Annotated in this window: 56 protein-coding genes; 32 read left to right on the top strand and 24 right to left on the bottom strand. The window is 46.2% G+C overall.

Annotation, left to right across the window (positions count from 1 at the left end; genetic code table 11):
• Positions 1–25: 25 nt before the first annotated feature.
• Both HPS54_RS05415 and HPS54_RS05410 read left to right on the top strand, forming a co-directional pair.
• The gene (locus tag HPS54_RS05415; protein WP_172344449.1) at positions 26–808 is read left to right on the top strand and encodes a Nif3-like dinuclear metal center hexameric protein; all 783 of its coding nucleotides are present in this window, start codon (positions 26–28) and stop codon (positions 806–808) included.
• Positions 809–810: 2 nt separating this feature from the next.
• On the top strand, positions 811–1,641 hold the full coding sequence (locus tag HPS54_RS05410; RefSeq protein WP_172344448.1) for a zinc ribbon domain-containing protein: 831 nt from the start codon (positions 811–813) through the stop codon (positions 1,639–1,641).
• 209 nt (positions 1,642–1,850) lie between these two features.
• Here HPS54_RS05410 and HPS54_RS05405 read toward each other — a convergent pair whose 3' ends face one another.
• From HPS54_RS05405 to HPS54_RS05395, 3 genes are all read right to left on the bottom strand, one after another.
• The gene (locus HPS54_RS05405; RefSeq protein WP_172344447.1) at positions 1,851–2,753 is read right to left on the bottom strand and encodes a TraB/GumN family protein; all 903 of its coding nucleotides are present in this window, start codon (positions 2,751–2,753) and stop codon (positions 1,851–1,853) included.
• A gap of 255 nt (positions 2,754–3,008) precedes the next feature.
• Positions 3,009–4,085, bottom strand: a complete 1,077-nt coding sequence (gene aroC, locus HPS54_RS05400; RefSeq protein WP_172344535.1) for a chorismate synthase — start codon at positions 4,083–4,085, stop codon at positions 3,009–3,011.
• Positions 4,086–4,097: 12 nt separating this feature from the next.
• Positions 4,098–4,712 carry an FKBP-type peptidyl-prolyl cis-trans isomerase gene (locus HPS54_RS05395; protein ID WP_172344446.1) on the bottom strand — a complete coding sequence of 205 codons (615 nt, stop codon included), beginning with the start codon at positions 4,710–4,712 and terminating at the stop codon, positions 4,098–4,100.
• Between the two features lie 707 nt (positions 4,713–5,419).
• Here HPS54_RS05395 and HPS54_RS05390 point away from each other — a divergent pair.
• The 13 genes from HPS54_RS05390 to ilvC all read left to right on the top strand — a co-directional run bounded on the left by HPS54_RS05390 (position 5,420) and on the right by ilvC (position 21,227).
• Positions 5,420–6,268, top strand: coding sequence for a prephenate dehydratase (locus tag HPS54_RS05390; protein WP_172344445.1), 849 nt, complete (start codon positions 5,420–5,422; stop codon positions 6,266–6,268).
• A complete protein-coding gene (locus HPS54_RS05385) occupies positions 6,243–7,457 on the top strand; it encodes a pyridoxal phosphate-dependent aminotransferase (RefSeq protein ID WP_172344444.1) in 1,215 nt (404 codons plus the stop codon). Before HPS54_RS05390 ends, HPS54_RS05385 begins: the two co-directional genes overlap by 26 nt.
• Before the next feature lie 10 nt (positions 7,458–7,467).
• Positions 7,468–8,532: a bifunctional 3-deoxy-7-phosphoheptulonate synthase/chorismate mutase type II gene (locus HPS54_RS05380; protein ID WP_172344443.1), complete on the top strand. Its 1,065-nt coding sequence runs from the start codon at positions 7,468–7,470 to the stop codon at positions 8,530–8,532.
• A gap of 7 nt (positions 8,533–8,539) precedes the next feature.
• Entirely contained in the window at positions 8,540–9,313 is a 774-nt protein-coding gene (locus HPS54_RS05375) for a prephenate dehydrogenase (protein WP_172344442.1), read from the top strand.
• A gap of 119 nt (positions 9,314–9,432) precedes the next feature.
• Positions 9,433–10,386: an endonuclease/exonuclease/phosphatase family protein gene (locus HPS54_RS05370; RefSeq protein ID WP_216653043.1), complete on the top strand. Its 954-nt coding sequence runs from the start codon at positions 9,433–9,435 to the stop codon at positions 10,384–10,386.
• A gap of 81 nt (positions 10,387–10,467) precedes the next feature.
• A complete protein-coding gene (locus HPS54_RS05365) occupies positions 10,468–10,707 on the top strand; it encodes a GlsB/YeaQ/YmgE family stress response membrane protein (RefSeq protein WP_172344441.1) in 240 nt (79 codons plus the stop codon).
• Positions 10,708–11,102: 395 nt separating this feature from the next.
• Positions 11,103–12,659, top strand: coding sequence for an HNH endonuclease signature motif containing protein (locus tag HPS54_RS05360; protein ID WP_172344440.1), 1,557 nt, complete (start codon positions 11,103–11,105; stop codon positions 12,657–12,659).
• A 260-nt stretch (positions 12,660–12,919) separates the two neighbouring features.
• Positions 12,920–14,065, top strand: a complete 1,146-nt coding sequence (locus HPS54_RS05355) for an OmpA family protein (RefSeq protein WP_172344439.1) — start codon at positions 12,920–12,922, stop codon at positions 14,063–14,065.
• A gap of 938 nt (positions 14,066–15,003) precedes the next feature.
• Entirely contained in the window at positions 15,004–16,803 is a 1,800-nt protein-coding gene (ilvD, locus tag HPS54_RS05350; RefSeq protein ID WP_172344438.1) for a dihydroxy-acid dehydratase, read from the top strand.
• A gap of 75 nt (positions 16,804–16,878) precedes the next feature.
• The gene (ilvB, locus tag HPS54_RS05345) at positions 16,879–18,588 is read left to right on the top strand and encodes a biosynthetic-type acetolactate synthase large subunit (protein WP_172344437.1); all 1,710 of its coding nucleotides are present in this window, start codon (positions 16,879–16,881) and stop codon (positions 18,586–18,588) included.
• 108 nt (positions 18,589–18,696) lie between these two features.
• Positions 18,697–19,248: an acetolactate synthase small subunit gene (gene ilvN, locus HPS54_RS05340; protein WP_172344436.1), complete on the top strand. Its 552-nt coding sequence runs from the start codon at positions 18,697–18,699 to the stop codon at positions 19,246–19,248.
• Positions 19,235–20,020, top strand: coding sequence for an acyl-[acyl-carrier-protein] thioesterase (locus HPS54_RS05335; RefSeq protein WP_172344435.1), 786 nt, complete (start codon positions 19,235–19,237; stop codon positions 20,018–20,020). Before ilvN ends, HPS54_RS05335 begins: the two co-directional genes overlap by 14 nt.
• Positions 20,021–20,183: 163 nt before the next feature.
• Positions 20,184–21,227: a ketol-acid reductoisomerase gene (gene ilvC / locus HPS54_RS05330; RefSeq protein ID WP_172344434.1), complete on the top strand. Its 1,044-nt coding sequence runs from the start codon at positions 20,184–20,186 to the stop codon at positions 21,225–21,227.
• Between the two features lie 157 nt (positions 21,228–21,384).
• Here the strand turns inward: ilvC and HPS54_RS05325 are convergent, their stop codons facing one another.
• The 4 genes from HPS54_RS05325 to HPS54_RS05310 all read right to left on the bottom strand — a co-directional run bounded on the left by HPS54_RS05325 (position 21,385) and on the right by HPS54_RS05310 (position 28,114).
• Entirely contained in the window at positions 21,385–23,295 is a 1,911-nt protein-coding gene (locus HPS54_RS05325) for a RecQ family ATP-dependent DNA helicase (RefSeq protein WP_172344433.1), read from the bottom strand.
• A gap of 57 nt (positions 23,296–23,352) precedes the next feature.
• Positions 23,353–25,092 (bottom strand): single-stranded-DNA-specific exonuclease RecJ, encoded by a 1,740-nt coding sequence (gene recJ / locus HPS54_RS05320; protein WP_172344432.1) that lies wholly within the window; start codon positions 25,090–25,092, stop codon positions 23,353–23,355.
• A gap of 397 nt (positions 25,093–25,489) precedes the next feature.
• On the bottom strand, positions 25,490–26,692 hold the full coding sequence (locus HPS54_RS05315) for a C1 family peptidase (RefSeq protein WP_172344431.1): 1,203 nt from the start codon (positions 26,690–26,692) through the stop codon (positions 25,490–25,492).
• Positions 26,693–26,716: 24 nt separating this feature from the next.
• A complete protein-coding gene (locus tag HPS54_RS05310; protein WP_172344430.1) occupies positions 26,717–28,114 on the bottom strand; it encodes an aminopeptidase P family protein in 1,398 nt (465 codons plus the stop codon).
• A 90-nt stretch (positions 28,115–28,204) separates the two neighbouring features.
• Here HPS54_RS05310 and HPS54_RS05305 point away from each other — a divergent pair, with 90 nt between their 5' ends.
• Entirely contained in the window at positions 28,205–29,047 is an 843-nt protein-coding gene (locus tag HPS54_RS05305; protein WP_172344429.1) for a patatin-like phospholipase family protein, read from the top strand.
• Positions 29,048–29,202: 155 nt separating this feature from the next.
• Here HPS54_RS05305 and HPS54_RS05300 read toward each other — a convergent pair whose 3' ends face one another.
• Both HPS54_RS05300 and trmD read right to left on the bottom strand, forming a co-directional pair.
• Positions 29,203–29,748, bottom strand: coding sequence for a DUF805 domain-containing protein (locus tag HPS54_RS05300; protein WP_172344428.1), 546 nt, complete (start codon positions 29,746–29,748; stop codon positions 29,203–29,205).
• A 120-nt stretch (positions 29,749–29,868) separates the two neighbouring features.
• Positions 29,869–30,549 carry a tRNA (guanosine(37)-N1)-methyltransferase TrmD gene (gene trmD, locus HPS54_RS05295; protein ID WP_172344427.1) on the bottom strand — a complete coding sequence of 227 codons (681 nt, stop codon included), beginning with the start codon at positions 30,547–30,549 and terminating at the stop codon, positions 29,869–29,871.
• A 333-nt stretch (positions 30,550–30,882) separates the two neighbouring features.
• Here trmD and HPS54_RS05290 point away from each other — a divergent pair, with 333 nt between their 5' ends.
• From HPS54_RS05290 to ligA, 3 genes are all read left to right on the top strand, one after another.
• On the top strand, positions 30,883–31,329 hold the full coding sequence (locus HPS54_RS05290) for a nucleotidyltransferase substrate binding protein (protein ID WP_172344426.1): 447 nt from the start codon (positions 30,883–30,885) through the stop codon (positions 31,327–31,329).
• A 3-nt stretch (positions 31,330–31,332) separates the two neighbouring features.
• Positions 31,333–31,644, top strand: a complete 312-nt coding sequence (locus tag HPS54_RS05285; RefSeq protein ID WP_172344425.1) for a nucleotidyltransferase domain-containing protein — start codon at positions 31,333–31,335, stop codon at positions 31,642–31,644.
• Between the two features lie 97 nt (positions 31,645–31,741).
• Positions 31,742–33,877, top strand: a complete 2,136-nt coding sequence (gene ligA / locus HPS54_RS05275; RefSeq protein WP_253951942.1) for an NAD-dependent DNA ligase LigA — start codon at positions 31,742–31,744, stop codon at positions 33,875–33,877.
• A 137-nt stretch (positions 33,878–34,014) separates the two neighbouring features.
• Here the strand turns inward: ligA and HPS54_RS05270 are convergent, their stop codons facing one another.
• The gene (locus HPS54_RS05270) at positions 34,015–35,211 is read right to left on the bottom strand and encodes an MFS transporter (protein ID WP_172344424.1); all 1,197 of its coding nucleotides are present in this window, start codon (positions 35,209–35,211) and stop codon (positions 34,015–34,017) included.
• Between the two features lie 84 nt (positions 35,212–35,295).
• A complete protein-coding gene (gene pheS, locus HPS54_RS05265; protein ID WP_172344423.1) occupies positions 35,296–36,333 on the bottom strand; it encodes a phenylalanine--tRNA ligase subunit alpha in 1,038 nt (345 codons plus the stop codon).
• Positions 36,334–36,477: 144 nt separating this feature from the next.
• On the opposite strand from pheS, the gene HPS54_RS05260 reads away from it, so the two are divergent.
• Together HPS54_RS05260 and murB are read left to right on the top strand one after the other, a co-directional pair.
• Complete coding sequence (locus HPS54_RS05260) at positions 36,478–37,320, top strand: DUF4348 domain-containing protein (protein WP_172344422.1); 843 nt, start codon at positions 36,478–36,480, stop codon at positions 37,318–37,320.
• 72 nt (positions 37,321–37,392) lie between these two features.
• On the top strand, positions 37,393–38,406 hold the full coding sequence (murB, locus tag HPS54_RS05255) for a UDP-N-acetylmuramate dehydrogenase (RefSeq protein WP_172344421.1): 1,014 nt from the start codon (positions 37,393–37,395) through the stop codon (positions 38,404–38,406).
• Here the strand turns inward: murB and HPS54_RS05250 are convergent.
• From HPS54_RS05250 to HPS54_RS05210, 9 genes are all read right to left on the bottom strand, one after another.
• Positions 38,403–38,714 (bottom strand): DUF6804 family protein, encoded by a 312-nt coding sequence (locus HPS54_RS05250; protein WP_172344420.1) that lies wholly within the window; start codon positions 38,712–38,714, stop codon positions 38,403–38,405. The two genes, murB and HPS54_RS05250, sit on opposite strands and share 4 nt — an antisense overlap.
• A complete protein-coding gene (locus tag HPS54_RS05245) occupies positions 38,696–39,952 on the bottom strand; it encodes a hypothetical protein (RefSeq protein WP_172344419.1) in 1,257 nt (418 codons plus the stop codon). The genes HPS54_RS05250 and HPS54_RS05245 overlap by 19 nt, the downstream gene beginning before the upstream one ends.
• A gap of 188 nt (positions 39,953–40,140) precedes the next feature.
• On the bottom strand, positions 40,141–40,455 hold the full coding sequence (locus tag HPS54_RS05240; RefSeq protein WP_172344418.1) for a hypothetical protein: 315 nt from the start codon (positions 40,453–40,455) through the stop codon (positions 40,141–40,143).
• Positions 40,456–40,466: 11 nt separating this feature from the next.
• Positions 40,467–40,940 carry a DUF805 domain-containing protein gene (locus HPS54_RS05235; RefSeq protein ID WP_172344417.1) on the bottom strand — a complete coding sequence of 158 codons (474 nt, stop codon included), beginning with the start codon at positions 40,938–40,940 and terminating at the stop codon, positions 40,467–40,469.
• 145 nt (positions 40,941–41,085) lie between these two features.
• The gene (locus HPS54_RS05230) at positions 41,086–41,622 is read right to left on the bottom strand and encodes a hypothetical protein (protein ID WP_172344416.1); all 537 of its coding nucleotides are present in this window, start codon (positions 41,620–41,622) and stop codon (positions 41,086–41,088) included.
• A gap of 29 nt (positions 41,623–41,651) precedes the next feature.
• Positions 41,652–41,963 carry a hypothetical protein gene (locus tag HPS54_RS05225; protein ID WP_172344415.1) on the bottom strand — a complete coding sequence of 104 codons (312 nt, stop codon included), beginning with the start codon at positions 41,961–41,963 and terminating at the stop codon, positions 41,652–41,654.
• Positions 41,964–41,979: 16 nt separating this feature from the next.
• The gene (locus HPS54_RS05220) at positions 41,980–42,321 is read right to left on the bottom strand and encodes a hypothetical protein (RefSeq protein ID WP_172344414.1); all 342 of its coding nucleotides are present in this window, start codon (positions 42,319–42,321) and stop codon (positions 41,980–41,982) included.
• Between the two features lie 480 nt (positions 42,322–42,801).
• Positions 42,802–43,530: a PEGA domain-containing protein gene (locus tag HPS54_RS05215; RefSeq protein WP_172344413.1), complete on the bottom strand. Its 729-nt coding sequence runs from the start codon at positions 43,528–43,530 to the stop codon at positions 42,802–42,804.
• Between the two features lie 14 nt (positions 43,531–43,544).
• A complete protein-coding gene (locus tag HPS54_RS05210) occupies positions 43,545–44,333 on the bottom strand; it encodes a hypothetical protein (RefSeq protein ID WP_172344412.1) in 789 nt (262 codons plus the stop codon).
• A gap of 413 nt (positions 44,334–44,746) precedes the next feature.
• Between HPS54_RS05210 and HPS54_RS05205 the strand changes: the two genes are divergently transcribed.
• Positions 44,747–45,832 carry a hypothetical protein gene (locus tag HPS54_RS05205; RefSeq protein ID WP_172344411.1) on the top strand — a complete coding sequence of 362 codons (1,086 nt, stop codon included), beginning with the start codon at positions 44,747–44,749 and terminating at the stop codon, positions 45,830–45,832.
• A gap of 444 nt (positions 45,833–46,276) precedes the next feature.
• Complete coding sequence (locus HPS54_RS05200) at positions 46,277–47,038, top strand: MBL fold metallo-hydrolase (RefSeq protein WP_172344410.1); 762 nt, start codon at positions 46,277–46,279, stop codon at positions 47,036–47,038.
• Between the two features lie 12 nt (positions 47,039–47,050).
• On the opposite strand, the gene HPS54_RS05195 is transcribed toward HPS54_RS05200, so the two are convergent.
• The 3 genes from HPS54_RS05195 to HPS54_RS05185 are packed head-to-tail and all read right to left on the bottom strand — an operon-like array spanning position 47,051 to position 47,889.
• A complete protein-coding gene (locus HPS54_RS05195; RefSeq protein ID WP_172344409.1) occupies positions 47,051–47,299 on the bottom strand; it encodes a hypothetical protein in 249 nt (82 codons plus the stop codon).
• A gap of 4 nt (positions 47,300–47,303) precedes the next feature.
• Complete coding sequence (locus tag HPS54_RS05190; RefSeq protein ID WP_172344408.1) at positions 47,304–47,654, bottom strand: phage holin family protein; 351 nt, start codon at positions 47,652–47,654, stop codon at positions 47,304–47,306.
• 13 nt (positions 47,655–47,667) lie between these two features.
• The gene (locus HPS54_RS05185) at positions 47,668–47,889 is read right to left on the bottom strand and encodes a YtxH domain-containing protein (RefSeq protein ID WP_172344407.1); all 222 of its coding nucleotides are present in this window, start codon (positions 47,887–47,889) and stop codon (positions 47,668–47,670) included.
• 263 nt (positions 47,890–48,152) lie between these two features.
• Here HPS54_RS05185 and HPS54_RS05180 point away from each other — a divergent pair, with 263 nt between their 5' ends.
• From HPS54_RS05180 to HPS54_RS05155, 6 genes are all read left to right on the top strand, one after another.
• Positions 48,153–48,644 (top strand): SPOR domain-containing protein, encoded by a 492-nt coding sequence (locus tag HPS54_RS05180; RefSeq protein WP_172344406.1) that lies wholly within the window; start codon positions 48,153–48,155, stop codon positions 48,642–48,644.
• A 12-nt stretch (positions 48,645–48,656) separates the two neighbouring features.
• Positions 48,657–49,079 carry a Holliday junction resolvase RuvX gene (ruvX, locus tag HPS54_RS05175; RefSeq protein WP_172344405.1) on the top strand — a complete coding sequence of 141 codons (423 nt, stop codon included), beginning with the start codon at positions 48,657–48,659 and terminating at the stop codon, positions 49,077–49,079.
• 43 nt (positions 49,080–49,122) lie between these two features.
• The gene (gene def, locus HPS54_RS05170; protein ID WP_172344404.1) at positions 49,123–49,698 is read left to right on the top strand and encodes a peptide deformylase; all 576 of its coding nucleotides are present in this window, start codon (positions 49,123–49,125) and stop codon (positions 49,696–49,698) included.
• The gene (locus HPS54_RS05165; RefSeq protein ID WP_172344403.1) at positions 49,699–51,657 is read left to right on the top strand and encodes a tetratricopeptide repeat protein; all 1,959 of its coding nucleotides are present in this window, start codon (positions 49,699–49,701) and stop codon (positions 51,655–51,657) included.
• A 107-nt stretch (positions 51,658–51,764) separates the two neighbouring features.
• Positions 51,765–52,712: a cysteine synthase A gene (gene cysK, locus HPS54_RS05160; protein WP_172344402.1), complete on the top strand. Its 948-nt coding sequence runs from the start codon at positions 51,765–51,767 to the stop codon at positions 52,710–52,712.
• A 30-nt stretch (positions 52,713–52,742) separates the two neighbouring features.
• The gene (locus tag HPS54_RS05155; RefSeq protein WP_172344401.1) at positions 52,743–53,396 is read left to right on the top strand and encodes a helix-turn-helix transcriptional regulator; all 654 of its coding nucleotides are present in this window, start codon (positions 52,743–52,745) and stop codon (positions 53,394–53,396) included.
• Here the strand turns inward: HPS54_RS05155 and HPS54_RS05150 are convergent.
• On the bottom strand, positions 53,387–54,667 hold the full coding sequence (locus tag HPS54_RS05150) for an ATP-binding protein (protein WP_172344400.1): 1,281 nt from the start codon (positions 54,665–54,667) through the stop codon (positions 53,387–53,389). The genes HPS54_RS05155 and HPS54_RS05150 overlap by 10 nt on opposite strands.
• A gap of 1,262 nt (positions 54,668–55,929) precedes the next feature.
• Between HPS54_RS05150 and HPS54_RS05145 the strand changes: the two genes are divergently transcribed.
• Genes HPS54_RS05145 through HPS54_RS05135 form a run of 3 tightly spaced genes read left to right on the top strand, consistent with a single transcriptional unit; the run spans position 55,930 to position 57,474 of the window.
• The gene (locus tag HPS54_RS05145; protein WP_172344399.1) at positions 55,930–56,142 is read left to right on the top strand and encodes a DUF3791 domain-containing protein; all 213 of its coding nucleotides are present in this window, start codon (positions 55,930–55,932) and stop codon (positions 56,140–56,142) included.
• A gap of 50 nt (positions 56,143–56,192) precedes the next feature.
• Positions 56,193–56,438 (top strand): DUF3791 domain-containing protein, encoded by a 246-nt coding sequence (locus tag HPS54_RS12835; protein WP_216653042.1) that lies wholly within the window; start codon positions 56,193–56,195, stop codon positions 56,436–56,438.
• Positions 56,439–56,484: 46 nt separating this feature from the next.
• Complete coding sequence (locus tag HPS54_RS05135; RefSeq protein ID WP_172344398.1) at positions 56,485–57,474, top strand: hypothetical protein; 990 nt, start codon at positions 56,485–56,487, stop codon at positions 57,472–57,474.
• Positions 57,475–57,671: the final 197 nt, after the last annotated feature.

Here is a 57,671-nt window from a genome sequence, read left to right as displayed (position 1 = left end):
ACATATTAAATAAAGGCTGAAAAGCGTGAAAATAAGAGAAGTGGTTGATGCCCTTGAACGTTTCGCGCCTCTGCCCTTGCAGGAAGGATGGGACAATTCCGGTCTGCAAGTAGGATTGACAGAGGCGGAAGTATCAGGGGCATTGTTGTGTCTTGACGTTACGGAAGAAGTGGTGGACGAGGCTTTGCGGTTGGGTTGCAACCTCATTGTTTCGCATCATCCGCTGATATTCCGTGCCCTGAAGCAGGTTTCCGACGCAACAGATGTTCAGAGAATAGTGATTAAGGCTATACGTAACAATGTGGCTGTGGTGTCCATGCACACAAACATGGACAACGCCCGGGGCGGCGTGAACTTCAAGATTGCCGAGAGAATGGGGCTTTCCAACGTCCGTTTCATCGGTGAAGAGAGCCTTGACGCGGAGAAAGGCAGCGGTGTTGTCGGTGAGTTTTCCGAGCCTGTGCAGGCTGTTGCATTCATCCGGATGCTGAAAGAACGCTTCGGCGTGCAGTGTGTTCAGTGCAACGAACTGCTGCATCGCGGCATAAGGCGTGTGGCAATCTGCGGCGGCTCGGGCGCGTTTATGCTCGATGAGGCGGTAAAGGCGGGCGCCGATGCCTTTGTTACCGGCGAGATGCACTATCATGAGTTCTTTGCCCGCGAGCAACAGATACAGATAGCGGTCATCGGTCATTACCAAAGCGAACAGTTTACAAACGAAATATTCAATTCAATAATCAAGGAGGCGTGTCCGCAGGTGAGGACTTTCCTTACGCAGACGAACACTAATCCGATAATCTATTTATAAATATGGCAAAGAAAGATCTTACAGAACTGTCGGTGGAAGAGAGGCTTAAAACTCTTTACCAGTTGCAAACCACCCTGTCGGCAATCGACGCGAAGAAAGCGTTGCGCGGAGAGTTGCCTCTCGAAGTAAAAGACCTGGAAGACGAAATCGTCGGTCTTAACACACGTGTCAAGAACATTCAGGCGGAGATAGCCGACTTCAAGGACGCGGTATCCAAAAGAAAGGCGGACATTATGGAGGCAGAGGCGAGTGTGGCACGTTATAAAACGCAGCTCGACGACGTCAAGAACAACCGCGAGTACGACACGCTGAGCAAGGAAATAGAGTTCCAGTCGCTCGAGATAGAGTTGTGCAACAAGAAAATAAGGGAAGCAAACATAAAGATAGAAGAGAAGACGCAGGATCTTAATGCCGCAGAAGAGCTTATCAACGACCGTCAGTTGGCTCTCGCAGAGAAGAAAAGCGAGCTGGACGAGATTGTAAGCGAGACACGTGCAGAGGAGGAAAAGCTCAGAGAGAAGTCACGTGAGCTTGAGCTGAAGATAGATCCGCGTCTCCTTACGAGCTTCTACCGCATCCGCGACAATGCCCGTAACGGTCTGGGACTGGTATATGTGCAGCGTGATGCCTGCGGAGGATGCTTCAACAAGATACCGCCACAGCGTCAGCTTGATATAAAGATGCACAAGAAAATCATTGTCTGCGAGTATTGCGGACGTATTATGATCGACCCGGAACTGGCAGGTGTGAAGACCGAAAAGCCCGAGGAGGAGAAGCCGAAGCGCAAGCGCGCGATCAGAAAGACCAAGTCTGCAGAGGAGACGGAAGACTGATCTGCCGTCATAACGAGGCGTTTTCCATCGTGATATAAATAGAGGTGTGTCAACGAACGCACCCTGTTAGCAGTAGGGACATATTCTTGTATTTGTCCGTTTGTATAGAATGAACACCGATTGGTGTACAAACGGACAAATACAAGAATATGTCCTTACTTGTCGGATGACTCATAAATGCCATGTGATTCAAGGCATTTCTTTTGCCGTTACTTTATGCCTTCCACCGTATATCCGGCTTTTTTCAACAGTTCTATCACGCCTTTCTCACCTACAAGATGTGCCGCTCCGACGGCAAACAGCGTGGACTTGTCTTTCATTATTCCCGGCATTATCTTCACCCATTCGGCGTTTCGTCCGTATATCAGTCTGTCTTCTTCCTCCTGTGTGGCATCGCACGAGTTGTTGTATTTCATGTCCGTAGCTTCTTTCAGCAGTTTCATGTCCTGCGAGAAATAGCCTTTCGTTACCATGTCCGTCACCTTCTCGTTCATTTCCCTGTTGTCTACAAAACACATCAGCAGTTCTTTCTGCCTATCGAGTGTATAACCTTTGAACAATACATCAATTTGATGTTCCATTGTTTCGAGACCTCCTGTCGGCTTGCCTTTAGCCATTGCCTCTTTCTGGAAGTAGTTGTCGATGGTGTTTGTGGGGTCCATGTTCGGTGTCTTCTTCAAGTATGAGAGCATTGTGAGCTGTGTCAGCAGTGCCTGCGGAGACAGTTTGTTCAGCTGTTGTGCCACCATCGGGTTTGTAAGGTCCATTCCTATGAGTTCTTTCAGAACGGCGTTCAGTCTTCCCGTTTCGTCCGTATCAAGCAGTTTGTCCAGTGTCTGTCCTTCGGGAAGCATCATTGCCGCCTGCATTGTCATCAGCTTTTCAGGGTTGGCAAGGTCTGCCGTTACAATCTCACCGTATACTTGCTCTGCCGCATTCATTGCCTCTTTGGCACCTTTTATGCTGTCTGCGAACGTTCCGGGAGCAAGATGATAGGTTCCTACTATGTACGAAGGCTTCTCCAACCCGTTGCCTGTGACCTTCCATAATAACTGTGCCTGCATGCCGACTGCGGCAACAAGCAGCATCACTGTCGATAAAATTTTCTTCATGATTGTTTTATTTATATTGTTAAATGATTTCATAGGCATGCGGATTACAGTATAATAATGTATTAAGGAACAAGCTTTATTCTTGAAAAAGAGAGCGTACAATTGTACGCTCTCAACCAACACAAAAACTAAACTAGACTTAATTAGACAAAGCAAGCTTTTCACAAAGCCCTCATTGTCGTATGCAAATATACGATAAATAATCGAAATTACATCAAAGCATACGTTGTTTTTTTACACTTTTGTTGTTAATTGTCATATTATCGTTGTTTTATCGGCTAAATAAAGGTCTAAAACAGTCATCGCAGCCATCGCCTCGACAATGGGAACAGCCCTTGGCAACACGCACGGATCATGGCGTCCGCGTGCCTTCACTGTTATATTGTTACCGTCTGTGTCCACCGTTTCCTGTTCTTGCAGCAGTGTTGCCACGGGTTTGAATGCAATGCGGAAAAATATGTCTTCGCCGTTGCTCATGCCTCCTTGTATGCCTCCGCTGTTGTTTGTGGCGGTACGTATATGCCCGTTGTCGCTGACAAACAAGTCGTTTATCTCGCTTCCGCGTGCCTCTGCCACGTCAAATCCCATGCCGAACTCGATTGCCTTTGCCGCATTTATTCCCAGCATGGCACTTCCCAGCATGGCATTCAGCTTGCCGAACTCCGGTTCGCCCAGACCTACCGGGCAACCCTTTATTACGCATGTTATCGTTCCGCCGATGGTGTCGCCTTGCGCTTTCACTTCGGCTATGAGCCTTTCCATTTCCCTTGCCTTTGTCTCGTCCGGACAGCGCACGGCGTTGTCTTCCGTCTTTGTCAGGTCGTATGCGGTGTAATCCTTGTCCAACCGTATATGTCCCACCTGCGATGTATAGGCATTTATCTCCACTCCTATTTCCTTAAGAGCCAGTTTTGCCAGTGCACCGCCCACACATCTGCTTATCGTTATGCGTGCCGACGAACGTCCGCCGCCGCGATGGTCGCGTATGCCATACTTATTATAATAGGTGTAATCGGCATGCGACGGGCGGAAAGCGTTGCGCAAATTGTCGTAATCGTCCGAGTGCTGATTGGTGTTGTGCACCACGAAGCCTATGGGACATCCTGTCGATTTGCCCTCAAAGACACCGCTCAGCAGTTCCACCCGGTCGCCCTCGTTGCGCCCGGTGGTGATATTGCTCTGCCCCGGACGACGCCTGTCAAGTTCATGCTGTATGAAAGCAGTGTCTATGGCTACGCCTGCCGGCATGCCGTCTATCACTCCTCCAACAGCTTTGCCGTGGCTTTCGCCGAACGACGTCAGCGTGAAAATGTTACCGAAAGTGTTCCTCATCATCCGTTTTTATCAGTGGCAATGCCCGCATCCGCATCCGTTGTCGTTACCGTGGTGGTGTCCGCAGCCTTCGTCGTGACCGTTGTGTCCGCCGCAATCACCCTCGCAGTGACCTCCACAGCAGCATCCGCCACCGCTCATGCGGTTTATCAGTCCCTGTATCTCGTCGTTTGTTGCCTCGCGCGAATCGATGATAACGCCCTTGAAGAACAGGTCGTTGCCTGCATAAGGGTGGTTGAAGTCCATTTTCACACTGTCAGTTCCCACCTTGAGAACCTTTGCCTGAAACTGATTACCGTCCTCGTTCTGCATCGGAACGATGGCTCCGGGATAGATATGCTCATGGTCGAAATGTCCGTTTATGGAAAATACAGACCTGTCGATTTCGATTATAAGCTTGTCATCGTGAGCACCGAAAGCCTTTTCCATGGGGATGCTGAACTCGAATGTAGCACCCTTTTCAATGTTCATCACGTTCTTCTCAAATTCCGGATGAGCTATGCCGAAGCCGCTGATAAACTGGAACGGATGTTCGATATCGGTCTCTTCCAACAGTTCTTTCTTTTCACCGTTGACTGTGTATAGCTTGTATGCCACAGCGATGTACTTGTTTCCTTTTGTCTCCATTATATATTATAGTGTATTATTTTCGGTCTTTTTTAATATTACGTGAATGCAAAGATAATGCAAGTCGAACGCAATCAAACTCGTTTGAGATTGCTGAGGCGCCGCTTATCTTATGCAAAGATAATGCAAACCGAGTGCAATACAAAATAAAAAGATTGTTTTTATCAGCCGTTACGCTTTTCTTTATCCGTCCGTTTTGCAATGTCTTTATTACCGACGCACATGCCCTGCGTTTTCAATACACGACCTTTCGCGTTTCAAAAGGTGCCCTTTCAGGCTCTAAGAGGTGCCCTTTCGGCGTGCAAAAGACCGCCTTTTAGAAGGTAAAAGGTATCATCTTGATTATCAATAAGTTGCAAGACACGTTGGAAACACCGTTTTCACGGCTGTATGGAGACGAGATTTGAAAAGACATTGCGATGTGTTATATTGTTACATTATTGCTGAAAAACATTGCGAAATGTTTGTCAGAATGAAATAAAAGTTTTACTTTTGCAACCGTTGAATTAAGAAACAAGAAATGACAATGAACACTCTATACGCATCTTTTTATTACTTTTATTTTTACTTTGCAGGGCATTGCGAAGCGGGAAGTTGCGTGTAGGATTTCAACTTATGACAAGACAATCTTTAAAGAAAGATACAATCAAGTCCCGCTTCACAAAAGATGAGGCGGGATTTTTGGTATAACGGAATATATATAAACGATGAAGACAATAGCAATACAAGGATTTGAAGGCTCGTTCCACGACATTGCCGCCCACGGTTATTTTGCCGGCGAGGATATAAGGCTGATATGCTGTGCCACGTTCGAGCAGGTCTTTGAAAACATAAGGCGTAGTCCGGACATTGTGGGGCTGGTGGCGATAGAGAATACCATTGCCGGTTCGCTGCTCCATAACTACGAACTGTTGCGCGATTCGGGTACGACGGTGGCGGGCGAATACAAGTTGCGCATATCTCACTGCATCTGTTGTCTGCCCGAAGACTCGTGGGAGACAGTTGCCGAGGTCCACTCTCATCCCGTAGCCCTGATGCAATGCCGCGGTTTTCTTGCCAACCATCCCGAGCTGAAAGCAGTTGAGGCGGAAGACACGGCAGGCTCGGCAAAGTTCATTGCCGAAAACAAGTGTCGCGGTTGGGCGGCGATATGCAGCCGTCAGGCGGCCGAGATGTATGGCATGAAAGTGCTTGAAGACCAGATAGAAGACAACAAGCACAACTTTACGAGATTTCTTGTCGTGGCAACTCCGGGCAGGGAGGGTATGCTGAGAACATGCAGAGAAACGGACAAGGCAAGCCTTGTCTTCTCGTTGCCACACGAAGAGGGCAGTCTGTCGCAAGTGCTGAGCATACTCTCGTTCTACAAGATAAACCTTACAAAGATACAGTCGTTGCCTATAATAGGTCACGAGTGGGAATATATGTTCTATGTAGACGTGGTTTACAACAGCGCCACACGCTTCTGCCAGTGCGTGGACGCCATAATGCCATTGACAAAAGAACTTAAAATATTAGGAGAGTACAGACATGACGGAACAAACCCTACGATATAACATAGAGCCGGCAAGACGCCTGTCGGAGGTCAGCGAATACTATTTCAGTCGCAAGCTCAAGGAAGTGGCGGAAATGAATGCGGCGGGCATGGACATAATAAGTCTTGCCATAGGAAGTCCCGACATGCCGCCATCGCCGCGCACCATAGAGACACTGTGCGAAGTGGCGCGTCGTGCCGATGCCCACGGCTACCAGCCCACAATGGGCACACCCGAACTGCGCACGGCAATGGCAGGGTTTTACAGGCGGCGTTTCGGCGTTGAACTTGATCCGCATACGGAGATACAGCCTCTCATCGGCAGCAAGGAAGGAATACTGCACATAACCCTCGCTTTTGTAAATCCGGGCGACGAGGTGCTTGTTCCCGATCCGGGCTATCCCACCTATACATCGCTTAGCAAGATATTGGGAGCAAGGGTGGTGAACTATCCGCTTTGCGAAGACAACGGCTGGCAACCTGACTTCGATGCTCTCGAGAATATGGATCTGAGTCGTGTGAGACTGATGTGGACCAACTATCCCAACATGCCCACCGGCGGAAACGCACGCATGGAGACATATCGCCGTCTCGTGGATTTCGCCCGCCGACACTCCATAGTGGTGGTCAACGACAATCCCTATTCGCTTATTCTAAACGAACAGCCGCTGTCGCTGTTGCAGGTGCCGGGCGCGAAAGACTGCTGCATAGAGCTTAACTCGATGAGCAAGAGCCACAACATGCCGGGCTGGCGTGTGGGGATGTGTGCCACAAATGCCACATTCATAAACTGGATACTGAAAGTAAAGAGCAACATAGACTCCGGTACGTTCCGCGGTATACAGCTTGCGGCAGCCGCTGCATACGACAACAGCGACGAGTGGCACCGCGAGTCAAATATAGAAGTGTATCGCCGACGCCGTGAAACGGCAGAGCGGATAATGCGCGTGTTGGGCTGCAAGTTCGACGAAGGGCAGGTGGGAATGTTCCTGTGGGGGCGCATTCCCGACGGATATGCCGATGCCGAGCAGTTGACGGAACGTGTTCTGCACAAGGCAAGGGTGTTTATCACCCCCGGATTTATTTTCGGCGAGAAGGGCAGACGATATATACGTATCTCGCTCTGTGCCAAGGAAGAACGGATGAAAGAGGCTCTGGAGAGAATAACCGCGAGCATTGGAGATAATAAACATAAGGACAATAATAAATAAACATACAGCAATGGAACTGGAACTGCAATCTTTAAACCTGCCGTGCGATGACGAGCGTCTTATCGTAATGGCTGGTCCGTGTTCGGCGGAGACCGAAGAACAAGTTATAACAACTGCCCGTCAGCTGGCTGCAAAAGGCTGTCACATGTTCAGGGCGGGCGTGTGGAAGCCGCGCACAAAACCGGGTGGATTTGAAGGAAACGGCGAGACGGCACTGCCATGGCTGAAGACTGTGAAAGAAGAAACGGGCATGATGGTGGCTACTGAGGTGGCAACACCCGAGCATGTGGAGCTTGCTCTCAAGTACGGAGTGGACATATTGTGGGTGGGAGCACGCACCACGGCAAACCCGTTTGCCATGCAGGCGCTTGCCGACAGTCTGTGTGGAGTGGATGTTCCCGTGTTTGTGAAGAACCCCGTCAACCCTGATCTCGAACTGTGGATTGGTGCCATGGAGCGCATCAACCAGGCGGGCGTGAAGCGTCTTGCCGCAATACATCGCGGATTTTCGAGCTACGACAAGAAGATTTACCGCAATCTTCCCATGTGGCAGATACCCATAGAGCTGCGTCGGCGTATACCGCAGTTGCCCATTATCTGCGACCCCAGCCACATAGGTGGCAGCCGCGAGCTTATAGCACCGCTGTGCCAACAGGCTATGGACCTTGGTTTTGACGGACTGATTGTAGAGAGCCACTGCAATCCCGACAGCGCATGGAGCGACGCAAAGCAGCAGGTTACGCCCGATGTGCTCGACTACATACTGAGCCTTATTGCCATACGCGATGACAAGATGACCACGGAGGGTATCGTGGCGTTGCGCAAACAGATTGACGAACTGGACAATCAGCTTATGGAACTGCTTGCAAAGCGCATGCGTGTATGCCGCGAGATAGGACAGTATAAGAAAGAACACAACATGACGGTGTTGCAGACCGGGCGTTATAACGAAATACTCGACAAGCGCGGTGCGCAGGGTGTGCTGTGCGGAATGGACCCGAAGTTTGTGAAAGAAATATTCGAGTCGGTACACGAAGAGTCGGTAAGACAGCAGATAGAGATAATAAACAAATGAGGCGTTTATGAAAATTCTGGTACTTGGTGCAGGCAAGATGGGTAGTTTCTTTCTCGACCTGCTGAGCTTTGAACATGAGGTGGCGGTGTATGAGAAAGACCCTTCACGGCTGCGGTTTACCTATAACACCCTGCGGTTTACGCAGACGGAGGAGATAAGGCAGTTTGCTCCCGAACTTGTGATAAACGCCGTTACGGTGAAGTATACCATACCTGCGTTCGACGAGGTTCTGCCCCTGTTGCCCGACAACTGTATAATAAGCGACATATCATCGGTAAAGACCGGTCTGAAGGAATACTATGAAAAGAGCGGGCGCCGCTATGTGTCCACTCACCCGATGTTCGGTCCTACCTTTGCCAATCTTAACCAGTTGCATGAGGAGAATGCCATAATAATAAACGAAGGCGACTATATGGGCAGGATATTCTTCAAGGACCTGTACAGCAGTCTGGGGCTTAACATCTACGAGTATACCTTTGAAGAGCACGACCGCACAGTGGCATACTCGCTCAGCATACCGTTTGTGAGTACCTTTGTCTTTGCTGCCGTGATGAAGCATCAGGATGCACCGGGAACGACTTTCAAACGTCACATGCGCATAGCACAGGGCGTGTTGAATGAAGACGACTATCTTTTGCAGGAAATACTATTCAATCCGTATACCTCGGAACAGGTGGAGAATATACGCACGGAGCTGAAAGACCTGCTCGATATAATAGAAAAGAAAGACGCCGCGGGCATGAAGGATTATCTTGAAAAGATACGGAAGAACGTGGAATGAGTGGTAATTTATAATTAATAATTTATAATTATGAGGATGACTCCTCAATTCCAAATTCGTAATTCCGAATTCCTCATTCATAATTCTTAATTCTTAACTCTTAATTCTTAATTAACATCATGTTGTCAAGTTTGCTACTCGGGATATTCACTTTTGTCCAGTTGAATTGTGAGAACCTGTTCGACTGCAGACACGACACTCTGAAGCAAGACACGGAGTTCTTGCCCGAAGGCAGCCGCCACTGGACGCGCGGAAGATATTGGCGCAAGCTGGACAATATATCACGTGGCATAGTGGCATGTGGCATGGACGGGCGTGAATGGACGCTGCCGGACATGGTTGCATTGTGCGAGGTGGAGAACGACAGTGTGATGCACGACCTTACAAGGCGCTCGCTTCTGCGTGGGGCAGGCTATGAGTATGTCATGACATGCTCGCCCGACGTGCGCGGAATAGACGTGGCATTGATGTACTCGCCGTTCTCGTTCGCTTTGATAAACCATTTTCCCATACGCATCAAGCCGTTGAAAGGCATGCGCCCCACACGCGACATACTGTATGTATCCGGCAGGGTGGTGACCGGCGACACGCTGCATGTGTTTGTAGTCCATGCCCCGAGCCGTTACGGAGGAGAGAAAGCCACGCGCCCGTATAGGATGCTTGTGGCGGAGAGGCTTGGCATGGCGGTGGACTCTTTGCGCCGTTTGTCGCATGAACCAAATATCATTGTTGCCGGAGACTTCAACGACGAAGCTGCCGACAAAGCTCTTGTGATGTTGCAAGACATGGGGCTTGCGGATGTCTCTGCCGGCGCGTCGGGACGCAACGGGGCGAGAGGTACATACAAGTATCGCGGCAGATGGAGCAGCATAGATCACATACTTATTAGCAAAAGTGTTAAAAAGTGGTTTAAAGACTGCACCGTGAACGATGAGAAGTTTCTTGTTGAAGACGATGAACGCTATGGCGGCATACGTCCGAAACGCTGTTATACAGGGTATAAGTACGTTGGCGGGTATAGTGATCATCTGCCTCTCAGGGCACGTTTCGTGCTGTTAAAAGATACTGAATAACCTTTCTAAATGAGGGACTTATTGCAGAAGTGGTTATATTTGCACTGTAAACAATATGTCTAACCCTTAAAAATTACAGTTATGATTGGATCAATTATTATCGGTATCCTTGCCGGTTTTCTTGCCGGAAAACTGATGCGTGGAGGTGGTTTCGGATGTCTTTGGAACCTGTTGCTTGGTGTTGTCGGCGGTGCTGTCGGCGGATGGGTGTTCAGCTTGTTTGATATTTCATGGGAAGGAAGCTGGATAGGTCAGCTTGTTACGGCTGTCATAGGTGCTGTTCTTGTTTTATATGTGGCGTCTCTTTTCAGGAGAAAATAGCCAAAGGACATTCTTTGCGCCTGCATTTCTTGTTTTTATAAAATAAATCTTTCTGCCTATAGGCTTGTTCAGGATAACATAAAGGACATGTTGTTACGGTGGCAGAAGATTTTAGAAAGTATGTTTATAGACAACAGAAAGGGGGTGTTCTTAAGAAAAAGTGCAGGCGGCAGATCCTTTAATGCGGGTGTTCTCTTCGGGGAGCACCCGTAATTGTTTTTGTATATGCCATTTTACACCTTATTATATATATGTAAGGTTGAGACAGAAAATAGGCTCTTATATCGGATGTTGTCTCGTCCGTCTTGTTTTTTACATTCAAAAGTTTGTTTATGTCGCCATAAAGAATTACATTTGCAGCCCCTTGTTTAAAGGCATACTATTTATTGACGACTATGAATATACGTAAAAAGACATTCTTATTTTATGCAATGCTGTGCATGGCGGCACAGATGTTTGCGCAGGGACCGAACGGAAGCGGTACTTATTATCAGCCTGCAAACGGCAGGAAAGGACAGAGTTTGAAGACGGCGTTGTACGGAGTCATCACCAAGCACACCAATGTAGGCTATGACGGATTGTGGTCTTGCTACCATAAAACCGACAGGCGTGCCGACGGAAAACTGTGGGACATGTATTCAAACACCACCAACTTTGTGATAGGAGGCAGTGCCCAAGGACATAACTACAGTAAGGAAGGAGACGGATACAACCGCGAGCATTCCATGCCGAAGAGTTGGTTCAATGAAGGTTCGCCGATGAAGAGCGACCTTGTTCATGTTGTTCCTACCGACGGATATGTGAACAACCGCCGCAGCAACTATCCTTTTGGTGAGACCGACGGAGGAACTTATAAGTCGAACGGCGGCTTCAGCAAGGTGGGAACATGTACCACAAGCGGATACAGCGGTGTCGTTTTTGAGCCCAACGACGAATATAAGGGCGATTTCGCACGTATATATTTCTATATGGCAACATGCTATGAGGACAAGATACAGGGCTGGAGCAGCCCTATGCTGGCAGGAAACAAGTATCCGGTATACAAGGATTCCGCCATACAAATGCTGCTGCGGTGGGCGGAAGAAGACCCCGTGTCGCAGAAAGAAATCGACCGTAACAATGCCGCATACGAACTGCAAGGCAATCGTAACCCGTTTGTTGATTATCCCGGACTCGAGCAATATGTATGGGGAAACAAGAAAGATGTGGCTTTCAGCTATGACAACTATGACGGGACAAATCCCAATCCGGACCCCAATCCGGACCCGGATCCTGATCCTAATCCCGATCCCGACCCTGATCCCAACCCCGAAGAGGGTGCCGTGACATATAAGAAGATAACGTCTACAGCAGACTTGCAGACCGGAACGGCGTATCTTATTGTGTGCGAGGATGCCAAAGAAGGTGTGCCGGTGGCAATGGGTGCATCGGATGGTGATATTCGCAGCGTTGTGGCAGTCGACGTTAAAAACGGCACAATAACAACTGTCGTGAATGAAGAGGGCAAGCCAAGGCAGATGATACTCGGCGGTTCAGTGGGCGCATATACATTCTATGACGAGAAAGAGAACGTGTATCTGGCACTTACATCGGACGGAAACAAAATTCATTATCAGTCGGATGCGTCGGCAAACAACGCAAAGTGGACCGTAACGTTCAGTGGCGAGAATGCAAATATAAAGAGCAACGCCTACTCAAACCGTTCCATACAGTACAATATAAGCGCTCCGCGATTTGCATGTTATAAGCCCGGACAGAAGCCCGTGATGCTTTATAAAAAGGAAGTTACGACCGGAATAAGCGGTACAATGACTGGCGGCACATTAGGAAAGGTCTGCGTGTATAGCCTGACCGGCGTCCTTGTACGTTCTAACGTTGATAGGGCAAACGCCTTTAAAGGGCTTCCTAAGGGCATATATATAATAGGTAAGAACAAGTATGTGGTGAGATGATGATGTGATAGGACCGGTAGGGTGTCATGACCGTTTCATTTACAGGATTACATGAGATGTTAAAAAACGTGATAAAGGGTACTTATTGTAACCCAAAAGCGTAAAAATTAGCGTTTTTATTAGTAAAATATGTTTATATGTATTGTTAAAACGGAAAATTGATACAAGAAATTTGGTTATCTCATTATTATTTTATTTCTTTGCAAACAGATAAAGGCAAAATAATAAAGTTATAAGGTTTAATTTAAAATCAGAGAAGTATGAAAAAATTATTTACTTTGGTAGCAGCTGCAGCTTTTGCTGCTTCTGTATCAGCTCAGACAGTAACTGAGAGCAAATCTACTGACAACTGGTATGTTGGTGTAAATGGTGGTGTAGCTTCTGCAATGAAGGGTCACGCTCTTCTGAAGGATCTTACTCCTAATGCCGGCATCCGCGTTGGACGTTACTTCACACCGGTATTCGGACTTGCAGTTGAGAGCAATGCTTACTTCAAGAACACAAACGGTTACACAAACGGTACTGTAGTTAACGCAATCAACACATCATTGCTCGGTACTGTAAACCTGAGCAACTGGTTCGGCGGTTACAAAGGCGAGCCCCGTTTCTTCGAAGTATCTGCTGTTGCAGGTATGGGTTGGGGTCACATCTTCGGTACTCCTTCAGACTATACGAAGGATGACCACCTGACATCTAAGGCAGGTCTTGACTTCGCTTTCAACCTCGGTAAGAATAAGGCATGGCAGGTTTACATCGAGCCGGCTGTTATCTGGGGTCTCGGTGGTGGCGAACTTAGCGCAGCCAACAACTTCAAGTACAACGCTAATTTCTCTAACCTCCAGCTGAACGCAGGTGTTGTTTACAAGTTCGGTAACTCTAACGGTACACACAACTTCACTATCGCACAGGGTCGTGACCAGGCTGAAATCGACGGTCTGAACGCACGTATCAACGACCTCCGCAGCGACCTGAACGGCAAGGATGCACAGCTTGCAGCTAAGGACCGTCAGATTGCAGACCTCCAGAAGGCTCTCGACGACTGCAACAAGAAGCCTAAGTATGAGAAACCTGCTACTGCAACAAACCTCCAGCCGACAGTTCTCTTCCGTCAGGGCAAGTCTGTAGTTGACGCTGCACAGTATGCTCCGATTGAGCTTATCGCACAGTACATGAAGAATCACAGAGATGCAACTGTTGAGATCAAGGGTTATGCTTCACCGGAAGGCTCTAAGGAGTTCAACCAGAAGCTTTCTGAAAAGCGTGCAGAAGCTGTTAAGAACATCCTCGTTAAGAAGTACAAGATTGCTGCTGACCGTCTTACAACAAAGGGTTGTGGCGAGACAGACAAGCTCTTCGAGCAGGTTGAGTTCAACCGTGTTGCTACTTTCAACGACAGCACAAAATAATTTGAAAGATTATTCTTAACCATAAAGCCCCTGTTGCCGAATGCAGCAGGGGCTTTTTCATGGTATATGGCAATGAGGAATGTGGTGGCTGAGCAAATATTTCCCCGTTTCTTTCCTTATGCCCGCTTATCTCTCCTTTTGTGTTTCATGAACTTTGCATAATGTAATCAGAATGCTGTTTTGTCTGTCTTTATGCTTTCTCTCAACTCTCCATGCTTGCGTTGTTTTCAAATCTAAACCCTTTTTCACGTAAATATCGCACGTATGAGTGTGCAGCCGTAATGCTTTTTGTATAAGTCCTTTATGCTGCATGGAGCTTGATGTGTGCAGTATGTTGTGTCTTTTTAGATGAGAAAATTCCTGCTTTGTGTGCTAAAATGCGCCATTTTATGCGTCAAAGTTGCTGACAATACATGCCAATGATGCCTGCTTTATGCACCATAGATGCCCGCTTTAGAGCAGAAAAGCATTGCTTTTGCAGTCGTAACCCTATGCTTTTCCGTCCCGCGAACGCTTTTTGGCAGTTCTTTTCGTGTAGTTTGCCTGCTTTCGCGTATGTTTTTCAACTTACATATTGACATGTTTTTGCCCCAAATCCTTACATGCGGACTTTTGCGGGGCAGCGGCATGTAAGTCGTAATTGTCAGACATGGACATCTTTTCCGCGTAATGCAGATATTGCACATTATGTTTGTAAACGTGCAATATTTCTTTCGGTTTATAACAGAAATATCGCAAAAGTGTTGCAAATTGTAACAAACAGGCAAATTAATTATTTAAATTATTGCCTGTTAATCTAAAATAGACTACCTTTGCAAGGGTATATAATAAGGAAGGATATGCGTTCCTGCCGGGCATGGCAAGCCGCCGGAGTGGTGCTTGAGACTTGTCTGTGAAGGAAAGTATAAATGCAAGTAAGGATAAAAATACATATTTATATGAAACATCAGTTGAGAAGTGCAGTGTGTACGGAAGGCAGACGCATGGCAGGAGCCAGGGCGTTGTGGGTGGCAACGGGCATGAAGCGCGGGCAGTTTGGCAAGCCTATCATAGCCGTGGTCAACTCGTTTACGCAGTTTGTGCCCGGACATACCCACTTGCATGAGATAGGTCAGATAGTAAAGAGTGAGATTGAAAAGATGGGATGCTATGCCGCAGAGTTCAATACCATAGCCATTGACGACGGTATTGCAATGGGGCATGACGGCATGTTGTACTCATTACCCTCGCGCGATATCATTGCTGACTCGGTGGAATATATGGTTAACGCCCACAAGGCGGATGCCATGATATGTATATCCAACTGTGACAAGGTGACGCCCGGAATGCTCATGGCGTCGATGAGGCTTAATATTCCAACGGTATTCTGCAGCGGCGGTCCTATGGAGGCGGGACGCTGGAGGGGCGAGAACGCTGACCTGATAACGGCTATGGTCAAGGGTGCTGACAAGAGTGTGGGCGATGATGAAATGGCGGAGATAGAAAGCTGTGCCTGTCCGGGGTGCGGAAGCTGTTCCGGAATGTTCACCGCCAACTCAATGAACTCGCTTACGGAGGCTATCGGACTGTCACTGCCCGGCAACGGTACGGTGCTTGCCACGCACAAAAACCGCATACAGCTGTTCAAGGATGCTGCAAGACAGGTTGTTACAAATGCCTTCAGGTATTATGAGGACGGTGACGAAAGTGTACTTCCGCGCAGTATCGCCACGCGCGAGGCTTTTCTCAATGCCATGACGCTTGATATTGCCATGGGCGGAAGCACCAATACAGTGCTTCATCTGCTTGCCGTGGCACAGGAGGCGGGCGTGGATTTCACTATGCAGGATATAGACGCGCTGAGCCGCAAGGTGCCGTGCCTGTGCAAACTTGCCCCGAATACGCAGAAATACAGCGTGCAGGAGTGTAACCGTGCGGGAGGTATCTTCGGCATAATGAACGAGCTTGCCAAAGGCGGACTGCTGCATGAGACGGCAATGCGCGTGGATGGCGTAACGCTGGGCGAGCAGTTGAAGAAGTATGATATAACAGGAGAACGGCTGGACGGCGATGCCGACCGCATCTATAGAAGTGCTCCCGGCGGCAGGTTCTCTACGGTGATGGGGTCTCAGAACACATGTTGGGAGACGCTTGATACAGACAGGGAGCACGGTTGCATACGAAGTCTTGAACATGCCTATACGAAAGACGGCGGACTGGCGGTGCTTTTCGGCAACATAGCGCAGGACGGCTGTGTGGTAAAGACGGCGGGAGTGGACGAAAGCATATGGCGGTTCCGCGGTCCGGCAAAGGTCTTCGACTCGCAGGAGGCTGCTTGCGAGGGCATTCTCGGCGGTAAGGTGAAAAGCGGCGACTGTGTCGTCATTACCCACGAAGGTCCTAAAGGAGGACCGGGAATGCAGGAAATGCTCTATCCCACATCTTATATAAAGAGCATGCACCTTGGAACGGAGTGTGCGCTTATTACCGACGGACGTTTCAGCGGTGGAACATCGGGACTGAGCATCGGTCATGTTTCGCCCGAAGCTGCAGCCGGCGGCAATATAGGAAAGATACAGGATGGCGACATGATAGAGATAGATATACCTAACCGTTCGATAAATGTGTTGCTTACAGATGCCGAACTTGCTTCGCGAGACCAAAGACCGTTGACAAGAAACCGCAGTGTGAGCAAGGCACTGCGCGCATATGCACAGAGTGTAAGCTCGGCAGACAAGGGCGGAGTGAGAATGCTGTGAGTCATATTGCCGATATGACTGTAAGTGCGATAAGATCAATAGGAATTAAAGCTCATTGACAAAAAGAACAATGCAATGTGTAAGGAAAAGATAACAGGAGCAGATATATTGATGCGCTCGTTGAAGTGTGAGGGCGTGAAGACCATATTCGGATATCCGGGCGGTTCCATTATGCCCGTGTTCGATGCTCTCTATGGATATACGAGAGGTGAAAACCGTACGTTCGACCATGTGCTTGTACGTCATGAACAGGCTGCCGTCCATGCCGCACAGGGCTATGCTCGCGTGAGCGGCGACGTCGGTGTGTGCCTTGTCACAAGCGGACCGGGAGCTACAAATACGCTTACGGGCGTTGCCGATGCCATGATGGACTCTACGCCCATTGTCGTTATAGCAGGGCAGGTGGGGGTTGATGCACTCGGCACCGATGCTTTTCAGGAAGTGGACCTCGTGGGTGTAGCCCAGCCGATAAGCAAGTGGAGTTATCAGATACGCCGTGCCGAAGACGTGGCGTGGGCGGTGAGCCGTGCGTTCTACATAGCACGTTCGGGGCGTCCGGGACCGGTAGTGCTCGATTTTACGAAGAATGCTCAGATTGCCGCAGCACAATATCTTCCTGTAAAGGTCGACTCGGTGCGCGGTTATGTTGCATATCCTATGCTTGACAAAAGGCAGGTGGCACGCGCCGCCGAGATAATAAACAATGCACGCAAGCCTCTTGCACTCGTAGGGCAGGGCGTGGAGTTGGGAAATGCGCATAACGAGCTGACAGAGTTCTTGGAGAAAGCCGACATACCGGCAGCACGAACATTGCTCGGGCTGTCCGCACTGCCGTCCGAGCATCCGCTCAACGTTGGCATGCTCGGCATGCACGGCAATTATGCGCCAAACATAAAGGAGCAGGAGTGTGACGTACTTATAGCCATTGGCATGCGCTTCAGCGACCGCGTTACGTGCAATCTTGCAACATACGCGCGTCAGGCAAAGATTATACATCTGGATATAGACAGTTCCGAGATAGACAAGAACGTGATGACAGACGTGGCTGTGGTCGCAGACTGCAAGGTTTCGCTCCCGGCTATAACGCGTCTTCTGCGTAAGAACAGCCACAGGGAGTGGCGTGAGAGCTTCATGCCGCTTTATGACATGGAGTATGAGAAGGTGATACGTCCGGCAACGCTGCCTGAAAGCGGTCCCCTTCTTATGGCGGAGGTGGTCAATGCCGTTGCCCTTGCCACTCAAGGCGATGCTGTTCTTGTGACGGATGTAGGTCAGAACCAGATGTTTGCAAGCCGCTATTTCAAATATGGCAAGAAGCGTTCAATGGTAAGCAGCGGCGGACTTGGTACAATGGGCTTCGGACTTCCGGCTGCAATAGGTGCCACCTTTGGTGCACAAGACCGTACGGTGTGCATGTTCTGCGGTGACGGAGGATTTCAGATGAGCATACAGGAGCTTGGGACAATAATGGAAAGGCAGGCTCCGGTAAAGATGATTTTGATGAACAACAATTATCTTGGCAACGTGAGGCAGTGGCAGGACATGTTCTTCGACGGGCGCCGTTCGTTCACTTCCATGCTCAATCCCATGTACTGCGACATAGCCAAGGCGTATGGAATACCCTATGGTGTGGTGACCGACCGTGCCGTACTGCATGCAGAGATAGACCGTATGCTGTCGGTCAAGGGACCGTTCTTGCTGGAGTGTGCCGTAAAGGAAGAAGATAATATTATGCCGATGACACCTCCCGGGAAGTCGGTGGACGAGATGATGCTGGAAATATAATGCTGACGGATGCCGGGCGTTGTGATGAAAGATTGTTTTTTTGTTTCGCCCTGACTGATGATTATATACTCTTGTGTCGCATTAGTTGTTTGTAACTTGTAATAAAAAATGGATACATTATATACATTGCTTGTATATTCGGAAAACCTGGCGGGAATATTAAATCAGATTACTGCGGTGTTTACGCGGCGGCAGGTAAATATAGAGAGTCTTAACGTGTCGGCTTCGAGCATAGAAGGTGTGCATAAGTACACCATAACCGCGTGGAGCACCGAAGACCAGATAAAGAAGATAACAAAGCAGATAGAGAAGAAGATAGACGTAATAAAGGCAGACTATTATACAGACGACCAGCTGTTTATCAGGGAAGTGGGCATTTACAAACTGTCTACGCCCGAGGTGATGAACAATCCTGAGATATCACGTATAATACGTAAGGCAGATGCACGTATAATAGAGGTTAACCCTACGTTCTGCAGCGTTATAATGAGCGGGATAACCGATGAGATTACCGGACTGTACTATGCTCTTGACAAGTTCAACTGCCTTTTGCAGTATACCCGGAGCGGGCGCATTGCCATAACGAGGAGTACGGTCGAGGAAGTAAGCGACTTTCTAAAGAAACAGGAAGAAAATACAACAGGACATGGAGACAGATAAGAATAAGGTGGGGAAGTATGAGTTCCTGGCGGAACCTTTCCATTGTGATTTCTCCCACAGGCTGTTTATGGGACATCTCGGCAATCATCTTCTTAATGCCGCAGACTTCCATTCGAGCCATAGGGGCTTCGGCATGCCGTATCTTAACCCGCTTCATAAGACATGGGTGCTGTCGCGTCTGGCTATAGAGATGGATGAGATGCCGTTGCAGTATTCCACATTTGCCGTGGAGACATGGGTGGAGAGTGCCATGAGATACTTCACCAACCGTAATTTCCGCATCGTGGATACTGATGATGACAGCCATGTGTACGGCTACGGACGCAGTGTGTGGGCGATGATAGATACGCAGACGCGCCGACCACAGAATATAATGGAGATACGCGACGGGGAGATAATGAAATATGTCGATGCCGAGAAACCGTGTGCGGCACAACCATTGTCGCGTGTACGTATCAGTGAGGGTGCACGGCTTGTGCGTACCATAGACACGCACTATAGCGATGTGGATGTCAACGGGCATATAAACAGCGTGAAATATATCGAGCATGTGCTCGACCTTTTCCCCGTTTCCCGTTACAAGGAATATGCGGTGAAGCGCATAGATGTGGCTTATGTGGCGGAAAGTTATTACGGAGACAAGTTGTCTTTCTATATGGAGCAACTGTCGGAAGAGGATTTTCTGGTGCGTATAACAAGGCATCGTGAGGATGGAACGGATGAAACGGAAGCATGCAGGTGTGGAATTAAATTTGTAAAAGATTATAAGTAAATTTGTTTGTATCGTTTTAATTTTATATCTTTGCATGCGGTTTTAGTAACAATTTAAGGTTTTATAATATAAGGATGAGGGCGTTTCAGTATATGGTTCCTGTAAAACGGACGTGATATATGTATACGATACGCTTGCGTATTTAAACAAACAGTTAGCAATTATGGCAGAAATGAATTTTGGAGGAGTGCTCGAGACGGTTGTTACCAGCAAAGAGTTCTCTTTGGAAAAAGCACGTGAGGTATTGAAAGATGAGACTATCGCAGTATTGGGTTATGGTATTCAGGGACCGGGTCAGGCTTGTAACCTGCGCGACAACGGTTTCAATGTGATTGTAGGTCAGCGTCCCGGCAAGACTTACGACAAGGCTGTTGCAGACGGATGGGTGCCCGGCAAGACGCTGTTCTCTATCGAAGAAGCGGCCGAGAAGGGTACTATCGTATGTATGTTGCTGTCTGATGCAGGACAGATTTCAGCATGGCCCAAGGTAAAGAAATATCTTACAAAGGGCAAGGCACTGTATTATTCGCATGGCTTTGCAATAAACTGGAGCGACCGTACAGGCGTTGTTCCTCCTGAAGATATAGATGTTATAATGGTTGCTCCCAAGGGCTCGGGTACATCTCTCCGCACAATGTTCTGCGAGGGACGCGGTTTGAACTGCTCGTATGCCGTTTATCAGGATGCGACAGGCAAGGCAGAAGAGCGCACAATAGCCTTCGGTATCGGTATCGGAGCAGGTTATATGTTCAAAACAACGTTCCAACGCGAGGCGACAAGCGACCTTACGGGTGAGCGCGGCTCGCTGATGGGAGCCATAGAAGGACTGTTGGAAGCACAGTATCAGGTGCTGCGCGAGCATGGTCATTCGCCTTCCGAGGCTTTCAATGAAACTGTTGAAGAGCTTACACAGAGCCTTGGTCCGTTGTTCGGAGCAAAGGGAATGGACTGGATGTATGCCAATTGTTCGACAACCGCACAGCGTGGGGCTCTCGACTGGGCGCCTCGTTTCCGCGATGCCATAAAGCCTGTAATGGAGTGGTTGTACCTTTCGGTACAGTCGGGCAATGAAGCTCAGATCTCTATTGACAGCAATTCGAAAGAGGATTATCGTGAAAAGTTGAATGAAGAGCTTAGGGCTATGCGCGAAAGCGAGATGTGGCAGGCGGGTGCCACCGTGCGTAAGCTTCGTCCGGAGAATAACTGATGCAGTTTTTTTAGCGTAATATAACAAGGAGACAAGGGGATGTTAAAGTGAAAAATCATCCCTTTGTCTCCTTTTTATTTTGTATTTTGATGCGTTTTATTTGACGGAAAGAGACACGGAATAAGTTATGTAGGGGCATAAGAATGTTACGATATGCCTACCACAGCGATATCATGCCGTCTTCGATGTAAACCTTTTCTTCATTGACAAGCCATTGTAGAGCCTCGCCAATCAAGTCGCGTTCCATCTTTATGGCATTCAGTTCGGACACGGAATGCGGGTGTCGATCTTTCAGAATGTCTGTTATAGCCTTTTCGGCAGCGTCAAGAAGTTTCTTTGGAGTTTCTCTCCTGTTGCAATCTATGCACACATCGCACTGACCGCAGTCGGACGAACGTTCCTCTCCGAAATACCTCAGAAGCTGTCGGCTGCGGCATACAAAATCAGTTCTTGCATAATCCAGCATGGCGTAGATACGCTTGCGGAACTGCTCTTTGCGCTCCTCGTATACATCCCGTGAAATGACCAGACGTTCAGTTTCCTCACGTTCATGCACGTATACTATATGCGGAATCTTCTTACGCGGTATGAAATGGATGATTTTCCGCTCGCTAAGGTTCTTTAGAATCATGTATATCTGCGGCCTTTCCATTTCCGTAATCTGTGCGATGAGAGCCTCGTCTATATATACATAGTCGGTGAACAGTCCGCCGTATGTGCGCAACAGAGCCGTTATCACAGCCGTTTCTTTCTCCGAAAGCGTGTTGAGGCGGTAAAGCTCGTTGCGGCTCAATAGAAACCTTACACGTGCTTTTGTATCAGAATCCTCCTCGTATTCGATGTATCCTGCCTTAGCAAGTATTTTAAGAGACGAGTCCACTTGTACGGGAAAATGCCTGAACGTGTAGCAGAACCTGTCGATGTTGAATTCGAACTTGTGTCCCAAACCGCTTCCCATACCTATCTGGTAATAGTATGCAAGATGTTCGTACACCTTTTTAATATAGTCCTTTTCCGGAAAATTCTCGTTTATGCGCTTTTCAAGTTTGCCGTTGTCGCTGTTGTTGTATAGCAGTACGGCATACGCTTTGTTGCCGTCGCGCCCCGCGCGCCCCGCCTCCTGAAAGTAAGCCTCTATCGAATCCGGACTGTCTATGTGTATCACCACGCGCACATCGGGCTTGTCTATGCCCATGCCGAAGGCATTTGTTGCAACCATCACGCGCACCTTGTCATTCTGCCATTCCGTCTGCCGGCTGTCTCTTGTGACATGTTCCAGACCGGCATTATAGAAAGTGGCGCTTATTCCGCATTTGTTCAGCAGTCCGGAAATCTCCTTCGACCGTTTGCGACTGCGTACATACACTATGGCGCTGCCGCTGACAGAGTTGAGAATGTGTATCATCTCCTCCTGTTTGTCGGCAGTCCGGCGCACTATGTATGCAAGGTTCTTGCGTTCAAAGCTCATTTTGAACACGTTTTTTTCCTTGAATGCAAGCTTTTCCTGTATATCGTCTGTTACCAGCGGTGTGGCTGTGGCGGTGAGTGCTAGTACCGGTACGCCCGGTTTTAGTTTTCGTATATCTGCGATTTTCAGATATGACGGGCGGAAATCATATCCCCATTGACTTATGCAGTGAGCTTCGTCTACGGTGATGAAGCTCACTTTCATGTGCTTCAACTTTGTTTGGAACAGTTCGGAAGAAAGCCTTTCCGGCGATACATATAGGAGGTCGATGCCTCCGAATATGCAGTTTTCGAGCGTCGTTATTATTTCGTTGTGCATCATACTGCCATAAATGGCAGCCGCCCTGATGCCGTGTTTGCGCAAGTGCATCACCTGGTCTTTCATCAGAGCAATGAGCGGTGTGATGACAATGCACACTCCTTTCATTGCAAGTGCAGGTACCTGAAACGTCAGTGACTTGCCTCCACCCGTGGGCATAAGCCCGAGCGTGTCACGCCCCGAGCATATACTGTCGATTATCTCGCGCTGTATGCCACGAAAATCATCAAATCCCCAGTATTTGCGGAGTATCTCCCTGTATCTGTCTTCAGTAGGCTGCATGTATGTGTTGCTGAACTTCTTGTTGTCGCAACCGTACTTTCGGCTGCGCTTTTACGGTCATCCCTCCCAGTCCTCGTCGCCGTTGGTGGGTCTGATGTCCTCTATTTGCAGTTGCACGTCGTTGTGCTTGAAGATGTTGTTTTCTATCGTATATGCGATGTCGAAGCTGTGTTTGGACTGTATGTAACGTGCCGAACCGCTTTGTCCGAAGGCAATGCCGTTCATTACGTTGTTCGACTTTGAGTCTACAAGCTCAAGCTTTATATGCTCCTGTTCACGCCCCACCACCTTGCTCGTGCCGAAATCGTATACTCCCGTTGTGCAGAACAGCGGTTTGGGATTGCCCGGACCAAACGGACTGAAACGTTTCAGTTCAGCATGGAATTTGCGGGTGATGTCTTTGAAGTCTATCATTGCATCGATGTTCAGCATCGCTTCGGTATGTTCCGGCAGTATGTTCTCGTCCACATACTGTTGGAAACGTCTTCTGAATTCGGGCAGATCGTCCCATTTCAGCGTCAGTCCGGCAGCGTATGTGTGTCCTCCGAAGTTGATGAGAAGGTCGCGGCAGTTCTTTATTGCGGAATATATATCAAAGCCTGTTACGCTTCTTGCCGAGCCTGTTGCAAAGTTTCCGTCTCTTGTGAATATCACCGTGGGGCGTATGTATATCTCTGTCAGTCTTGACGCCACGATGCCTATCACGCCCTTTTTCCAGTTTTCGTCGTACAACACTATGCTTGAGTGGCGCCCTTGGCTTTCGATGCGCTCCACTATCACGTTTGCCTCCTCCGTCATCTGCTTGTCTATGTCCTTGCGCTGCTCGTTATATTCGTTTATGTGCTTTGCCTCTTTCAGCGCGCATATAAAGTCTTTCTCCACAAGCAGGTTCACGCTTTCCCTTCCGTTTTCCATGCGTCCGGACGCGTTGATGCGCGGTCCTATCTTGAACACTATGTCGCTCATCGACAGTTCCCTGCCGTTCAGTCCGCAGATGTCAATGATGGCTTTCAGTCCTATGTTAGGGTTCTTGTTGAGCTGTTTCAGTCCGTGATAAGCCAATATACGGTTTTCGTCCACCACCGGTACTATGTCCGCGGCGATGCTCACGGCGCAGAAGTCGAGCAACGGTATGAGTTGCGAGAACGGTATGCCGTTGTTCTTGGCAAATGCCTGCATGAACTTAAATCCCACACCGCACCCGCTGAGGTGCTTGAAAGGGTAGGGGTCGTCCGGTCTTTTGGGATTCAGTATGGCGGCAGCCGGCGGCATAGTCTCGTCCGGCACGTGGTGGTCGCAGATGATGAAGTCTATTCCGAGGCTTTTCGCATAGCTTATCTCCTCGATTGCCTTTATTCCGCAGTCGAGGATTATTATAAGTTTCACGCCCGTTTCGTGGGCATGGTCTATTCCCTTTATGCTTACGCCGTATCCTTCGTCATACCTGTCGGGTATGTAATAGTCTATGTTGGAATAGAACTGTTGAAGAAACTTGTAGACAAGAGCCACTGCCGTACATCCGTCCACATCGTAGTCGCCGTATACCATGATGCGTTCTTTTCGCCCCATGGCATCGTTTAGCCTGTCCACAGCCGTGTCCATGTCCTTCATGAGGAACGGATTGATGAGATCGTTGAGCTGTGGGCGGAAGAATCTTTTTGCCGCCGATTCGGTGTTTATGCCCCTTCTGATGAGCACAGAAGACAACAATGGGCTTATTCCCAGCTTGTTTCCCAGTTCATTGGCGGCGTTCTCCTGTTCTGGTGCAGGCGGTTCGTAAATCCATTTGAAGTGCATTTATATTGTTTTTTTATTTTCTTTCAGACAAAAGACTATCCCTGTTTATTGTAGAATACAATGTCAGGTGTATAATCAGTCTGTAAAGTTACTAATAAAAAACAAGAAAATATGAAATACCCATATAACTTTTGTAGTTTTTAACCCAAACGCTAATGTCAATTTATAATTGATAATTTATAATTCATAATGAGGAGATAGAGGGAGATAGGGGAATATATAAGGAGATAAAGGACAAATGCCGGGGTTGATGTGATAAGGACATAAAAGAAGATAGGAGAAGATAAAGGAAGATAAGAGACAAATGTTTTATTGCTTAAAACAAGACTATTGTCCTTTATCTTCCGTGGCGCGAGCCACATATCTTCTCCTATCTTCCTTTATCTCCTTATCCTAATTAGATTCCCATCTTCTTGCGGATGTCTTTGGGTATGGCATTCTTGTTAACCATGAAGTCCATTGTGTTTGCTGCAATGAAAGCCTTTGTCATGTACCATGTACCCTTGTAGTCGCCATACTCGCCCCATGAGTTCTTCACCATGTAATACTCTTTGCCGTTCTGGTCCTTAGCCACGCCGTAGATCAGCATGCCGTGGTCGTCGGTAAGTTCCCAGTTGTCGAAACGTTCCTGACGCATTTCCTGTGTCGGAACAATCTCCGGAGCGTTTACACCCAGTGAGTCGAACTTCTCGCTCTTCTTTGCCGGTGTAAGACGGAGCCAGCGTGCAGCGTCGCTTCCCGTAAGGCTCTGCACCTTCTTCGTGTCGTATGCGATGCCGAGACCCTTGCGTGTGAAACCTTCTTCGCTCACGTCACCGCCCCATGCAACGGTATATCCGTTCTCTACGGCGTTGTCAATGATGCGCATCATGTCGTCCATAGGGATGTTCCAGCTTAGCGGCCAGCGCCAGTTGTCCTGCACCTCAACAGCGAACTGTGTCCAGAACGGGTGGTGTGTATAGCTTGTTATCGTCACGTAGTCGTCGAAATTCAGACCAAGGCTCTCTGCAAATGTTTTCGGGGTATATGTCTTGCCCTCATATTTGAAGCTTTCCGGGCACTTGCCAAGATAAGCGTCGAGGATGCCTTGAAGTCCCACTTTCCATTGAGAGCTGATTTTCTTTGCCTTGTTGCGTGCCACTGCGTCTACGTAAGGCTCCATTACGCTGAAGAACTCGTTGAAGTTTGCCAGCGAGTCGCCTGTCATGCTTCCCGGTGCAGCCATAGCCTCTTCGGGGCAGATACCGTAGTTTTTCAGTACATAATATACGTCGTATGCCGAACCTCCCTGCGAGAACTGGCTGTCGCCGTGCATGCGCACCGTCAGTATGGCGCGGTCCATGTAGTCCTTGCTTGCCACGAACATCTCTGACAAGTCGTATGTCTTGCCGGTTTTCTTCAGTATCTCGCTCTCGAAAAAGCTCAGTGTTGAATAAGCCCAGCATGTGCCGCTGCGGTTCTGGTCCTTGATACTTGTAATCTTGTTCTCCTTGATTGTGGTGAACACAGGCTTGTTGCTCTTTGCAGAGTCTTTCTTTTCCTGTGCGTTGGCGCCGGTGGCAAGAACAGCCAGAAGCACCATTGTCATAAGTTTTTTCATCGCTCTTGTTTTATTGTTAATGTTTTAATTGTTTCTCATAAAATTCTCTACGTCCGCCGGATGATACGGTATGCGCTCTTTTCCGAGGAAGCGGCAGCCGTCTGCCGTAATCAGTATGTCGTCTTCTATGCGTATTCCGCCAAAGTCCTTGTATGTCTCAAGCATGTCGTAGTTTATGAAGTCACGGTGCAGTCCGCGTGCCTTCCAATCGTCGATAAGTGCCGGAATGAAGTATATTCCCGGCTCGTCTGTCAGCACGAAGCCCTCTTCGAGACGTCGTCCCATGCGCAGGCAGTTTGTGCCGAACTGTGTCGACGGGCGCGTTTCCTCATCAAAACCTACGAAGTCCTGTCCAAGTCCTTCCATGTCGTGCACGTCCATGCCCATCATGTGTCCCAGTCCGTGGGGCAGGAACATTGCATGTGCGCCGGCACGTACGGCCTCTTCCGTGTCGCCTTTCATCAGTCCTGTATCCTTCAGGCGTTCCGTCATCAGACGACATACCGCCATGTGCACGTCAAACCACCTCACTCCGGGTTTTGCCACGCCGAGAACATAGTCGTGACAAGCCTCCACGATGCTGTATATTTCGAGCTGTCTCTGTGTGAACTTGCCGTTCACGGGATATGTGCGCGTGTTGTCCGAGCAATAGTTGTTTATCGTCTCGGCTCCGGCATCGCACAATGCAAGCCGTCCGTCTTCAAGTACCGACATCGACGGGTTGCCGTGCATTATCTCTCCGTGCTGCGTGAATATTGTAGGAAAGCTTACCATAGCCCCGTAGGAATTGGCTGTGCCGTCCACCTGTCCGCCAACAAACTTCTCCGTAACTCCGGGTCTTGTCAGCCTCATTGCCGTGGTGTGCATCTTGTATCCTATGGCGCATGCCCTCTCTATCTCGTCTATTTCCTGCTGTTCCTTTACCGAACGCATCTTCACAACAGCCTTTATAAGCTCTGCCGAGGCTGCTTCTTTCTGCAACGAGGGGTGTATGCCCAGCAGGTCGTGTATCTGTATCTTTGTGTCAAAGCGGTATGGCGGCAGGAAATGTATCTTTTGTCCCTTTTCCCGTGCCTTGTTGCAGATCTCTGCAAGCGTTGCCATGGGAGCCGTGTTGACCACACCCGTGCTTGCCGCCATGTCGCTTACGCTGTCTACGGAGCCGAACCACACGATGTCTTCAATGTCTATGTCGTTGCCGATTAGCGTCTCGCGGTCGTTGTCGATGTCTATCACTCCCACAAGCCCTTCGCGGTTCAGTCCGAAATAATACAGGAACGACGAGTCCTGACGGAAAGGATAATATCCGTTGGAAGGATAGTTCGCAGGCGATTCGTTGTTGCCGAAGAGCACGATTATGCCGTTTCCGACGAGTCTTTTCAGTTCCGAACGCCTGCTGACGTATGTTTCTCTGCTAAACATGTTTGTATTTTAAAATGTTTAAAGTATGTTGCAAAGATACATATTTATAATGTAAAATCGTTACCTTTGCAACTGTTTTAATCAGTTTTTATGCAAATCGACAGAAATACGGGATTGGTACTTGAAGGCGGCGGCATGCGCGGTGTTTTTACGAGCGGTGTGCTCGATGCGTTCATGAAGCACGAACACTACTTCCGTTATGTCGTGGCGGTATCCGCCGGAGCGTGCAACGGACTTTCGTATATAAGCAGGCAGAAGCGCAGGGCACGCATTTCCAACATTGACTATCTTTCCCGTTACAAGTATATCGGTCTGCGTCATCTCGTAACCCAGGGCTGTATCTTCGACCGCAAACTTCTCTATGAAGATTTTCCAAACACACTGTTGCCTTTTGACTATGACACGTTCTTCGCCAATGAGGGCGAGTTTGAGATGGTTACAACAAACTGTCTTACGGGCAGGGCGTGCTATCTCAGCGAGCGACACGACCGTCAGAGACTGCTCGACATAGTGCGTGCAAGCAGCAGTCTGCCATACGTAAGCAAGATTGTACACGTGGACGGCATACCGATGCTTGACGGAGGAATTGTGGACAGCATACCCGTGATGCGCTCCATGCAGCAGGGACATCATAAGAACGTGCTTGTGCTGACTCGTAATTACGGATATCGAAGCACCGAGCACGACCATAAAATACCGCGCTTTGTGTATAAGAACTATCCCCGGCTGCGTGTGGTTTTGAGCAACAGATGCAAGGCTTACGACCGCCAGTTGGAAATGGTTGAGGCGATGGAGCGGGCAGGGCAGGTGGTATGTATACGTCCCGAGCGCCCCATGGAGGTAGGAAGAATGGAGAAAGACACGGCAAAACTCGAGGCTCTTTACGAGGAGGGATTTGCTCTCGGAGAGCAGTTTTGCAAGGAATATCTGTAGTATAAAAACGCTGTTTGTAAACTCTTGAAAATCAATATGATATCTTTTGCGTTCCAAAAGGTGGCATTTCAGACTCTAAAAGGGTACCTTTTAGAACGCAAAAGGTGCCCTTTCGGAATGCAAAAGGACACCTTTTATAAAAAGATATGGTACGTTTAAACGTTCATGACATCTTCCATGCCATTTTCTTCGGTGACATATTTAGGTGACGGACCATACTTGTTTGCTTCCGGTTTGCTGTCGATAAGGCAGAAAACGAGTATCGTTATGTTTACTATGCAGCTCAGCAAGCCTATCACGAGCATTTCCGGCTGTGTTATAATCTCGACAATCTTTTCCGGATTAGGATTTATACTGCTTGCGATTTCATAAAATCCCGACTGCTGCATGAATATCTGTCCGACAATGCCTATTATGAATGCTGCCACTACCCACAGTCCGCTGTGACCGGTGTCGTGCAGACGCCGTATCGTTACGGCTGCGAGAATGACAACCTGAATGATGACGGCAGCAATGCCCTGTGCCGTGGGAAATGCGCCTAAAATCGTGTTTGCCACAAGGGCTACGATAATGTAGAGCAGATAGTTCCACCACAGTTCCGAGCGGCGCGAACGCCCGTTGAAGTCTTTAAGGCTGTTGAAATTCTTTTTCACCGCCTCACCGAAACCGAGCTGTGGCAGTGCCTTGATGTTTTGTTTCATGATTTTTTATGTTTTTGGTTAATGCTATTTATGATATTGTTGCCGGTATGATACGGCTCCACGCGTGCTTAATCAATTGCCGAAATGCTGCCCCCTGAATTATAAATTATAAATTCTTAATTATAAATTATCCAACAGGTCCGGTCTCAACCGTCGTGTTCGTTCGTAGCTCTGCTCGATCTCCCAGTCCTTTATCTTAGCCTCGTTGCCGCTCAGAAGAATGTCCGGAACCTTCCATCCCTTGTAGTCGGCAGGTCTTGTATATATCGGTGCAGACAACATGTTGTCCTGAAAGCAGTCGGACAGCGCGCTCTGCTCATCGCCCACCACACCCGGGATAATCCGTACTATGGCATCCGCCATTACCGCCGCCGCCAGTTCTCCGCCTGTCAGCACATAGTCGCCGATGCTTATCTCGCGTGTTATCAGATGCTCCCTTATGCGGTGGTCTATGCCCTTGTAGTGTCCGCAAAGTATTATGATGTTGCCTTTCAGCGACAGATCGTTGGCGATATGCTGGTCGAACTGCTCTCCGTCGGGCGACGTGAATATCACTTCGTCGTAGTCGCGTTCCGCTTTCAGTGCCGATATGGCTCGGTCTATAGGTTCGCATTGCATCACCATTCCGGCGAAACCGCCGTACGGGTAGTCGTCGACGCGCCGCCACTTGTCGGTTGTGTAGTCGCGGAGGTTGTGGAGATGTATCTCCGCCAGTCCTTTCTTCTGTGCCCTTGCCAGTATCGACTCGTTGACGAAGCCCTCGAGCATTGCAGGCAAAACGGTTAAAATATCTATTCTCATGTCTTTTCGGTGTTTAACTTCGGCAGTCCCAATTATACTTGTCAAGTATATCTTTATAGCCGTATATTTTATACAAAGATAATGCAAGCCGAACGCAATCAAGCTTGTTTGAAAGTGCTGAGGCGTAGCTTATTTTATGCAAAGATAGCGAAAAGATAAAGAATAAGGTACAAATAAGTGTAAGAATGTTGCTGTATTTTAGGATGTGAATAAAATTATAAGCAATAATTTTCACATATCACACAAAAATAATAACTTTGTGTGGCGTTCAAAATAAGGTCGGATTTTTATGAAACTTGTTGTTTCGTAGTAATTATAAGAAAGACGATGAATATGGAAAATGAGAAAGATATACGCTGGATACAGAGATTTGCCAATTACCGCAAGGCTCTGTTAAAGTTGTCGCAGGCAGTAAATATCGTTTCGGATAGGAATGATAGGGATGATGATGTTGACGACTTGATGAAAGAAGGACTTATCCAACGATTTGAATATACCCATGAACTTGCCTGGAAAGTGATGAAAGATTATGCTGAATATCAGGGGTATACGGATGTACGAGGCTCGAGAGATGCTTTCCGTCAGGCTTTGCAGATGGGAATAATAGACAGCGGTGTGTGGATGGAATCAATCGAAGACCGCAATCTTACATCACATAATTATGACGAAAATGTTGCAGAAGAAGTGTATGAAGCAATTGTAATGAGATATTATCCATTGTTTGTCAAGTTCGAACAAACCATGTTGTCTCTTCTGGAAACAAACGCCCCGATGTCTTGAATCATGCAATACGGACTAAAAGAAGCAGAACTGAAAAAGCTGCAAGAATTGTTTGCGGCAAATGGGAGCATAGAGACGGTTATCCTGTATGGCTCTCGTGCCAAGGGTAATTACAAACCGTTTTCTGATGTGGACATAACATTGGTGGGAAACGGATTGTCCCGCAGTGATATGAACATACTCCATGCGGCTATAGACGAGACATCGCTTCCTTATAAATTTGATATTTCAATACTTGCAACATTAAGGAATGAGGAACTTATAGACCATATAAACCGCATGGGGATTGTGATATATAAGAGAAATAATATTTAATATAATGCAATAATAGTTTTATATGGAGCGACCGTGGCGAGAGTAACCACTTCTATGCCAAACCTATGGTTGCCGTCAGATGGATATTTTAAAGACAATGAACGAGAAAGAACGAATATTGCAGTTGAGGGAAATGCTGCATGGATATAACCGCGATTACTATGTGTTGAACAGACCGGTAATAAGTGATATGGAGTTTGACGGGCTGATGCGCGAGCTTCAAGAACTTGAGGCACGTCACCCTGATATGGATGATCCTAATTCGCCCACACGTCGTGTGGGTAGTGACCTCAGTCAGGACTTCCGCCATGTGCTGCATAAATACCCTATGCTGTCTCTTTCCAATACATATAGCGAGGCGGAAGTTGCCGATTGGTATGAGAGCGTGAAGAAAGGACTTGGCGGCGAGGAGTTTGAGGTTTGTTGCGAGATGAAGTACGACGGTCTGTCGATATCGTTGACATACAAGGACGGACGACTTGTAAGTGCCGTGACACGCGGCGATGGTGTGCAGGGTGACGACGTTACGGAGAATGTGAAGACGATACGCTCCATACCACTTATAATTAAGAATGAAGAACGGCAGGAAATGAAGAATGAAGAATTAAGAATGAAGAATGAGGGCTTGCCCGGAAGCAAAACAGATACCGCGGCAGCAAATTCTTCATTCTTCATTCTTCATTCTTCATTCCCCAATTCTCGTTCTTCATTTCCAAAGGAGTTCGAGATACGCGGTGAAATATTAATGCCGTGGAATGTTTTTGAACAGTTAAACGCTGAACGTGAGGCGGCGGAAGAACCGCTGTTTGCCAATCCGCGCAATGCGGCAAGCGGAACATTGAAAAGTATTAGTTCTGCTGTCGTGGCAAAGAGGCGGTTGGATGCATACCTGTATTACATGCCGGGAGATAACGTGCCGTGCGACGGTCATTATGAGAACCTTATGACAGCGCGGCAGTGGGGCTTCAAGATAAGCAGTGGCATGAAGAAGGTGAAGACCCTTCAGGAAATATATGACTTTATAAATTATTGGGACACGGAGCGCAAGAACCTGCCTGTTGCCACAGACGGCATAGTGCTTAAAGTTAATTCAATGCGCCAGCAGCGTGCCTTGGGATATACGGCGAAGAGTCCTCGGTGGGCTATTGCGTATAAGTTTAAGGCGGAACGTGCCTGTACGAGACTGGATGAAGTTACTTTTCAGGTGGGACGTACCGGGGCGGTGACACCCGTTGCCAACATGGAACCGGTGCAGCTTGCCGGCACAACGGTGAGACGTGCCACGCTTAATAACGAAGACTTCATACGTTCAATGGACCTGCATATAGGCGATTATGTCTATGTAGAAAAGGGTGGGGAGATTATACCGAAGATTGTAGGTGTGGATATTGACAAACGACCGCTCATGGCGCAGGCAGTGACATTTGCCCATAGGTGCCCCGAATGCGGCACGCCGCTTGTACGCTATGAGGGGGAAGCGGCATATTACTGCCCCAACGACACCGGATGCCCGCCGCAGATAAAAGGAAGGATAGAACATTTCATATCAAGAAAGGCAATGGATATTGATAGTCTTGGACCGGAAACGGTTGACGGATTTTACCGTCAGGGACTGATAAAAAACTTTGCCGACCTGTACAAGATTGATGTGCAGCAGATAAACGGAGACGGCAGCAGGCAGAAGTCGGCACAAAAAATAGTGGACGGTATAGAGAAGTCCAAATCCGTTCCGTTTGAACGTGTTGTCTTTGCACTTGGCATACGCTTTGTCGGTGAGACCTCGGCTAAACTTCTTGCACGCCGTTTCAAGAATATGGACGCCCTTATGTCTGCGACTGAAGAGGAACTCATGGAGGTTGACGGCATAGGCGGTGTGATGGCAAAGAGCATTGTGGGATATTTTGCCGATGCTGTAAACAAGGATATCGTGGAGCGTCTGTGCAGCTACGGGCTGCAGATGTCGTTGTCGGAAGAACAGTTGTCGTCGGTTTCCGACAGACTTGCAGGCAAGAGCATCGTGATAAGCGGTGTGTTCAGTCGTCACAGTCGTGACGAGTATAAGTTGCTTATCGAGCAGAACGGTGGCAGAAACGTGGGCAGTATAAGCAAGAAAACATCGTTTATACTTGCCGGAGAGAACATGGGACCGTCAAAGTTACAGAAAGCCGAGAAGCTGGGAATACCGCTTGTCGATGAGGACGGGTTCCTTAAAATGATTTCGGATGAAGGCTGATGAAGGAGAAGATAAAGAAAGAAAAAGACACGTGTCTTGTCGTTTGGTACAAGGTACATGTCTTTTTTCTTATGTTGTATCAGTTGTGTAAATCCTACCGACTTCCTTTAATCTTTTTTCTTTAAAAGTCTCTGTGATTATCTCAGCTTGTTACAGTTGTAGTGAGGCGTGACCTTTAGCACAAAGAATATCAGCGATACGGTGCAGAGCACGGAGCCTGTAAGATACACCATGTAGAACGTGAAGTGCTGTGCAATGACGCCACTGCCTACAATTCCGATACCGATGCCCACATCCCATGCCGTGAGATAAGTACTGGTGGCTGTGGCACGGCGGTTGTTGGGTGCCAGATTAATATATAAGGTGTTCATTGCCGGGAACATTATGCCGAAGCCTATGCCCAGCAACAGTGGGACAATGAAGAAGCATGCTGTTGCTGCGGAATGGCTGTAGCCGATGATAAAGCGGCATAATGCAAGCATAAGAAATGCCGTTATAACCGGATAGAACCCAAGGTGTATGCAGCGTGTGACATATCCGCGGTCGACCTGTTTGCCTGCAAAGATACGCGATATGCCCATTCCAGCCGCCATAACGGTAAAGAAAAAGCCCGATGCGGCTGTTATCCCGATTTCTTTGGCATACATTGCCACAAAGTTTGTCGTTGCCCCGTATGGTATGGACAGCAGTAAAAGCGAAAAACTTACGGGTATTCCTTTTATCAGTATAAACCTGTCCAGCGATATAGGCGGGCGTTTTGTCTGTGGCTTGACTTTTGTCTTTATTATGGAAGCAAGAACGAGTCCGGTGATGCTTGCTGTCAATCCGACAAGGAAAATCTGTTCGTATGGCATCTTGCCGTGCATGAACAGTCCCGTCATGGGACCAAGAGCCATAGCCGAGTTGTTGGTGAGACCGTAGTATCCCAAACCTTCTCCGCGTCTTGAACTCGGCATGATGTCCACACACAGGGTGTTTCCGCCCACTGTCACACCTCCGAATGCCGCTCCGTGAAGCGTGCGTATTATTATAAATAAGGTGAGAGTGCCGGCAAGCATGTATCCCACGAACGCCGTTGTGCACAGAAAATAAAACGTTATGTACAGCGGCTTGCGTGGAAAAGAGTCCATGAAATACCCCGAGAATGGGCGTATACACAGTTCGGATATGGTGTAACAGCTGAGAACGGCACCGAGAACGGCTTCCGGACACGAGTATGTCTCTTTGATATAGAAAGGAAGTACGGGAATGAGAATCCAAAAACCGAAGAAAAGAAGGAAGTTGGCTGCCAGTATGCAAAGGTAACTCTTGCTGAATAACTTGTCTTTAACCATGATGTGTGGTGTTGGTATTAAGAAATACCGAGACTGTGTGAAATACAGTCCCGGCATGCAGTATTGTACAACGTTATGTTGTTTTTAGTTTGCAGACGTGAATTCTTCGAGGAAACGAGTGTCGTTTTCAGAGAACATGCGCAGGTCGCTCACCTGATATTTGAGGTTTGTTATGCGCTCGACACCCATGCCGAAAGCATATCCCGAATATACCTTGCTGTCTATTCCACACTGCTCGAGCACGTTGGGGTCTACCATTCCGCAGCCCAAAATCTCTACCCAGCCGGTGTGCTTGCAGAAACCGCATCCCTTGCCGCCGCAGATGTGACATGAGATATCCATTTCCGCACTCGGTTCCGTAAACGGGAAGTAGCTCGGGCGCAGGCGTATCTTTGTATCGGCTCCGAACATCTCGCGGGCAAACGAGAGAAGCACCTGCTTAAGGTCGGTGAACGATACGTCCTTGTCTATGTAAAGCCCCTCTACCTGGTGGAAGAAGCAGTGCGCACGCGCAGTAATTGCCTCGTTTCTGTATACGCGTCCCGGACTTATAATACGGATAGGCGGTTGTGATGTTTCCATATAGCGTGCCTGAACCGAACTTGTATGGCTGCGCAACACGATGTTCTTTGTTACATCTTCTGCATTTTGCTCGACAAAGAACGTGTCCTGCATGTCACGTGCAGGGTGGTCGGCTGCAAAATTCATCTTCGTAAATACATGGAGATCGTCTTCAACCTCAGGTCCGTCGGCAAGAATGAAGCCCATTCGTGAGAATATGTCTATTATCTCGTTCTTTACAATGGTCAATGGGTGGCGTGTACCGAGGTCTATCGGATATGCCGAACGTGTAAGGTCAATGCCCTCATCCTGTGTTTCAGCCGTTTCGCACTGCTCCCGCAAGGCGTTTATGCGCTCCATGGCTGTCTGTTTCAGTTCGTTTATCTTTATTCCGACTTCCTTTTTCTGTTCAGCCGGAACGCTCCTGAAGTCTGCCATCAGAGCGTTGATTTCGCCTTTCTTGCTGAGATATTTCAGGCGCAGGGCTTCGGCTTCCTCTGCGTTAGAGGCTGTAAGTGTCTTGATTTCTGCCAAGAGGCTTTCTATTTTCTCAAGTATCATATCGGATAATAAGTATTAATGCGACATTAAAAATTTGTGCAAAGGTAATATTTTTGTATTAAATATGTATTGCAAATCAAAATAAAGTTGTACTTTTGCGCAAATTTGAGAGGAAGTAATACGTAAACGAATTTGTTTCCGGATATGAGAAAATGCTTTTTAACAGCCTTTGCGGTTTGTGTGTGCATGATGTTCTGGACAACGGGATGCACGGAAAGAAAGCCTATAGCAGACTCTTTGGCGGTTGATTCGGTTATCGACACAACGCTTAATGTCGATACAATGGAGCAGTTGATAGAAGAACAGCCTATGCCTGTTGCGGCAGATGAACTGTTTGACGACTTTATCTTTAACTTTGCCGCCAACCACAAGTTACAGATAAAAAGAATAAAGTTTCCTCTGCAGGTGGACGATTGCGGCGAGAAAAGAACAATTGCAAAGTCCGATTGGAAAATGGAGCATTTCTTCATGGAACAGGGGTTCTATACTCTTATCTTTGACACCGAAAGGCAGATGAATGCCGTTAAGGATACAACAATAAATAATGTAGTGGTGGAAAAGATAAACCTCGCAAATGAAAAGGTCAAGGATTATGTGTTCAAAAGGATAAACGGAGCATGGATGCTTGTTGCCATAAGAAAAAGCGAGTTGTCGCAGCACCCCAATTCATCTTTCCTTTCTTTTTATCAGAAATTTGCCACCGATGCCTCTTTTCAGGAACGGAGCCTTAACAATCCTGTAATCTTTACGGGGCAGGATCCTGACGATGATTTCAGTACGATGACCGGTGAGATTGCCCCGGAGACATGGCCCGCCTTTGCGCCTGAGTTGCCTTCAGGAAAAATATACAACATTATTTACGGACACGGCAAGACCTCAGGAAACCAGAAGATATTTCTGATGCGTGGCATTTCTAACGGAATGGAGATGCAGCTGACGTTCAAGTGTGTAGGCGGAGACTGGAAACTGGTGAAATTGTCAGAATGATTTTCATAACAGACGTACCTGTCATGGTTTGTCAAAGATCGTGATACGTCCCTTTTTTAATCAGTATTTTTTATGAAAGATATAAAGGGCTATAGCCTTGCCGCTCACAATACATTCGGCATAGACGCCGGATGCAGTCGTTTTATTGAGTTTGATAATGTTGCCGAACTGAAGTCTGTTCTGCGTCAGAGTGGCAATATTACCGAACCGAAACTTATCATTGGTGGCGGAAGCAATCTGTTGCTTACCGGCGATTATGCCGGAACAGTGTTTCATTCGGCAATAAAAGGTTTTACGTGCGAGCCGGTTTCCGATGGCGTCCTTTTGCGCTGCGGCAGTGGAGAGACGTGGGACGACATCGTAGCCTTATGTGTTGACAATGGCTGGTATGGCATGGAGAACTTGTCTCTGATACCCGGTGAGGTGGGAGCAAGCGCAGTGCAGAACATCGGAGCATACGGCGTTGAGGCAAAAGACCTTATATATAATGTGGAGGCTGTGGAGATTTCCACGGGCGAGACTTATGAGTTTTCATGTGCCGAATGCGGCTATTCTTATCGCCATAGCCGTTTTAAGGGCGAGTGGCGCAATCGTTTCATCATAACATACGTTACATATCGTCTGTCTTCCGTCTACAAACCGTGTCTCGACTATGGCAACATTCGTGGCGAACTTGCACGGAAAGGAATATCGGAACCTACGGCACGCCAGTTGCGCGAGACGATAATAGATATACGTAATGCCAAACTTCCCGATCCTAAAATAGAGGGTAATGCCGGCAGCTTCTTTATGAATCCGGTCGTACCGAGGTCGAAATATGAGGAGATAGCCGCATTATATCCAGATATGCCGCATTATACAATAGATGAAAATCACGAGAAAATACCGGCAGGCTGGATGATTGATGTCTGTGGTTGGAAGGGAAAAACACTGGGAAAAGCCGGTGTCCATGACAAACAGGCTCTTGTATTGGTAAACCGCGGCGGCGCTACGGGCAGTGACATTGTTGTCCTGTGCGAGGCTATACGCAAGGATGTGCGCGACAGGTTCGGAATAGAAATACATCCTGAGGTGAATATTGTTTAGGAGTTTTTATGTCGGTTATCTTTCGTCCACAATATTATCAGTAATATCGCAACCGCTATATCCACTACATTCCACATGGTTCTTCCCAATGCAATCTTTATAAAAGGCTGGAACAATAGGGCTAATGCCGCGAATGTAATGGCAAGTTCTTCTTTCATTTCTTTATAATACCGATATGCAATGACGGAAAATCCTGTCATGGATGCGAAACGCACCAGTTCGTAAAAGCCGTATGGCATGCGGACAAGGCACAGCAACAATAACAGTGCAAGTAACGGTTTCAGATATTTTAAGACTCCTCTTTCCATAGTTCTTCCTCCCATATTATAAGTTCCTTTGGCAGTTTAATTCTTTTAGGTTCGCCCCTTTTTCCCGTAACGAAGTAATTCTCGGCTAATGTCAAATGGAATTTCATTAGAAAAGCCTCCTTTATTCTTGTACATTTCTCGTTTATTGAGTTGTTCAGTGGGTCCGTGACGTTGATGATGCTTTTGCTGTATTTACGGTTCTTATTGTCTTTCAATGCTTTCCGCCCCATAATCATCTCGTATATGTCCGCCAGTTCGTCGCGATAGTCCGTCAACTCCTTAAATCTGATGCCCTCGTTGTGTCTTAGAAACAGTAGGAACACGGCTTTTACCAATGGTTCCATGTGTATTTCCATATCATCATAGTCAGGCAAGACAATCTTGAAATCCTTTTTTACGACAATCCTACTTAGTTTTTGTTTGGGTTTAAGCAGCTTTTCCAGCACCACCTCGCTAATGCCCATACCCCTCAGCTCTTCAATTTTCTGTTCTACAAACTTGAGTAGTTTCATTGTCTCTTTATCAAAAGCCTCGTCGGCATTTCTGTGTTCCGGCGTGTATGTAGAGAACAGAGCGGCTTCGTGGCTGAAGCATTGTTCATGGTCTTCGGATATTCTTTCGGCAAGAAAGTTAAAAAAGTCTTCGGTGTCTTTTGCTTCACTGACATCAAAATAAAAGAGAGTGAACACATAACCGTCGTTTTCCTCGCTTGAACTTTTGTTGTATTTCGCTAACGAGGGCTTGCTTATTTTGTGTCTGTTCTCCGGACGCATCATAAAGTTGAGTAGAAAATCGCTTTTGAAAGATAATGTTTCCAGATTGTTTATGCCTTCATTTCCCGGACAGTAATATCCGAAAGCATCGTTTATCCCGTTCATTATTTCCCGGTACAGCAATGGCAGATATACAAATCTTAGGTTATGATTGGCAAAGCACTTTCTTGCTGTTTCGATATTTTCCAGTATGAAACGGTTTGTCGGTTCATCATATTCGCCTTCAGTGTAAATCACTTCATTCAAGGACGTTCCAAAAGGAATGTTATCCAACTCTACTCCTCCTGTATCAAGCGAATATCGGTGACGTCTTTTCTCTCTTATTCTTTCCCATCTTGCGTATCCGGTTATTTCGCCTTTCAATATATCTATTATATCTAATGTGAAAAGTATAGGGCCAAAGATAATGGTCGCAGGATCGAGTGCGTCCCATATCTTCTTTATAGTTTGTAAAATCTTTCGCATGCAGCAAAGTTATATTAACTATGGTATATAAAAGAATGTTTTGGAAGAAAAATGACGAGGTCGTATTATAATGTTGTATTGAAAGATTGTATTCTGTTCTTGTCGGGATGTCCTTGTATATGTCTGTAATTTATAGAATGGCTATATACGGACATATACAAGGAAACTCCTATATGAGATGATTTTATTTAGACTTCCTGTTTGCTAAAACCTCCGATTAAAATGCCTAATACTTCAAATACTACGGTTATCCACCAGAAGATATTATATGCACTACTGTACAGTTCTGCCTTAAATATTGCATCGGTAAAAATACTTCTAATAAGATTAGGTATGAAGAATATCCCGTGCCATATTCCGTGATACCATGAATATGTAGTTCCAGAATTAATGTCGCATAACCACGAAGCAACAAGACATGCGATAAGTGATGGTAGGATAAGACTGTATAAGCATCCGCCTATTCCTGCACAACCGGCTAAAAAGTTTTCTTTATTTTCCATGTTTTTAATTTTTATAAGTTATATTTAGGTGATTTTCCATATTTATTTGTTTCTTTCATACTATCCATTGAACAGAAACCGATTAAGAATACGAAGTATACAAAGTTTATAAAAGATAAAAGTGATGCTGTTTCATAATCTATATATGGTGTGGCTAAGTCATTTAACAATCTAATCATATACAATACTCCAGCCCACCAACCAGAACGTCCTATATCGTGCAGTCTTCTAAATGTAATTGCGATCTCAAAATAAACTACAACTAAAGCTATGATTATCAATAAAAAGACAAATATAGAACCCAATGAACCTTCCCTGTTTGAAATAAAAGCCTCGATGTTTGTAATGGAAAAGATTATCAGGCAAAAGAGCAAAGTGTTCCACCAAAACTCAGATCTTCTTGCACGACCTTTAAAGGAAGGATTTGTATAACAATTATACAGTGCTTCTTTAAAGCTCAATCTTTTGTTATAGTTCTGTTTCATTGTTTTGTAAGAGATTTTATGGGTACGATAATTTGAATTTGTACTTTTGCTGTTATCAATGATACTGCACGAAGAACAATGGCTAATACGTTTTCGTCTTATTCTTTATCCTTTTAGATTTTTGCCCAACCCGATATGCCAACCATTATTTTATGTTTGGATGTATTTTCTTGTATTCGTCCCACCAATAGGAATGACCTTCCTCACCAAAATATTCGACATAGTGATAAGCAAGTCGTTTTATATCTAGCTTATATTTGCTTTCATATACATAGTGTAGATCACCTTCACTATATCCCAAATTTAAAGGTGGTAAATAAGTACAACATACGTTTGTAAGATCATATTTCAAAACTCCATTTACTGTAAACGGCAACACCCTTAGCCCTTCAGTTTCAATATCCGAATTGCATGGATACCAAGAGTCTTCAGTGACAAAAGAAGACATGGTTAAGTTGTTGCAACAAACATATTTGTTACAGAAATGATATGCTATTGGGACGAACCAATCTGTTGGGTCTGTTGTCGATCTACCTACTGCACGATAAAAAGAATCGCCTTCATTCATTTTATGGCACTGATATGAAATATGATTGTCATTTCTGATTGCAAGCAAATAAATCCCAGATTTCGGTGCTGTCATATCTGGTTCTAATAACAAATTCCAATGATACTTTTTCATACTGTTTTTATATTTGAGGATTTATATATTTATTTTTGAGGGGTATCAGGCATAGACAATAAACACTTGATTTTATAAAGGAATATAGGGAATGTTGTGTATATAATTAATTCAGTAATGTCATATGTACAAAAGTCTTCATAATCACGAAATGGATCAAAACTATCATAAACATGATATTTTGTAGAGAACGGCCAAAATTCACCTGCAATGTTTCTGTCCGGGTTTAAAATAGCCCCTCCTGTTAGAAATATAGTTATATGAAACATTATCCAGATTAAATATGAGGATAATAAAATTCTTTCTCGTTTTGTATAATTTTTAAATGTTTTGTTCATCATGTTTTTCGTTTTTTTATTAGTATTCTTCAATATCTTCCACATCTGCACCATTTTTTAGTGCATCTATTTTTCGTTGTAGTTTACGTATCCCTAAATCTGCTCCATATTTTAACGCATCGATTTCATTTTGTAGTTCACGTATCTTTTTCTCTCGTTTATATTGTTTATGCTTTTTATCTTGGAAGTTACCTTTTCTCAAAGCCACATCAAAGATATATGTCTTTGCAATTTCCCATTCTTTGTTTATTACCTGTATCATTTCTGAATTATTTGATGTTATGTTTCTAAACCGAGTCTTTATATTTTGTTTTCCAAAATTAGACGTTATTTTTAATGCAGACAAATTATTATTGTCCACAAGGCTTGTGAAAAGGTTAAATTCTTTGTTTTGTAATCATAATTAAATTCTTTTTGCGACATTTGGCAAAAAGAAAGGTGTGAAGCAACATTGTTGTTACTCCCTGGTATCGCCAAACACCCGTACACATACAACAATGAAGCCCACACCCAAACGGTGAGAGCATTCACTTTTTACTGTTGATGTGTACTTATGAAATTGGCGATTTCGGGTAGTACATCAAGTAAAAGTAAACACTTTCCTTTTCTCTTATGTCTTTGTTAAAGTACTATGTCATTTTTCTCTGTTTATAATTCATTTAATGCAAATATACGTATTAAATTTGATATAGAAGTAATTTTGGGAAGAATTAAATATGCACTAAATTAATTCCTCCAATAAGTTTTCGGTCCGTAATCCATAGCTTTACATGTTATAAAACTATGGGTTACGGACCGAAAACCTATGGGGTGTGTAGCCGCAGCGACGGATTTGACGCCGCTATTCCGGTTGCGCCGGAATGTCTTTCTTGACGAGTTCGAAGAAGCCGCTTATTTCCTGCTGGTCTAAAGCCTGACGTACATTGAAACGTTTTACCTGATCTTCATATCCGCGCTTCGACACTTTAATCTCTATAGTCACGTCGCGCGAGTTGTTATAGGTAAGACCTTGGATGTCAAACCCTCTTGTCTCTTCGAGCGGAGTGGTGGTAAGATATGTCTCGTTTGTGTTTTTCACCTCTGCCGGTACGCTCGAGATAACACGCCAGAAGATACGTGCTCCGCGAGAATCTGAATCGAAATACCAACGTATTATGGATTTCTCCATGGATGTCACGCCCGGATTATGGCGGTCTACATGTTGCCGCGACTCAGTCACCGTCACCGTCGGGTCGCCTTTCGTTGTTTGATTTGCCGCAGAGAAACTCCTTTTCAAGTCGCAATAAACCGTAGGATTATGTTTAAGCTGGTCTTTGGTGTAGGTAATGGCAACCGATGAAGACTCGTATCCGTTTTTACGGAAAGAGAAAATCATCATCTTCGATGCTGTCTTCTTGTCTACCTTTATGACGGCAGGAGTTGTTTGGCTTACAAGTGTACCGTTAAGATACACCGTTGCATTATCCGGATTGCTCGTCACAATGATGTCATAATCTTTTGCCGTAATGGCAGATGTATCCGCAAAAATAAAGATGAGGGCTGCAAGTGTTTGTTTGATAATACTGTTCATTTTTCTATATGTTTTTAGTTATTCGTTTTCGGAACCAACTCAAAGAAGCCGCTTATTTCCTGCTGGTCTATAGCCTGGCGCACATTGAAACGCTTGATCTGATCTTCGTATCCGCGCTTCGACACCTTTATCTCTATGGTGACGTCGTTGGCGTTATACATGTTAAGTCCGGGAATATTAAAACTGCGCGTTTCTTCAAGTGGGGTAGTGGTAAGATATGCCTCGTTGGTATTTTTCACTTCAGACGGTACGTTGGATATCACGCGCCAGAAGATACGTGCACCACGCGGGTCGGAGTCGAAATACCAGCGCAGAATTGCTTTCTCTGCATCTGTTGCACCGGGGTTCTCACGACTGACAGTCTCCGGACGGAATGGCACTTCCACCTGTGGCTCGACAACACTTTCCGAACTGGGAACCAGTGTTACATCCATAATCTTTGTTGCATACTTGTTCATTCTGCCTGTGGCAAGGTCGATTGCCATGCCCGGAAGTCCGCCAAGAAGAATGTTTCCCCAGAAAGCACCTTCTATTTTTGTTGGCAAAACAAATTCTTTGTTTTTATAGCCTTCTTTTGTTGCCAGAATTGTCATTTTCTTCTGCTTTTTCAGTTTTGCCTCGGCAAAACCGTTAGGCTTGATTTCCGTAATCGGCTGATTGTTCTTCTTATTAATCAAAACGGTTCCCGGAATACCTTTAAATTCAACATCCTGACTTGATTTTGTAAACAGTGTTGCGCATGAGGTCATAAACAGTGCGCAGATGCCCGTGATTGCAAGGAATCTTAATTTAGTGTGTATCATAAATAAATATTATCGGGGAGTATGCTGGATAATTACTAAAGCATGGCATTGAGACCAACTCCCCCTTTAAATCTCATGCCTGCTGTGAATAGTGAATTTATGAAAACGAGTTGTTTTATTACGTACTTTGTTTTTCAGATTGCTTTAATCCTGTTTCATCCGTTCTCTTTCCGGGCAAGCGGTTCAAGGAAAGCCGTTGGTATATATGCCGTGGCAACAGTGAGCAGTCCTTCTATACACGACACAAAAACATGACACTCAAAGTAATGATTTTGAGAGATTTGTTTTGTAGTTTGAGAGAAAGCATGTAAATTTGTAGATGGACTATACTGAGAATTATCGTTTGATGGTGTATGGTAAACAGACATTGTACAAATAGCATTCTATAACCTCATGTAAAACAAAAATATCCTATGAATAAGCATACTATTTTATTGGCAATAGTTGTGATTGTCGTGACTATTGTGTCATGTGGGAATAAAACACCTGATGATGAATTACGAGCTCCTCAATTTCCTTATCAATCCTATCTTGATTCGGTTGATGCTAACGAAGATGAAATTTTCCCAACTATAGGAGATGACGGTAATGGATTCAATGCTATTAGCCATAAGATACGCTATCCCCAAATACCGGATTCTTTATCTTTAAATCATTTTGCAGACTCGTTACTCCAGTTTTATAATATAGTCTTGGCATTCAATACAATGGCTTATGATATAGGAACGGCAGAAAGATATATGTCTGAGTCTGATTCTGGGCTTGAACAAGCAGATGCACTATATTCTATAAACCTTTCCGGGATTTCAGTCCGTGAAATCAAAGAACCCTTGCAATGCATCTCGCAAGATGCTGCATCATTGATTAGACGTGGAATTACACCCAATTCCGTTGAGAATAAAGCTATTGACAAACTTTATAAAGAACTGCACAATTACACTGACAATCTTTTCAATGCCCACTTGGATGAAAGTGAGTTTGATCCAAGAAGCATTATTGAGGACTATGATGTCATTCATAACAAAGCGTTGACAGATACCGTCTCGTTCCGTCATGAGTTGATGCAACGGCTACTCAGAGAAAAAATTTTTGCTCGGCGATGCGTATTGGCTCGCGAATTAGCATATGCCAACTACCGCAGTCCCGTGAGAGATGATAAAGAGCTTGTAGCAATAATAGACCAACTATTACGAGCCGGAGAATATTCTCCGCTACTTGGTGAATTATGGCGGATATGGCGATTGTCACTTCAGATAAATATATTTGGAAGCAGAAGCAACGATGGCGCAATGTATAATCTTTTCTATAATGATATGCGCAATAGTATTGCATTAACTTACATTGTTCACTTGACAACGCATCCCGGTGACAAAATAGCTTTCAAGGAGTTCATAAGATTGGCACAGGCATATAATATCGTGCGTAATAGTTCATGTATGTTTGGCAATAATGCCAATTTGGAAGATATGGAATTATTGTATTCAGTATTCAATCCTTAAGATGGAAAAGATTATGAAAACTAATGACGCTGTTGTCATATAAAAAATGCAATGGAAAATTCTGCTTGAGTTGTTTGTAAAGTGATTCTATTGCCCACCTAAGCCGGTAAATCTCAGAGATATCTTTCTACGGTGAAGTTTGTACATTCAATCAAACTGGGTAAAGATGCACGAAAGTGAATAAAGGAAGGGCAGAATATTAATCGCTAGAAAATAGTATCTTTGCAAAAGGATATAAAAAACCGGATTCATCACCAGTAACTGAGAGCTGGGAGAGGATTGACCGGGACTGCGATGCAAAAATACAATAATTCATGGAATATAAGAATATAGCAAACATTTTTTCGAGAAAGTTTTCTCAATGAAGCGCATGGAGAGATGTAATTTTTCATTGTTAATCGCGTTAGAATAATAACTTCATGAGGTAAAAAGACAGGTTTGTTTATGAGACTGACATTCTTGGGAACAGGGACATCTGTTGGTGTGCCGGTGATAGGTTGTGGCTGCAAGGTATGTAAAAGCGATGATGAACATGACAAACGCTTGCGCTGTTCGGCATTGGTGGAGACGGATATTACAAGGATATTGATTGACTGCGGTCCCGACTTCCGTCAGCAAATGCTTGCTGTTCCCTTTCGCAAGATAGATGCGTTGCTGCTCACCCATATTCATTACGACCATACCGGAGGGCTCGATGACCTCAGACCATATTGTTGTTTCGGGCAGATAGACGTTTATGCCGACAGTAATACGGCACGAGGGATAATGAAAACAATGCCTTATTGTTTTGAAGAAAAACGCTATCCCGGTGTGCCTGATATAGGTTTGCATGTGATACATCCGCACGAACGGATGTGTGTTGGCGATATTACGGTGTTGCCTGTGCAACTGTTTCACGGCAATATGCCTATCTTGGGATACAGAATAGGCGACTTGGCTTATATCACCGATATGAAAACAATGGACGACCGTGAACTTGAACTCATCAAAGGGGTACGTGTATTGGTGGTAAATGCGCTACGCTTCGCTCCGGAACACCATTCCCACCAGAGCGTTCCCGATGCCATAAAGTTTGCAAAAAGGGTAGGGGCGGACAGAACTTTCTTTATACACTGCAACCACGATATAGGTCTTCATCGCGAAGTCAACGCAACCTTGCCCGGTGGTATGTCGCTTGCATACGACGGACAGACGGTGGATCTATAGTTGAAAAAGGCGTTATTTCTTCAACTTCCTGTATAGTTTCCATGCAAACAACATGCCGTCTACCACTCCGGCACCGGTGTTTACAATTCCGGAGACGCTTAATCCTTTCCTGCCTTTTGCCACCGGCTTGTTGAAAAGCCCGTGCCACAGTGTGTTCATCTCCTTGCTGTCCTTGCGTATCTCCTTCAACAGTTCAGCCTTGCGCTGCTGTATTTCGTTAAGCGATGTATATTGCGGACGCTGCCGTGTCTGTTCTGTCATATTGTTATTTTTCCATTAATAAACCGGTGATGAACCTTATAAGCGGCTTTTCTATCCAAGTTTTTCTGAATAAGAATAAAAGCAGGAATATAATAATGTATACCGCTGCTACTATACAGAACGCTCCCGGATATCCTATATGCGGTCCCATGGCGTATGCAGCGGCAAAGGACAGATATATAAGGATAATCACAATGAACAGGAACAATACCGAGAATATCAGCAGACCGGTTATAAGTCGTACGACTTTTTCGATTACATCAAGCCTCAGATATTCATTCTGAAGCCCGATGTAATGTCTGAACATCTCTATAAGACGTCCTACGATACCGATATTTCTGTCGTTGGAAAACATCTTTCGTGTTCTCTTATATTACGTCTGTTTCCGTTGCAGCCTCCTGTATGTCGTCTGCAAAGTCGCATATCTCCTTGCGGCTCAGTTTAAGATTGTGCTTCTTGCAAAAATCATCTACGGCATCTGTAATCTTTTCGCGTGTGTCCTTTCCCTTCTCCGGAGCTATCAACAGACCTAAAGCAGTTCCTGCAATGGCGCCGCCGAGAAATGCACCGATGTAACCTAATGTTTTCATACTCTTTTTAGTTTATATAGTTATACATGTTTCTATCCGTTTCCGTTTAACGGACGTAAGTTGGTGTTCCGAAAACAAATATACGGCGTTTTCTTTTTCATAACAAAAAAGTGCTGCTTATTTTTGTTAAAATTGTGCCATTATGCTCATTTAACAAACTTTATGTGCGTTTTTCCCTTTAATTAAGCTTATTTTGTGTAACTTCGCAAAGTATATTGTTTTATCTTGAAATAAAGTTTAATTTCTAATAACATCAGAAAATTATGAAGAAGTACATGGTACTGTGTGCCGGTTTGTGTGTGGCACTTGCTTTTACAAGTTGTAAATCCTCCGAAAGCGCCTATCGTAAAGCATACGAGAAAGCTCAGGCACAGGAGCAGACAAACGTTGCGCCGCAGCCGGTAGAAGAGATTGCGGTTGTAACTCCGGTTGTTGAGAAGCCGGCAACAGAGACAGTTGTTGTAGACAATGCGGACAATGTTCCTGTCCGTCAGGAAACTTTGTCGGTAATTAACGGTGCCGGTCTTAAGAATTTCAATGTCGTTGTAGGTTCGTTCTCCGTAAGGGCAAATGCCGAAGGACTGCAGAATACGCTGAAGAACAGGGGCTATGACGCTCAGGTTGCTTATAATTCGGCAATAAACATGTACCGTGTCGTTGCGGCTACATCCGACTCCAAGAGCGAGGCTGTGAGCAAGCGCGATGCTCTCCGTTCGCAGTATCCTGACGCATGGCTGCTGTTTAACCAGCGATAAACTTTAATATACGTGGCTCGTATCCTTTCAATAGATTACGGGAAGAAACGTACAGGCTTGGCAGTCACCGATCCTCTGAAGATTATAGCAGGAGGATTGGCGACTGTTTCTACGCATGAGCTGTTCGAATATGTGCAGGCTTATGTCGGTCGTGAGCCTGTAGAACTGATCGTTGTGGGCAAGCCGTTGCAGACAAACGGACGCCCGAGCGAAAATCTTGCCCGTGTGGAACAGTTCGTAAACCGCTGGCGCAAGGCTCGTCCGGATATCCCTGTAGAGTATTATGACGAGCGTTTTACCTCTGTCATGGCACACCGGGCGATAATAGACAGCGGACTTAAGAAGAAAGCAAGGCAGAACAAGGCACTTGTAGACGAGATAAGTGCAACGATAATATTGCAGGGATATATGGAGTCGAAGCGCATTCTTCTGTGATGTATCCCGCTTTGTCAAGTTAAAAAATCAATTGCTTAATATAATGATATTACCTATATATATATATGGACAGCCTGTGCTGAGAAAAGAGTCGCAGGACATTCCGGCAGACTATCCCGGACTGAAAGAACTCATCAGTGACATGTTTGAAACACTTACGGCATCGGAAGGCGTAGGGCTTGCCGCGCCGCAGATAGGCAAGGACATACGCCTTGCCGTGATAGATCTCGATGTGCTTTATGATGATTCTGATGAATTCAAGAAGTATAAGGACTTCCGCAAGGCATACATAAACCCGCATATACTCGAATATGACGATACGGAAACGGAGACAATGGAAGAGGGATGCCTGTCGTTGCCCGGCATTCACGAGAGGGTGACGCGTCCGAAGCGCATCCTTGTGAAGTATCTCGATGAAGACATGCAACCGCATGAAGAGTGGGTTGACGGCTATCTGGCACGTGTAATGCAGCATGAATTCGACCATTTGAACGCAACAGTGTTTACCGACCGCATATCCCCGTTACGCAAACAGCTTATAAAGAGTAAGATGAAAGCTCTTCTTCAAGGACGTTACCGTTGCGCATATCGTACAAAGGCGGCGCCCAAGCATCGTTAAATGAGAAACATAATCCTCATCATACTTACACTTCTGCCGTCTGTCGCAGGTGCGCAGTTCAACACCGACAGGCTTGTGATGGTGGGGCGCAGCGCGCTCTACTACGAGGATTATGTGCTTTCGATACAATATTTCAATCAGGCAATCAACTCCAAGCCCTTTCTTTATGAGCCGTGGTTCTATCGCGGCGTGGCAAAGTTCTATCTTGACGACTTTACCGGGGCGGAGTCCGATTGCTCCAAGGCAATAGAGCTGAACCCCTTTGTGCCCGATGTCTTTGAGTTGCGCGGTTTTTGCCGTATACGCCTTAAAGATTTCAAGGCAGCCATTGCCGACTATGACGAGACAATAAAGTATAACCCCGACAAGAAAAATCTGTGGTACAACCGCGTGTTGTGCCGCATGGAGGACAAGGACTATGAGGGCGCGCATTCCGATCTTGACAGGATGATAAGCCGTTGGCAATCATATTCCAAGGCATACGCACTGAAGGCTGAGGTCTGCATGCAGCAGAAAGACACGCTTGAGGGCGTGAAGTATCTTGACAAGAGTCTTGAAATAGACCCTTACGACGCCGATGCCTGGTCTGTAAGGGCAATGATAAGTCTTTCGCGCTCGCAGTGGAAAGACGCCGACATGCAGCTCGGCAAGGCGATACACCTGAAGCCTCATACCGCAGGCAACTATGTAAACCGTGCCCTTGCGCGCTATAACATCAATAACCTTCGCGGTGCCCTTGCCGATTATGACAAGGCGATAGAGATAGAGCCTGAGAATTTTCTTGCACATTACAACCGCGGACAGCTGCGTGTGCAGGTTGGCGACGACAACCGCGCTATAGAAGACTTCGATTTTGTCGTGAAAATGGAGCCGGACAACGCTCTTGCCATTTACAACCGCGGTCTTCTTCGCGAGCGGACAGGCGACATACGTGGGGCAATCAACGACTATTCGGCTGTGATAAAGCAGTTTCCCAACTTCTGGGTGGGGCTTAACCGCCGTGCACATTGCTATCGTCTGCTGGGCATGACGGGCAAGGCGGAGATGGACGAGTTCCGCATATTCAAGGCACAGAACGACAAACACAACGGCATACAGCCACGGTGGAGCAGGAAGATGCGGCGCAGTGTGCGCAAGAAGAGCGACATAGACATGGATAAATACAACCAGCTTGTCGTTGCAGACGACAATACCGTGGACCATGAGTATGCAAGCGACTACCGCGGACGCGTGCAGAACCGGAAGACCGATACCGGTTTTCTGCCCATGTACCGCCTGTCGTTCACACGATACACCAACGGAATAAAGTCATATCAGGTGTTCGACAACGAGATAGAGACATTCAACCGCGAGTGTCGTCCGCGCCATACCGTTCATATCAACTGCAATTCAAAGGCACTTGATGCGACAGAGACCGAAGCATGTTTTGCGCTTATAGACACGCTCTCGGCAGAGATAGACCACTCGGGCAGTACGAAGACAAGTCGCGGACTGCTGCTTCAGAGGGCTGTGGCATACATCGTAACCCAGAATTTCGATGCCGCCGCGAACGATCTCACCACTTATACACAGATAGACAGTACTGCATCGTTTGCTTATTGGCAGCGTGCCGTGTGCCAGACAATGATGAACGAGTTCAATGCCTCGCAGGGAATGGAGACGGAACTAAAGGGCATGCGTGCGTTGGCAGACTTCGACAAGGCTCTGTCGCTGACTCCCGGCAATGCGTACATATATTATAACCGTGCCAACCTGCATGCCATGCGCAAAGACTACGCCGCTGCCGTAGCCGACTATACACGTGCCATAGAAATAGATCCGCGCCTTGCCGAGGCTTATTATAATCGCGGTCTTGCGCGTATACATCTGAATAAGAAGGCGGAAGGCATACAAGATCTCAGCAAGGCGGGCGAATTGGGCATATACGGTGCCTACAGTGTCATAAAGAAAAACAGGTGACGCCGGGTGCCGGTCTGTATTGTATTTATTATAAATACCATTATTGTGGTATTGCACAACACGCATAACCTGCTTATCTTTGCATAAACATTCAAAACAAAATAGATATGGCAGCAATTTATCAAAGTCTGACGGAACTAATAGGCAGGACACCGCTCCTGCAGTTGAGAAACATAGAGAAAGCAGAAGGGCTTAAGGCTAGGCTTATAGCCAAGATAGAATATTTCAATCCCGGTGGAAGCGTAAAGGACCGCATAGCTCTCGCGATGATAGAGGCGGAGGAAAAGAAGGGTAATCTTGTCCCCGGCTCGGTGTTGATAGAGCCTACGAGCGGAAACACCGGCATCGGGCTGGCGTGGGTGGCGTCGGTAAAGGGGTATAAGCTGATACTCACCATGCCCGAGACGATGAGCATAGAGCGCCAGAACCTGCTTAAGGCGCTTGGCGCCACGCTTATTCTGACACCCGGAAGCGAGGGAATGAAGGGAGCCATACGCAAGGCAAACGAGCTGAAAGAGCAGATACTGGGCGCGGTGATACCCCAACAGTTTGAAAATCCGGCAAATCCGGCAATGCATGTAAGGACCACTGCCGAGGAGATATGGGCGGATACCGACGGGCAGGTGGATATATTCGTTGCCGGAGTGGGTACGGGCGGAACGCTCAGCGGTACGGCGCAGGGCTTGAAAAACCATAATCCGGCTGTCAAGGCAGTGGCGGTAGAGCCTGAAACATCACCGGTTCTTTCCGGCGGACAGGCGGGACCGCACAAGATACAGGGCATAGGAGCGGGGTTTGTGCCCAAGAACTTTAATGCCGTAATGGCGGACAGCATTGTGAAAGTCGGTGATGACGATGCCATACGCACGTCGCGTCTGCTTGCCCGGAAAGAAGGATTGCTTGTCGGCATATCGTCCGGCGCAGCCCTTTATGCCGCCATACAGCTGGCAAAGAAAGAGGAGAACGCCGGCAAGACCATTGTCGCCCTTCTTCCCGATACGGGCGAGAGATACCTCTCCACGGTGCTTTACGCCTTCGAAGACTATCCCCTTTAATGCTTTAGTGTGTTTGTTTACTCGTAGGGCATGGACCAATACAAAACATTTATCATAGCAGACAATCAGGATATCACCCGTGCCGGAATGCACGGGTATATCTCTTGTCTGTTTCCCCGCAGCACAATAAAAGACGTATCGTGCAAGAACGAACTTGTTTCAGCCATTGTTGACAGTGGAAAAGAGGTTGTCATTATAATAGACTACACCCTGTTCGACATAAACGGTGCCGATGAGATGCTTATTCTTGCAAACCGTTTCAGACAGAGTTACTGTCTGCTGTTCTCAAATGGCTTGGGAGATGCGTTTATACGCCGGCTCTCTTCCGAGCCGAATGTCGGCATGTTGCTGAAAGAATGTGCCGATGACGAAATCCGCAGTGCGTTGTTTTCCGCTGTTGCCGGCAGGCACTTCCTATGCGGTATGATAAAGGAACAACTTGCATCCTTGCCCGCGCAATGCACCGGAATGTCCTCGCTGACGGCAACGGAGACCGAGATTTTGCGGCTCATAGCACACGGTAAATCGGTTAAGGAGATAGCCGCGTTGCGCATATCGAGCGTCCACACAATCGTAACACATAAGAAAAACATTTTCCGAAAGCTGGAAATAAACAACGTATATGAGGCAACGCGGTATGCGTTGCGTGCAGGACTTGTGGAAATGGCGGACTATTATATATGACAGACATTCCCACCGATGTCCTCTGATGAGTACTTACGGACGGGGACAACGGATATGCTATGGCTTTTCCACTCAATTGTTTCTTCCTGTGAGTTGGTTATTACAAGAAGATTGTCGCAATGAAGTTCGTTTGCAGCCTCTGCAAGAGCATCAAGTTCGCGCTTGCGTGTCTTTACGGAAGTCATGTCATGACATACTTGTATCAGTTGCTTTACTTTTGTACCATTACAGGTTACGAAGTCAATCTCTTTGTCATTGCGCGACCGATAGTAGAACATAGTCTGCCCCGGGGCATATCCACGCCGTAACAGTTCGACGAAGATCTGGTTCTCCAACAGTCTGCCGAGGTTCTCGCTGAGGCTGAATGCCGTGCTTTGTACAAACCCGTTATCGATGACATATACTTTATTTGGAGTTTTTTTCATCAGTTTTATTTTGTAATTGAAACGCGGAAGAAAGAAGAACAGATATGGTTCGGCAAGATAATTGCAGAATTTCTTGGTAGTGGCGACGCTTGCCAATCCTAATCTTTCCGCAAGTTCATTGGCGGAGACAGGATTGCAGAAGTTTGACAGCAGATAAGACGCCAGATTGTACAAGTCTGTAGTGTTGCGAACGTTATGTCTCTTGGCAACATCTTTAAGCAGTATCGAGTCGAATAGTGTTGAAAGATAGTTTTTTGTTATGTTGCGTGCCTGTATTGTTTCCGGATATCCGCCGTTGCGCAGATAGTCGTCTGTCAGCGCAACTATCCTTGACTTCTGTTCATCTTGCGGCATACGCATGTCGATACCGTTCCATTTCATTGTCTCATCGAGGCTGAACGGTAACATTTCTATCTGTAAATATCGCCCGGTCAGTACTGTTGCCATTTCACTACTCAGCATTTTTGCATTACTTCCGGTTATTATCAGATTTGTTCCGCGGCGATATAGCTTGCCAACCCATAAATCCCAATCGGGCAGATTTTGAATTTCGTCAAACAAAAGATACTCGTATCCGGGATAAACATTGTCAAGCATGGTCATAACCAAATCTTCATCCCAGTTCTTCAGCAGTAGATTGTCGTCAAAGTTAAGATATGCAAAGTTTTTTCCTTGCAGCATCAACAATGCAAACACAGACTTTCCCGTACGTCGCGGACCGGTAATGAGCTTTATTAACGGATTTGCAAGCAGTTCATCCGTCTTATATCTTGTCTCTCTTTGCAGATACGGACGAGCCATAAGTTCGTCACGCTCTGCTTTCTGATTAAGGATTATACTTTTCATGTTATGCCGTCTTTGACTGCAAATATATCCATTTTTATTCAATTAAAACGCTGTATTGAATAAAATATGGCATTTTTTATTCAGTATAGTGACATTATTGAATATTGTGAGTGATGTTAAGCTATGAAATTTTAAAGGAAATAAGAGCCGTTATATGCCTTGTGCCGCATGACGATAAAGGACACATCGTATTGGAATAAGTAACAAGACATCCGTATTTTATCTTCCTTTTTCTTCCCATTTCTTTTTACTTTTTTCTCCTTCTTCCCGTTACGTTTTTCATAGTTTACGGTTTGTTGTTGTTTTACAATGTGTAAGAGAAATGACAGTTTGCCTTTCTTTCTGCTTTTTCCAAACTCTCCATGCTTGCGATATTTGCGCATTCCAAAAAAGTTTTCCGTAAATATCGCGTAGAAATGTGTGCAGTTGTAAAGTGTGTAATACCAACGTTTTATGTTGTTTTTATGTCGTAATGTGCATCGCGTGATGCTTTTTATAGGTTAAAGAAGCGTGTTTTTGATGCTAAAGCATGCTGTTTTGCATCCTAATACATATTGTTTTGTGTCATAAAGTTGCGTGTTTTGCACCCTGAAGATGCCTGTTTTGGGATGTAAAATGCCATGTTTTGCAGTCTCACTTGGCTGCTTTTACGATATTAAAGCACTTTGACGTCAATGTATCCCGTGTAGTTTGATTGTTTTCACGTGAGTTTTTCAACTTACATACTGACATGTTTTTCAGGGAAATACTTGCACGCTGATTTGTGTCTTTTACGGTTAAATATGTCAGTACACATGCTCCAAGAAGGAAACATTGCCTCATCGGACAAGTGTCCCAAAGTATTCCGGAACCGATAAATATTACGTAGTGACCACAGAATTTGGAACTTGTATGCCCAAAATCTTAAGAAAAAAGATTAACTTTGTAATCAAAGACGCGAGTTCGGGATAACGGACATCCGAACATATCCTCCTCATGTAGGGACATATTCTTGTATTTGTCCGCACGCATCGAAGAGGCGTTCAGATAAGAAGTCAAGGTCTTCAATACCAATGCCTTGTCGTTGTGTCATTTTTATCTGTATGAACAGTATAAAGAACGCCTCTATGAGGCGTGCGGACAAATACAAGAATATGTCCCTACATGAGGAGAACACGACTGAAGCTATTATTTCTTATCCCGAATTCACGTAATCAAAGCGTAGTGTGCAAGGACACATTATAGTGTAAAAAAGTAAGAATATTTGAAATGGAAAGTTTGTTATGGATACAAAGACTCTTGAATTTGTAACATATTGTATAAGCAAGCTCGCGCATGTGTTGAATATGAGCCAGCGCGAAGTATACCAAAGGCTAAAGCAGTCGGGCATACTCTATGACTATATAGTGCCATCGTATGATGTCCTGCATACTTTCAGTTCACGTTATCTTGTGGAAAACCTCACCGATTATATGAGGGAGAAAGGAGTATTGTAGCAATGAAAACTGCTTGACGAATGTCTGAAACATATTGAAAGCAAACAGTTATGACCGAAGAAAGCAAATTGGCTTGTCAAGCCATAAAGAGTGCCAATATTATAAAGAGCTTGTGTGAACTCTACGGAGTGTCACTCAAAGAAGCAACGGATATATACTATCAATCCGATATATCGGAATTGATGGAAGAAGGTGTTGCAGAATTGCATTGTCGTAGTGACAAATATCTCGCTACGCTTATTTGGGATGAACATAAGGAAGATACGGGTCATCTTGTAGTCCCCACGTTAATATAACTATTTCATTACCACTGTAAACAATTTTATATAAAACTGATTTATCATGAAAAAGACAATCTTGCTGCTGATAGTGGCATTTGCCGCAACGGCAGTTATGGGACAGCGCAGCCTTACGCTCAGTGTTCCCAAGTGCACAACGTTCTTTAAAGTCGGGACTGACGGGCTGAACATGAGAAAAAGACCCGATGCCGCCGGTGCAAAACTTATGGCATGGCATTCGGATGCAGGTTCTTATGAGACCGTTACAAAGTATTATTTCAGTGATGAGAACCGCGGACGGTATAAAGCCAATGACTATAACGGGGCTTATATCGAAACGGTTCATCCTGATAAGGATGCGTTGCTGCCCGTAACAGGTGAGAGCGGCGACTGGGTACAGGTGGAGTGGCTTGCGGACAATGTGTGCATGAAAGCATACGTGATGAAGAAATTCGGTACGCTGATGACAGTTTCTGACACCGGTCTTGAAGGCTTCTGTCCGTCAATGAGCGAATACGACCTGAACGGTAATGAGATGTCGAGGGTGAATGTGGCGACTATTCATCGCCCCATGGGCAAATATAAAGACCTTAAATTCAGTCTGAAGACAGACGAAAGCTATTCCGTAGACGACCCGTTCTATGCAACGTTGCGTTTCCCGTTCCTGATAGACGGCAAGTATCTTGCCGTTGAGACTGCCAATATACAGGTGAAACCGGTGCGTGGACTTCGTGCTTCGTCGCTATATTGGGAAAAGGAATATGGCATGGACGACGAGGTGTTTTATACAACCACACTGAAAATAGAGGCTTGTGCCAAGAGCATGCAACAGCAGACTGTGGAAAACATCCTGCTGAATATGACTGACCGGCAGTTTGAAATGATGCTTGACAGTGTGCTTTTCAATAATGACGAGTATCCGCTTGAGATATGGATACGCTCCGACCGGCAGTCATACGAGATGCTGAACACCAATATGCAGTATTCTTCCTACCCGAAATGCAGGCAGACATTTACTTTCGGCGACAGGAACAGCACCGTAAGGAAAGAGTAATAAGGCACAATGATGCGCTGTCATGGGATATTCTATGGACAGCCGTAATGTTATATTCCACTTGTTTTTATGAAGCTTCCAAATCGAAGTGCAAAACTTTGATTATGGAATAGCCATTACCTCACTCCTCTCGTGAGGGGCTGCCCGAGCGGCGGGGGCGGACGAGACCGCCCCCGAGAGCGGACAACAGCAGGATA

Origin of the sequence: Xylanibacter caecicola (assembly GCF_013166515.1) — a bacterium.
GTDB classification, from domain to species: Bacteria; Bacteroidota; Bacteroidia; order Bacteroidales; family Bacteroidaceae; genus Prevotella; species Prevotella caecicola.
Note: the sequence above shows the minus strand (reverse complement) of the source record. Positions and strands in the feature narration are given on the sequence as shown.

Bases quoted from the DNA above. Each gene is read 5' to 3' on its own strand.
- HPS54_RS05410 (WP_172344448.1), top strand. From the start codon at position 811: ATGGCAAAGAAAGATCTTACAGAACTGTCGGTGGAAGAGAGGCTTAAA.
- HPS54_RS05405 (WP_172344447.1), bottom strand. From the start codon at position 2,753: ATGAAGAAAATTTTATCGACAGTGATGCTGCTTGTTGCCGCAGTCGGC.
- aroC (WP_172344535.1), bottom strand. From the start codon at position 4,085: ATGAGGAACACTTTCGGTAACATTTTCACGCTGACGTCGTTCGGCGAA.
- HPS54_RS05395 (WP_172344446.1), bottom strand. From the start codon at position 4,712: ATGGAGACAAAAGGAAACAAGTACATCGCTGTGGCATACAAGCTATAC.
- HPS54_RS05390 (WP_172344445.1), top strand. From the start codon at position 5,420: ATGAAGACAATAGCAATACAAGGATTTGAAGGCTCGTTCCACGACATT.
- HPS54_RS05385 (WP_172344444.1), top strand. From the start codon at position 6,243: ATGACGGAACAAACCCTACGATATAACATAGAGCCGGCAAGACGCCTG.
- HPS54_RS05380 (WP_172344443.1), top strand. From the start codon at position 7,468: ATGGAACTGGAACTGCAATCTTTAAACCTGCCGTGCGATGACGAGCGT.
- HPS54_RS05375 (WP_172344442.1), top strand. From the start codon at position 8,540: ATGAAAATTCTGGTACTTGGTGCAGGCAAGATGGGTAGTTTCTTTCTC.
- HPS54_RS05370 (WP_216653043.1), top strand. From the start codon at position 9,433: ATGTTGTCAAGTTTGCTACTCGGGATATTCACTTTTGTCCAGTTGAAT.
- HPS54_RS05365 (WP_172344441.1), top strand. From the start codon at position 10,468: ATGATTGGATCAATTATTATCGGTATCCTTGCCGGTTTTCTTGCCGGA.
- HPS54_RS05360 (WP_172344440.1), top strand. From the start codon at position 11,103: ATGAATATACGTAAAAAGACATTCTTATTTTATGCAATGCTGTGCATG.
- HPS54_RS05355 (WP_172344439.1), top strand. From the start codon at position 12,920: ATGAAAAAATTATTTACTTTGGTAGCAGCTGCAGCTTTTGCTGCTTCT.
- ilvD (WP_172344438.1), top strand. From the start codon at position 15,004: ATGAAACATCAGTTGAGAAGTGCAGTGTGTACGGAAGGCAGACGCATG.
- ilvB (WP_172344437.1), top strand. From the start codon at position 16,879: ATGTGTAAGGAAAAGATAACAGGAGCAGATATATTGATGCGCTCGTTG.
- ilvN (WP_172344436.1), top strand. From the start codon at position 18,697: ATGGATACATTATATACATTGCTTGTATATTCGGAAAACCTGGCGGGA.
- HPS54_RS05335 (WP_172344435.1), top strand. From the start codon at position 19,235: ATGGAGACAGATAAGAATAAGGTGGGGAAGTATGAGTTCCTGGCGGAA.
- ilvC (WP_172344434.1), top strand. From the start codon at position 20,184: ATGGCAGAAATGAATTTTGGAGGAGTGCTCGAGACGGTTGTTACCAGC.
- HPS54_RS05325 (WP_172344433.1), bottom strand. From the start codon at position 23,295: ATGCAGCCTACTGAAGACAGATACAGGGAGATACTCCGCAAATACTGG.
- recJ (WP_172344432.1), bottom strand. From the start codon at position 25,092: ATGCACTTCAAATGGATTTACGAACCGCCTGCACCAGAACAGGAGAAC.
- HPS54_RS05315 (WP_172344431.1), bottom strand. From the start codon at position 26,692: ATGAAAAAACTTATGACAATGGTGCTTCTGGCTGTTCTTGCCACCGGC.
- HPS54_RS05310 (WP_172344430.1), bottom strand. From the start codon at position 28,114: ATGTTTAGCAGAGAAACATACGTCAGCAGGCGTTCGGAACTGAAAAGA.
- HPS54_RS05305 (WP_172344429.1), top strand. From the start codon at position 28,205: ATGCAAATCGACAGAAATACGGGATTGGTACTTGAAGGCGGCGGCATG.
- HPS54_RS05300 (WP_172344428.1), bottom strand. From the start codon at position 29,748: ATGAAACAAAACATCAAGGCACTGCCACAGCTCGGTTTCGGTGAGGCG.
- trmD (WP_172344427.1), bottom strand. From the start codon at position 30,549: ATGAGAATAGATATTTTAACCGTTTTGCCTGCAATGCTCGAGGGCTTC.
- HPS54_RS05290 (WP_172344426.1), top strand. From the start codon at position 30,883: ATGGAAAATGAGAAAGATATACGCTGGATACAGAGATTTGCCAATTAC.
- HPS54_RS05285 (WP_172344425.1), top strand. From the start codon at position 31,333: ATGCAATACGGACTAAAAGAAGCAGAACTGAAAAAGCTGCAAGAATTG.
- ligA (WP_253951942.1), top strand. From the start codon at position 31,742: ATGAACGAGAAAGAACGAATATTGCAGTTGAGGGAAATGCTGCATGGA.
- HPS54_RS05270 (WP_172344424.1), bottom strand. From the start codon at position 35,211: ATGGTTAAAGACAAGTTATTCAGCAAGAGTTACCTTTGCATACTGGCA.
- pheS (WP_172344423.1), bottom strand. From the start codon at position 36,333: ATGATACTTGAGAAAATAGAAAGCCTCTTGGCAGAAATCAAGACACTT.
- HPS54_RS05260 (WP_172344422.1), top strand. From the start codon at position 36,478: ATGAGAAAATGCTTTTTAACAGCCTTTGCGGTTTGTGTGTGCATGATG.
- murB (WP_172344421.1), top strand. From the start codon at position 37,393: ATGAAAGATATAAAGGGCTATAGCCTTGCCGCTCACAATACATTCGGC.
- HPS54_RS05250 (WP_172344420.1), bottom strand. From the start codon at position 38,714: ATGGAAAGAGGAGTCTTAAAATATCTGAAACCGTTACTTGCACTGTTA.
- HPS54_RS05245 (WP_172344419.1), bottom strand. From the start codon at position 39,952: ATGCGAAAGATTTTACAAACTATAAAGAAGATATGGGACGCACTCGAT.
- HPS54_RS05240 (WP_172344418.1), bottom strand. From the start codon at position 40,455: ATGGAAAATAAAGAAAACTTTTTAGCCGGTTGTGCAGGAATAGGCGGA.
- HPS54_RS05235 (WP_172344417.1), bottom strand. From the start codon at position 40,940: ATGAAACAGAACTATAACAAAAGATTGAGCTTTAAAGAAGCACTGTAT.
- HPS54_RS05230 (WP_172344416.1), bottom strand. From the start codon at position 41,622: ATGAAAAAGTATCATTGGAATTTGTTATTAGAACCAGATATGACAGCA.
- HPS54_RS05225 (WP_172344415.1), bottom strand. From the start codon at position 41,963: ATGATGAACAAAACATTTAAAAATTATACAAAACGAGAAAGAATTTTA.
- HPS54_RS05215 (WP_172344413.1), bottom strand. From the start codon at position 43,530: ATGAACAGTATTATCAAACAAACACTTGCAGCCCTCATCTTTATTTTT.
- HPS54_RS05210 (WP_172344412.1), bottom strand. From the start codon at position 44,333: ATGATACACACTAAATTAAGATTCCTTGCAATCACGGGCATCTGCGCA.
- HPS54_RS05205 (WP_172344411.1), top strand. From the start codon at position 44,747: ATGAATAAGCATACTATTTTATTGGCAATAGTTGTGATTGTCGTGACT.
- HPS54_RS05200 (WP_172344410.1), top strand. From the start codon at position 46,277: ATGAGACTGACATTCTTGGGAACAGGGACATCTGTTGGTGTGCCGGTG.
- HPS54_RS05195 (WP_172344409.1), bottom strand. From the start codon at position 47,299: ATGACAGAACAGACACGGCAGCGTCCGCAATATACATCGCTTAACGAA.
- HPS54_RS05190 (WP_172344408.1), bottom strand. From the start codon at position 47,654: ATGTTTTCCAACGACAGAAATATCGGTATCGTAGGACGTCTTATAGAG.
- HPS54_RS05185 (WP_172344407.1), bottom strand. From the start codon at position 47,889: ATGAAAACATTAGGTTACATCGGTGCATTTCTCGGCGGCGCCATTGCA.
- HPS54_RS05180 (WP_172344406.1), top strand. From the start codon at position 48,153: ATGAAGAAGTACATGGTACTGTGTGCCGGTTTGTGTGTGGCACTTGCT.
- def (WP_172344404.1), top strand. From the start codon at position 49,123: ATGATATTACCTATATATATATATGGACAGCCTGTGCTGAGAAAAGAG.
- HPS54_RS05165 (WP_172344403.1), top strand. From the start codon at position 49,699: ATGAGAAACATAATCCTCATCATACTTACACTTCTGCCGTCTGTCGCA.
- cysK (WP_172344402.1), top strand. From the start codon at position 51,765: ATGGCAGCAATTTATCAAAGTCTGACGGAACTAATAGGCAGGACACCG.
- HPS54_RS05155 (WP_172344401.1), top strand. From the start codon at position 52,743: ATGGACCAATACAAAACATTTATCATAGCAGACAATCAGGATATCACC.
- HPS54_RS05150 (WP_172344400.1), bottom strand. From the start codon at position 54,667: ATGAAAAGTATAATCCTTAATCAGAAAGCAGAGCGTGACGAACTTATG.
- HPS54_RS05145 (WP_172344399.1), top strand. From the start codon at position 55,930: ATGGATACAAAGACTCTTGAATTTGTAACATATTGTATAAGCAAGCTC.
- HPS54_RS12835 (WP_216653042.1), top strand. From the start codon at position 56,193: ATGACCGAAGAAAGCAAATTGGCTTGTCAAGCCATAAAGAGTGCCAAT.
- HPS54_RS05135 (WP_172344398.1), top strand. From the start codon at position 56,485: ATGAAAAAGACAATCTTGCTGCTGATAGTGGCATTTGCCGCAACGGCA.